Origin of the sequence: Mesorhizobium sp. WSM1293 (genome assembly GCF_000513875.1) — a bacterium.
Taxonomy (GTDB): Bacteria; Pseudomonadota; Alphaproteobacteria; order Rhizobiales; family Rhizobiaceae; genus Mesorhizobium; species Mesorhizobium ciceri.
Genome location: NZ_AZUV01000005.1, coordinates 2,501 through 59,290 on the forward strand (window position 1 = coordinate 2,501; position 56,790 = coordinate 59,290).

Here is a 56,790-nt window from a genome sequence, read left to right on the forward strand (position 1 = left end):
ACTTCATGGCAGTAATGCCGTGATTTGTCGCGGGAGACGCTCAATCTCCCGCATATGATGGGCTTGCCTAACCGCACCCTCGAACCGATCTCGAGAAGCTGGTCTTTTTGTGCCAATGACATCGAAGTTTGATCCCGCACAGGATCTGCTTCAGGCGACAATTCCTTTGGAATTGCGTGGATGCCAACTCCGTAAGGGGAAGGCTGAAGCGACAATCCTTCGGATTGCGCGGGTGGGCATTGGCAATGAGAACGATCAAGTGTCTTAAGGGCAATTGGTGGATGCCTTGGCATGCACAGGCGATGAAGGACGTGATACGCTGCGATAAGCTACGGGGAGGTGCGAATACCCTTTGATCCGTAGATTTCCGAATGGGGAAACCCACCTAAGGTACTTGGAAAATCAGAGCAGCCAGAAGGTCGCAAGGCCGGATTGCTGCTGTGGTTTCCAAGTATCGATAATAGGTAACTTACCCTGAATACATAGGGGTAAAGTGGCGAACGCGGGGAACTGAAACATCTAAGTACCCGTAGGAAAGGACATCAACCGAGACTCCGGAAGTAGTGGCGAGCGAACCCGGACCAGGCCAGTGGCGATTGAGAGACAAGCGGAACCTTCTGGAAAGTAGGGCCATAGTGGGTGACAGCCCCGTACGCGTAATGCAATCAATCGTCCTCGAGTAAGGCGGGACACGTGAAATCCTGTCTGAAATTGGGGGGACCACCCTCCAAGCCTAAGTACTCGTGCATGACCGATAGCGAACTAGTACCGTGAGGGAAAGGTGAAAAGCACCCCGACAAGGGGAGTGAAAGAGTACCTGAAACCGATTGCCTACAAACAGTGGAAGCCCAAGGTTCGTCCTGGGTGACCACGTACCTTTTGTATAATGGGTCAGCGACTTAGTGTGACGAGCAAGCTTAAACCGCTAGGTGTAGGCGCAGCGAAAGCGAGTCTGAACAGGGCGTTCAGTTCGTCGCATTAGACCCGAAACCGAGTGATCTAGCCATGAGCAGGTTGAAGGTAAGGTAACACTTACTGGAGGACCGAACCCATAACTGTTGCAATAGTTCGGGATGACTTGTGGCTAGGGGTGAAAGGCCAATCAAACTCGGAAATAGCTGGTTCTCCGCGAAATCTATTTAGGTAGAGCGTCGACCGAATACCCCAGGGGGTAGAGCACTGGATGGGCTAGGGGTCCTCACCGGATTACCAAACCTAACCAAACTCCGAATACCTGGGAGTACTAGTCGGCAGACACACGGCGGGTGCTAACGTCCGTCGTGAAAAGGGAAACAACCCTGACCTACAGCTAAGGTCCCCAAGTTATGGCTAAGTGGGAAAGGATGTGAGGATCCCAAAACAACCAGGATGTTGGCTTAGAAGCAGCCATCATTTAAAGAAAGCGTAACAGCTCACTGGTCTAAATAAGGGTCTTTGCGCCGAAAATGTAACGGGGCTAAAGCCATACACCGAAGCTTAGGGTTTGGTCCGCAAGGGCCAAGCGGTAGCGGAGCGTTCTGTAAGCTGATGAAGCCATACCCGTGAGGGGTGGTGGAGGTATCAGAAGTGCGAATGCTGACATGAGTAACGTAAGGGGAGTGAGAGACTCCCCCGCCGAAAGACCAAGGGTTCCTGCTTAAAGCTAATCTGAGCAGGGTTAGCCGGCCCCTAAGACGAGGCGGAAACGCGTAGTCGATGGGAACCACGTTAATATTCGTGGGCTTGGAGGTAGTGACGGATCATTGAGGTAGTCCAATCTTATCGGATTGAACGGGCTGCTGCGTGGTTCCAGGAAATAGCTCCTCCTTATAAACCGTACCCGAAACCGACACTGGTGGTCTGGTAGAGTATACCAAGGCGCTTGAGAGAACTATGCTGAAGGAACTCGGCAAATTGCACGCGTAACTTCGGAAGAAGCGTGACCCTTTTCTACGCAAGTAGAGGAGGGTGGCACAGACCAGGGGGTAGCGACTGTTTATCAAAAACACAGGGCTCTGCGAAGTCGCAAGACGACGTATAGGGTCTGACGCCTGCCCGGTGCTGGAAGGTTAAGAGGAGGGGTGCAAGCTCTGAATCGAAGCCCCAGTAAACGGCGGCCGTAACTATAACGGTCCTAAGGTAGCGAAATTCCTTGTCGGGTAAGTTCCGACCTGCACGAATGGCGTAACGACTTCCCCGCTGTCTCCAGCATAGACTCAGTGAAATTGAATTCCCCGTGAAGATGCGGGGTTCCTGCGGTTAGACGGAAAGACCCCGTGCACCTTTACTATAGCTTTACATTGGCATTCGTAGTGGCATGTGTAGGATAGGTGGTAGGCTTTGAAGCCTGGGCGCCAGCTCAGGTGGAGCCACCCTTGAAATACCACCCTTATTACTATGGATGTCTAACCGCGGCCCGTTATCCGGGTCCGGGACAATGTATGGTGGGTAGTTTGACTGGGGCGGTCGCCTCCTAAAGAGTAACGGAGGCGCGCGATGGTGGGCTCAGAACGGTCGGAAATCGTTCGCTGAGTGCAATGGCATAAGCCTGCCTGACTGCGAGACTGACAAGTCGAGCAGAGACGAAAGTCGGTCATAGTGATCCGGTGGTCCCGCGTGGAAGGGCCATCGCTCAACGGATAAAAGGTACGCCGGGGATAACAGGCTGATGACCCCCAAGAGTCCATATCGACGGGGTTGTTTGGCACCTCGATGTCGACTCATCGCATCCTGGGGCTGGAGCAGGTCCCAAGGGTATGGCTGTTCGCCATTTAAAGCGGTACGTGAGTTGGGTTCAGAACGTCGTGAGACAGTTCGGTCCCTATCTGCCGTGGGTGTAGGAATATTGAAAGGATCTGTCCCTAGTACGAGAGGACCGGGATGGACGGATCTCTGGTGGACCTGTTGTGGCGCCAGCCGCATAGCAGGGTAGCTATATCCGGACGGGATAACCGCTGAAGGCATCTAAGCGGGAAACCCACCTTAAAACGAGTATTCCCTGAGAACCGTGGAAGACGACCACGTTGATAGGCCGGGTGTGGAAGAGCGGCAACGCTTGAAGCTTACCGGTACTAATAGTTCGATCGGCTTGATCGTTCTCATTCCTTATGCCCATCTGACAAAGTCAGATGGTCTGTTCTCACTCACGCTTGTTCCGCCCTGCGGGCGGCGCTACGTGAGTGCGGCGCATCAGCGCCGACGGTCGACCTTGCGAAGCTTCGCTTCGAAAGGCGCCAGACCAAGAACCGTAAAGGCACACAAAGACCAGCGAACAGCCCCGAGAGGCACCCGACAGCTCCGCTGCCGATGTCTCTTTGTGCGCCTTCGCTCAAAAGCTTCTCGAACAACGTGCGTTTTGCCGACCTGGTGGTTATGGCGGAGCGGCTGCACCCGATCCCATTCCGAACTCGGCCGTGAAACGCTCCAGCGCTGATGGTACTTCGTCTCAAGACGCGGGAGAGTAGGTCGCTGCCAGGTCTGCCAAACGCACGTTGATCTCACATCCAAATCGGATGGAGAGAAATCTTCTCTTTATGAAATGGCCCGCCAAGGGATCACGGGCCGCGTAAGCGGCCCTTTCATTTGGTCAGCCATATACCTATCTGTAGGCCTCGGCTTACACAAAAATTGACGCGGGGTGGAGCAGCCCGGTAGCTCGTCAGGCTCATAACCTGAAGGTCACAGGTTCAAATCCTGTCCCCGCAACCAAATTCAAAAAAGCCCGCCATCGTGCGGGCTCTTTTGTTTTGTGCCGTGCTGTGCTGCCGGCCTGTCATCAGGCGCCCGCAACCAGCCAAGCCAAGCCGCCAGACAGAAAACGCAAATCCTCTCCCCAAAACCAACATCAAAAACAGCCCGCCAGCCACAAATGCCCGCGCGCCGTTTTGAATGCGGCTGGGGTGGCCATCGATCTGCCCAGGCTCAGGCCCCCGAAAGCGAAGCCGAAGCTGCGGCCGACTTTCTGGCCAAGCGGACATATGGAGAGCGTCACGCTGCGCCCGGAACAGATCTATCAAAGACAGGATCGGGGGCTTCAGGCGATAAAGACGCGGCCGGCGGGAGGGTACCATGCGAGCCCCCGTGCGGATACTCCACCACCCTCTCCGGTTTCGCGGCCAAAGGCCGGTAAGGCCTTGCCCAGCCCGTACGGCATCTTGGCGGCCGCGACCAGCCTCGTCGACCGGAGCGTAGAAATCCCCTTGAAGGAGACTATGAAATATATTTCACTATGTGAATTATATTGACAATGCGCGCCCGGGCTGTAATGTCCCGATCGTCGGCTTTCGGAGGAAGGTCGGCATCATCAAATCCATACGGCAGCGCTCACTGAGTGCCTGCGACGGTCATTGAGGATGGCTTCGGCCAAGGGAGGAAACTTGCGCAAATTTCTGAGCACGCTCGCAATCGCGGCGGCTGCATCGACCTGCTTTGGGTCGATGCAGGTACGCGCCGAAACCCCTAACCCGTTCAAATGCGAGCCGGGTGAAAAATACGTCATGAACGTGATGGTCTCGGGCGTCGAATACTGGTTCCCGGTCTATGAAATGTTCAAGCAGGCCGGCCAGCAATTCGGCTGCGAGACCGCCTATACGGGTACGCCGGAATACGACGTCAACAAGCAGATCGCCACCTTCGACCAGGCACTGGCGCAGAAGCCGGCGGGTATACTGGTGCATCCGATGAACTCCGATCCGTTCATCGAGCCGATCAACCGCGCCATCGAGCAGGGCACCGCGGTGGTGACCTTCGCCGCCGACTCGCCGAATTCCAAGCGCGTCTCCTACATCACCTCCGACAACAATGCCGAAGGCACCTATGCCGCCGACGCCGTTGCCAAGGCGATGGACGGCAAGGGCGAATATGCGGTGCTGGAGAATCCCGGCCAGGACAACCACGACAAGCGCGTCAACGCCTTCGTTGCCCGCATGGAAGCCAAATGGCCTGACATGAAGCTCGTCGGCCGCGCCGCTTCGAACCAGGATCCGACCAAGGCCTATCAGGCGGTTTTGAGCCTGGCCCAGGCGCATCCTGATCTTGGCGCCGTGTTCATGCCGGAGGCCAACTCGGCCATCGGTGCTGCCCAGGCCGCCAAGGAAGGCGGCGGCAAGATCCGCGTCATGCTCGCCGACGTCAACGCCAAGATCCTCGACATGATCAAGGCCGGCGAGATCTTCGGCTCGGTCAATCCCAACCAGGGCATGCAGGGCTATATGGGCTTCATGCTGTTGTGGATGGCCAAGCATCCCGGCCTGATCGATCCGATGAACGACGCCAAGCGTTCGGGTTTCAACCCGATGAGCGTGCCCTTCGTCGACAATGGCTTCTCCATCGTCTCCAAGGACAATGCGGACGACTTCTACTGGGACAAGTACCTCAAGCGTCGCGGCACCAAGGGCATCGAGGAATAGTCTCGATCGCCGCCCCGGCCTCCACAAGGCCGGACCAACCGGGAAGGAGGCTTCGGCCTCCTTCCTCCCCCGCAAGCATCGCAGGAGCATGGCGTGACCCAGGCGCCCATTCTTGAAATCCGCGGCCTGTCCAAGGCGTTCGGCCCGGTCAAGGCACTGAGCGACGTGCGGTTCGAGCTGCGGCGCGGCGAAATCCATGCGCTGTGCGGTGAGAACGGCGCCGGCAAGTCGACGCTGATGAACATGATCGCCGGTGTATTGCAGCCCGACGAGGGCGACATCCTGATCGATGGTGAGCGCATTTCGATTCACTCGCCTGCGGCCGCCCAACGTCTCGGCATCGCGCTCGTCCACCAGGAGATCGCGCTGTGTCAGGACGCCACGGTTGCCGAAAACATCTACATGGCCGCGATCAACTGCCGGCGCGCGCCGCTGATGAATTTCCAGAAGCTCTACGCTGACGCCCAGAAGGTCATGGACCTGCTCGCGCCCATTCCGGTGCGCACCAGGGTCGCCGACCTCTCCATTTCCAACCAGCAGCTCGTCGAGATCGCCAAGGCGCTGACGCTCGACTGCAAGGTGCTGATGCTCGACGAGCCGACCGCCGCACTCACCGAAAGCGAAGCGCAACGCCTGTTCTCGATCGTGCGCGGGCTTAGGGAACGTGGCATTTCGGTGGTCTATATCAGCCACCGCATGGCCGAGATCTTCTCGCTCTGCGACCGCGTCACCGTCTTCCGCGACGGCCGCTACGTGGCGACCGATGCGATAGCTGCCGTTTCACCCGACGATGTCGTGCGCAAAATGGTGGGCCGCGAAATCACCCAGCTCTATCCCGACAAGCTGGCGCCGCAAGAGCCTGGGCGCCTTCTCCTGTCGGTCGAGGGGCTTTCCGATGGGCGCCGCTTCGCCGACGTCGGTCTGCAGCTTCGCGCTGGCGAAATTCTGGGCATAGGCGGCCTGATCGGCGCCGGCCGCAGCGAGATCGCACAGACGGTCTGCGGCCTCAGGCCAATGATCTCTGGAACCGTCGCGCTCGACGGAAAGCAGCTGCGGCTGCGCAGTTATGGCGATGCGGTCAAGGCGGGGCTGGTCTATCTCTCTGAGGATCGCAAAGGCTCCGGCGTGTTCCTCGATCTGCCGATCGCGGCGAACATATCGGCGCTCGACCTCGGCCGGCTCACCGGGCGCCTCGGCCTGCTCGACCGCAAGGCCGAGGATCGTCAGGCGCGGGAGCTGACCGGCAGGCTCGGCGTGCGCATGGCCGGCATCGAGGCCACTGTGTCGACGCTGAGCGGTGGCAACCAGCAGAAGGTTGCCATCGCCAAGCAGCTGTCCGTCAGTCCCAAGGTCATCATCATGGACGAGCCGACGCGCGGGATCGATGTCGGCGCCAAGGTCGAGATTCACCGGCTGCTGCGCCAGCTAGCCGGCAGCGGTGTCGGCGTCATCATCATCTCGTCCGAACTGCCGGAGCTGATTGGCTTGTGCGACCGCGTTCTTGTGGTTCGCGAAGGCAGGATCGCCGGCGAACTCGCCGCCAGCGAGCTCGGCGAGGAAGCCATCATCATGCTCGCCTCGGGCGTCCAGGACAGTTCAATTCAAAGGCAGGCCCAGAATGTCGCCTAGGGAATCAGGAGAAGCGCTCGTGCACGCCGAGATCAAGTCCGCCGGGCGGCGCATCAACTTCGCTCACCTCGCCTCGATGCGCGAGGCCGGGCTGATCGTCATCATCCTGGCGCTGTGCATCGCCATGAGCTTCGCCTCGCCGCACTTCCTGACATGGGGCAATTTCCGCGCCATGCTGATGAGCTTCTCCATCGAAGGCATCGTCGTCGTCGGCATGACCGTCCTGCTCATCGTCGGCGGCATCGACCTTTCCGTCGGCTCGGTCGTGTGTTTCTCGATGGTGGTCTCGGGTGCGCTGTTCCTCGCCGGGCTCGATCCCTGGACGGCAAGCCTGATCGGCATCGGCGTCAGCGCGCTGATCGGCGCGGCCATGGGCTTCTTCGTGACCGTGATAGGGCTCAATCATTTCATCACGTCGCTGGCCGCCATGGTCATCGTGCGCGGCATGTGCCTGGTGGTCACCAAGGGCACGCCGCTGTCGCTGTTCACCTTGCCGCCGGCCTTCAAGGCCATCGGCCAGGGCAGTTTCAACAACATCCCCTATGTCATCCTGATCTTCATCGTCGTGGTGGCGATCTTCGACTTCCTGCTGCGTCGCGCCACGGCCTTCCGCAAGGTTTTCTACACCGGCTCCAACGAGAAGGCCGCGCAGTTCTCCGGCATCAGGACCAATCAGGTGAAGTTCTGGGTCACGGTGCTGTGCTCGACCCTCGCCGGAGTGGCCGGCGTCATCTACATGGCGCGCTTCGGCGCGGCGACGCCGACCTTCGGCGCCGGCATGGAGCTCAACATCATCGCCGCGGCCGTCATCGGCGGCGCCTCGCTGAATGGCGGCTCGGGCACCATCTTCGGGGCGATCCTCGGCATGGCTCTGCTGTCGGTGGTGACGAGCTCGCTTATCCTGCTCGATGTCTCGGTCTATTGGCAGGACATGATCAAGGGATGCATCCTGCTGGCAGCGGTGTCGATCGATCACTTCCTGCACCGCAAGAAGTCCTGAACCTCAAAGGCGGCGAAGCAAGACCATGGCCCCTCCCAACACCCGCGACGACATCGCCGCTGTTCGTCAGATGCACCAGGCGCTTGTCCTGCATTATGTCGAAGGCAAGACCCAGGCCGAGATCGCCGGGGAACTCGGCATCTCACACGCGACCGTCAACCGGCTGATCAAGCGCGGTCACCAGCTCGGTCTCGTCGAGATCAAGATCAAGTCGCCGATCGATCATCTGGTCGACCTGGAAGCGCGGCTGGTGGCGCTGGGCGGCATCGAGCGGGCGATGGTGGTGCCGTCGGTCTCCGAAAATCCGCACACCGCCCTGCAGCGGGTCGGCGAGGCGGCGGCTGGGCTGCTGCTCGACACCATCAAGGACGGCGACACGATTTCGATCACCGGCGGCAAGGGCGTCAGCGCGCTGGTCGCCGGTCTCAAGCCGGGGCGCCGCTACGACGTCGAAATCATTCCCGCCACCGGGCTGGTGCAGGGCAAGCACTACACCGATGTCAACCACGTCGCCTCGCTGATGGCCGACAAGCTCGGCGGCCGCGCCTATCAGATCCATGCGCCGTTGTTTGCGGACACCGCGCAGCAGCGCGAGATGCTGATGGGCATCAGCTCCGTCGCCGACGTGTTTCGCAAGGCGCGCGAGGCCGATGTCGCGGTGGTGGGTGTCGGCTCCATCCTGACCGACGATTCCAGTTACTACGATTTGCATCCGTCCTCGAATGCCGATCGCCAGGCGATCGAGAAGTCCGGGGCAACAGGCGAGCTGCTCGCCCATCTCATCGACCGCCGGGGCAAGCTTTGCAACTACTCGCTCAACCGTTCACTGGTCTCGCTGACGCTGGACGAGTTCGCGACCATCCCGCGCTCGATCGGCATTGCAAGCGGCGCCAGCAAGGTCGCGCCGATCCTCGCCGCCCTGCGCGGCAACCATCTCGACACCATCGTCACGGACGAGGCCACGGGGCTCCAGATCCTCGAGCTGGCCGAACAGGAGGCAGCATGAATTCTCGACAGATCCAGCGGCAGATCGGCAAGTCCGGCATATCGGCGTCGGCCGTGGGCCTGGGCACCTGGGCGATTGGCGGATGGATGTGGGGCGGCACCGACGAAAAGGAGTCGGTGCGGGCGATCGAAGCCTCGATCGATGCCGGCCTCAGCCTGATCGACACAGCGCCGGCCTACGGTCTTGGCCGCAGCGAGGCGATCGTCGGCACCGCCATCAAGGGCAAGCGCGACAAGGTGGTGATCGCGACCAAATGCGGGCTGAACTGGCATTCGGGCAAGGGCGGGCATTTCTTCGACCAGGACGACAAGCCAGTGCATCGCTATCTCGGCGCCGACGGCATCGCCTATGAGGTCGAGCAGAGCCTGCGGCGTCTCGGCACCGATCATATCGACCTCTACATCACCCATTGGCAGGACCCGACGACGCCGATCGCCGAGACGATGGCGGTATTGGAAAAGCTCAAGGCAGCCGGCAAGATCCGCGCCATCGGCGCCAGCAATATCAGCGCCGAGGATCTCGGCCATTATATCGATGCCGGCCAGCTCGATGCGATCCAGGAGCGCTATTCGATGATCGACCGCGACATCGAGAGCAGCCTGCTGCCGATCACTCGCCGCCATGACATCGCCACGCTCAGCTATTCGTCGCTGGCGCTGGGGCTGCTCACCGGCACGGTCGACCCCGGCCGCACATTCGGCGGCGACGACCAGCGCAAGGACAACCCGCGCTTTTCCACGGCCAACCGGCAGAAGGTGGCAAAGCTGAAGGAGGCCATCGCCCCTATCGCCGAGAGCCACCAGGCGTCGACGGCGCAGATCGTCATCGCCTGGACGCTCGCCCAGCCGGGCATCACCTTCGCCCTGTGCGGCGCGCGCAATCCCGAACAGGCGCTCGACAATGCACGGGCCGGCGAGATCACGCTTGCGGCAGGCGAGCTTGCGGCAATCGACGCCGCGGCAGCCGCGCATCTCACTGCGATGGATGCCTGAGCAAAAAAAGGCAACAGCCCCGATGAACCGTAGCCATACGTTAGCCGGTCTGCGCGACCGGCCTGATATCGCCGTGCTCGTCATCGGTGGCGGCATCAACGGCATTAGCGTCTTTCGCGAACTGGCGCTGCAAGGCGTCGATGTCGTGCTGGCGGAAAAGGGCGATTATTGCAGCGGCGCCAGTGCCGCCCTTTCACGCATGGTGCATGGCGGCCTGCGCTACCTCGAAAACGGCGAATTCAAACTGGTGCGCGAATCGCTGCTCGAACGTGACCGGCTGTTGAGGAATGCCCCGCACTATGTGGCCCCGTTGCCGACGACGGTGCCGATCTTCGACATTTTCTCCGGCCTTGCCAACGGTGCGGTGCGTTTCCTGGGTCTGACGCGGCGGCCGAGCCGGCGTGGTGCGCTGGTCATCAAGACCGGCCTGGCCATGTACGACCTGTTCACCGCCGCACGGCGTTTGATGCCGACGCACAGGTTCAGGGGCCGCGCCGAAACCTTGAGAAAATGGCCGGCGATCAATCCGGCGATCCGCAATTCGGCGACCTACTACGACGCCTGGGTGAGCCGGCCCGAACGCCTCGGCCTGGAGATGCTGCTGGACGCCACGGCGAGCGCGGCGAACGCCCGCGCCTTGAACTACGCTCAGGTATCGTCGACAGGTGATAGCCTCGCCATTACCGACACGCTGACGGGCGAACAACTGCCGGTACGGGCGCAATTGGTGATCAACGCCACTGGCGGCTGGATCGACCTGACCAACAAGGCCATCGGGGCGGCGGCGCAGACGATGATGGGCGGCACCAAGGGCTCGCATCTCATCGTCGACAATGCAGAACTGTTCGACGCGCTCGGCGGCCATATGGTCTATTACGAGAACGAGGACGGGCGCATCTGCATCCTGTTTCCCTATCTCGGCAAGGTGCTGATAGGCTCGACCGACATCCGGGTCGACGATCCGGACAAGGTCCGTTGCGAGGAGGACGAGCAGCGCTACATCCTGCAGTCGCTCGCCTTTGTATTCCCGTCGATCAAAGTAGCTGAAAACCAGATCGTGTTCCGCTTCGCCGGCGTGCGACCCTTGCCCGCCAGCGAGGACAGTTTTACCAGCCGCATACCGCGCGATCATTTTTGCGAGTTCGTAGAAGCGAGCGGGCGCCTGCCGGCGACACTGTGCATGATCGGCGGCAAATGGACCACCTTCCGTTCGTTTGGAGCGCTGGCCGCCGACATGGCACTGAAGCGGCTCGGCCTCGCGCGCAGCCAGGGAACGCAGGACATGGCCATCGGTGGCGGCCGTGATTTTCCGGCCGACCCGGACGCCTGGTGCGCGTCATTCGCCGCCGAGCATGGCCTGACGGTCGAGCGCGCGCAAACGCTTCTGCAGCGCTATGGCACGTCGGCCAGGGATTTCGTTTCGCACCCGGCGGGCGAACAGATGCTGCCGCAGTCGGACTATTCGGCAAGCGAGATGGGGCGCATCATCGAGCGCGAGCAGGTCGAGTGCCTTGCCGACCTGTTCTTGCGCCGCACCACCATCGCCATTTCAGGCGGTCTCAGCTTCGACCTCGTCAACGCCGTTCTCGACATGCTGGCGGCGCACAAGGGCTGGAGCGCCAGCGAGGCTGCCACCGAGCGCTCGACCTTCCTCGCCTTGCTGGCCGACCGGCACGGCATCGACCTCCAGACACATCAAAGGAGCGCCCTATGCGCGTAAACAAGAAAGTCCGTATGAACCGGCTGTTCGGCGGCGGCCGCTGCCTCGACGTCGCCATCGATCATGGCGTCTGCAACGAGCCGAGTTTCCTTGCCGGGCTGGAAGACATGGCCAGCGTGGTCAATCAGCTGGTCAAGGCTGGCCCCGACGCCATCCAGATGAACTACGGCCAGGCCGACCTGCTGCAGGCCGTGCCTGGCAAGGACAAGCCGGCGCTGGTGATGCGCATCGACATGGGCAATCCCTATAACAGGATACGCCACCGGGCGATGTGGGCGGTGCTGCAGAACGAAGCCGAGCCCTTGCTTGGCGCCATCGAGATGGATGCGGCTTGCGTCGTGGTCAATCTGTTCATGCTACCCGACGAGCCGGACCTGTTCCGGCAATGCGTGCAGAACATCGCCCGCGTGCGCGCCGATTGCGAGAAATACGGCCTGCCGCTGATGATCGAGCCGCTGGCCATGCTGCCGGTCACCGAGCATGGCGGCTACATGGTCGACGGCGACGCCGATAAGATCGTCACCTTGACCCGGCTTGCCCGCGAGATGGGTGCCGATATCGTCAAGGCCGACCCGACCACCGATCCCAACGACTTCCACCGCGTTGTCGAGGCGGCGCGCTGCCCGGTGCTGGTGCGCGGCGGCGGCAAGGAGGATCTGCGTGCCGTGTTCGACAAGTCGGCCGCCTTGATGGCACAGGGTGCGCTTGGCATGGTCTACGGCCGCAACATCTACCAGCATGCCAACCCGAGCGCTGTCGTGCGCGGGCTGATGGCAATCATTCACGACGATGCCGATGGCGGCGCAGCCTGGGATCTGTACAACCAGGCATAGGCTGCGGTCTCGGGAGGCGCCAATGGCAAGCTATATCCTCGGTCTCGATGCCGGCAACACCGTCATCAAGGCCATCCTCTTCGACCTGTCGGGCCGCGAACTGGCATTCGCCGCCCGTGACGGCCGCTCGTCCATGCCAAAGCCCGGACATGTCGAACGCGACCTCGACGAACTCTGGCGCAATTCGGTCTCGGTCATTGGTCAATGCATCGCTGAAGCCGGTATCGACGCCGGCGAGATCGTCGCCATCGGCTGCGCCGGCCATGGCAACGGGCTCTACGCGCTCGATCGTGCGGGCGCGCCATTGATCGGCATCCAGTCGCTCGACACACGCGCCGTCGACATCGTTGCCGAATGGGCAGAACAGAATGTCGGCGACCGCACCTACGCACATTGCCTGCAGCGGCCGTGGGCGGCGCAGACGCCGACCCTGCTTGCCTGGCTCAAGCGCTTTTCGCCGGCTTTGTTTGCCAGCATCGGAACTGTGTTCTTGTGCAAGGATTTCGTCGTCAACCGCCTGACAGGTGCGCGCAGCAGCGATACTTCAGATATGTCGGGCTGCGGCCTGCTGCAGATGCAGGACCGCCGCTACGAGCCGGACCTGCTTGCCGCCTATGGGCTCGGCGATTGCATGGACCTGCTGCCGCCAGTGCTGGAATCGGCCGACATTGCCGGCCATGTCAGCGCGGAGGTGGCGGCCCTGACGGGACTGCGCGCCGGCACGCCGGTCGTCGCCGGGCTGTTCGATGTCGTCGCCAGCGCGGTCGGTTCGGGCGTGACCAGAACCGGTGCCGCCTCGGTCATCGCCGGAACCTGGAGCATCAACCAGGTCATCACCGACAAGCCGATCCGCGACCCTTCGATCTTCATGCTGTCGACTTTCGATCGCCAGCGCTATCTGGCGATCGAATCCAGTGCCACCTCGGCCGCCAATCTCGAATGGATCGTTCGCGAATTCCTCGAACATGGCGGCGAAGCCGGCAAGTCGCCATTCGAATTGTGCAGCGAACTGGTGGCGTCCGTCGATCCCAACAGCGACATCCCGATCTATCATCCCTTCCTTTATGGCTCGCAGCAGAATGGCCATGCGCGCGCCGGCTTCTACGGCATCGCCGGCTGGCACAGCCGAGCCCATCTGCTGCGTGCGCTGTTCGAGGGTGTCGCCTTCGAGCACAAGCGCCATGTCGAGACCCTGCACAAAGCGGGCGCCGATTTCGACCAGGTGGTGCTGTCCGGCGGCGGCTCGCGCAGCAGCGTCTGGCCGCAGATTTTCGCCGATGTGCTCGGCGTGCCCGTCACCGTGGCGCGCAGCCGCGAAACCGGCGCGCTGGGAGCGGCGATCGCGGCGGGCACCGGCGTCGGCATTTTCGCGGACTACAGTGCCGGTGCAGCCGCCATGACAGCGGCCGCCCGACATTTTGTACCCAACGAGACGGTTGCTCACGCATACGCACGGCGGTATCGACTCTATGGCGAAATCAACCAGGCGATGACCCCGATGTGGGAGCGCATCGCCGGACAGCAGGCGCGCACGTGACCGAAGCTTCACCGTCTCCGTTCGGCAGTTACGACTACGTCATCGTCGGTGCCGGCTCCGCCGGCTGCGTGCTCGCCAACCGGCTCTCGGCCGATCCGCGCAACAAGGTGCTGCTGCTCGAGGCCGGCGGCAGCGACCGCTATCACTGGGTCGATATCCCGATCGGCTATCTCTTCTGCATGGGAAACCCGCGCACCGACTGGATGATGAAGACCGAGCCGGAAGCCGGTCTCAACGGACGCAGCCTCAACTATCCGCGCGGCAAGGTGCTTGGCGGCTGTTCATCGATCAACGGCATGATCTACATGCGCGGCCAGGCTGCCGACTATGATGGCTGGCGCCAGGCCGGCAATGCCGGCTGGGGCTGGGACGATGTCCTGCCTTACTTCCTCAAGTCGGAAGACTTCCATGGTGGCAAGAGCGCCATGCACGGCAGCGGCGGCGAGTGGCGGGTCGAACGGCAGCGGCTTTCATGGCCGATCCTCGACGCCTTCCGGGACGCGGCCGAGGAACTCGGCATTCCGCGCACCGAAGACTTCAACACCGGCACCAATGAAGGCTCGGGCTATTTCGAGGTCAACCAGAGGAAGGGCGTCCGCTGGAACACATCGAAGGCGTTTTTGCGCGGTATAGCGGGGCGCAAGAACCTGCGCGTAGTGCTCGGCGCGGAAACCGAACGGCTCGAATTCGACGGCCGGCGCGTCACCGGACTGGTTTTCCGCCAAGGCGGCCGCCTGCATCAGGTCCGCGCTGGACAGACGATCCTTGCGGCCGGCGCCATCAACTCGCCCAAGCTGCTCGAACTGTCGGGGGTGGGGCGCCCCGACCTGCTCTCGGGCATCGGCGTGGATGTCCGTCACGCGCTGCCGGGTGTCGGTGAAAATCTGCAGGACCATCTGCAGATACGCACCGTCTTCAAGGTCGCCAACACCGCCACACTCAACCAGCGCTACCACAATCTGGTCAGCCGTGCGTCGATGGGGCTGGAATACGCGCTCAAGCGCAGCGGGCCGCTGTCGATGGCGCCAAGCCAGCTCGGCATCTTCGCCAGGAGCGATCCGCGCCTCGCAACGCCCGATCTGGAATATCATGTGCAACCGCTGAGCACCGACCGTCTGGGCGAGCCGCTGCATCGCTTTCCCGCGGTCACCGTCTCGGTCTGCAATCTGCGTCCGGAAAGCCGGGGCAGCGTGCACATGGCTTCGTCCGACGCGCGGGAGGCGGCGAGGATCCGGCCGAACTATCTTTCCACCGAGGGAGACCGCAGCGTGGCCGTCGCGTCGTTGCGCCATGTCCGCAGTTTGATGAAGGCTCGGGCGGTGGCGCGCTTTGCGCCGGAAGAGATGCTGCCCGGCACGCAGTATGACAGCGATGAAGAACTCATCCGCAAGGCCGGCGATATCGGCACGACGATCTTCCACCCCGTCGGCACCTGCAAGATGGGTTCGGATACGATGGCGGTGGTCGACGACGGCCTGCGTGTTCACGGGCTTGCCGGGCTGCGCGTGGTCGATGCCTCGATCATGCCGACAATCGTCTCGGGCAACACCAACTCGCCGGTCGTCATGATCGCGGAGAAGGCAGCCGAGATGATCCTGCAAGAGGCCCGCTGACCGCCATCGGCTTCAAGCCGTGGCAACACCGCGCGATCGCCGCTTCTCGGCCGCCGCGAGCAGATCGACGAAGGTGCGCACCTTGGCGGGCCGGAACCGGGCCGGCGGAAAGACTGCGTGGATGCCGCCTGACGGCAGGCTCCAGTCGGCAAATACCGGCACCAGCCGCCCCTCGGCGATATCGTCGCTGACGCTGTAGTCCGGAAAGACGCCCAGCCCGATGCCGACGAGCACGCAAGCAAGGGCGGCGGGACTCTTGTCGCACATGAGGACCGGATTGAGCTCGGTCAGCACCGTTTCGCCATCCCTGGAAAACAGCCATTGGCCGACGCCGCGCAACTGGGTGTTGCCGACCCAGGCCAGCGATCTTGCCTGGTGCGGCGTCAGGTCGGGCGGCAGGCTCGCCGCGAAGCCAGGGCTCGCCACCACGATTTGCCGGATCGTCCCCAGCCGCCGCGCCTGGTTCGAGGAATCGGTGAGCCAGCCGACGCGGATGCCGAGATCGATCTGCTCGTCCACCAGATTGCTGACGGCGTCGTCGAAGATCGCCTCGACGCGCATCTGCGGATAGGTTCTGAGATAGGCCGCCATGACCGGAGCCACCATCTTGGTGCCGTAGTCGAGCGGCGCCGTCAGCCTCAGCGTTCCGCTCGGTTCGACGGTCCCGCGCGAGATTTCGCCATAGGCGGCCTCCGCTTCCCGCAGGATGATCATCGCGCGGTCATAGAAGAGGCGACCCTCTTCGGTCGGCGTGACACGCCGGGTCGTGCGCTGCAGCAGCGTTGCGCCCAGTTCCTCTTCGAGCTTGCCGATCTGATGGCTGACCACGGCCTTGGCGACGCCAAGCCGGTTGGCTGCGGCCGTGAACGAGCCGGTTTCCATCACCGTGGTGAAGTAGGCGAGCCGATTGAGGTTCAGAAGTTCGGCCAAGCTGGCTGCCATTTGTATGATCAGATCATACAGTTTGTACTATTGGGTGCCATTTATCGCAAGACCCCCACCTGCCACATATCAGCCAACGGCATTCCATCAAGCCGGCAGCCGGATCATGGGTAGCAGCGATTATGAACAATTCAGAAGTGACCTATCTTTTCGATCCGCTGTGCGGCTGGTGCTATGGTGCCACCCGGATGCTCGGCCGGTTGTCGGCCACCGGCGTGCGCGTCGAGCTGCTGCCGACCGGCCTGTTTTCCGGCGCCGGCGCGCGTCCGATGGATGAAGGTTTTGCGGCGCACGCCTGGGCGAACGACCAGCGCATCGAGCGCCTGACCGGACAATCGTTCACGCCGGCCTACCGGCACAATGTCCTCAATGTCCGTGGCACCCTGCTCGACTCACATGCCGCCACACTCGGCATCACTGCCGCTGGCCTGGAGGACCCTAGCCGCCGGTTTGCGGCGCTGAAGACGATCCAGCATGCGCGCTATGTAGAAGGACGCGATGTCGTGACGATCGGCGGTGTGGCCGAGGTGCTCGCCGCCGACGGCATGGCGGACGCCGCCGAAATGCTCAAGGCGCCGACCGAAACATTGCTGACGGCTCACCGCGACCAGGTTGGCCGTGGCCGTGCGCTGTTCCAGCGCCTGCATGCCGATGGCGTGCCTTCGCTCGCGGTCATCCGCAACGATGCGCCCCGGCTCATCGGTTCGAACGCGCTGTTCGGCAGCTTCGACAATCTCGTCGCCCACATCGCGGCGGCGTGACCCCATCCTCCAGACCCCCAAGCATAAGGAAACAGACATGGCAAAAGTCGCTCTCATTGGTGCATCGGGCGCTGTCGGTTCGCGCCTTCTCAGGGAACTCTCCGATGGCGGCCATACCGTCACGGGCATCGCGCGCAACCCGGAAAAGATTGTCGCGCTTCCGGGCGTGACGGCCAGGAAGGGCGATGTCTTCGACACAGAAGGTCTCGCGGACCTGATCCGCGGCCATGACGCTGTGATCAGCTCTGTGCATTTCCTGGACAGCGATACCGATGCGCTGATCGAGGCGGTGCGCGCCTCCGGCGTGAAGCGCTATCTCGTCGTCGGCGGCGCCGGCAGTCTCGAAGTCGCGCCCGGCAAGCGGCTGGTCGATAGCCCCGACTTCCCGGCGATCTACAAGGCAGAAGCGCAGAAGGGCGCCGACTTCCTGGACAGATTGAAGACGGTCGACGACCTCGATTGGACGTTCCTGTCGCCATCCGCCATGTTCGTGCCTGGCGAGCGCACCGGCAAATTCCGCCTCGGCAAGGACACGCTTCTCGCCTCCGACAAGGGCAGCAGCATTTCCTTCGAGGACTACGCGATCGTCATGGTCGACGAGATCGAGAAGCCGGCCCATATCAGGCAGCGCTTCACCGTCGGCTATTGAGCGAACGGGTGGCGGCGGCCGGGTCTCAATCGAGGCCGGCCGACGCCAGTCGCATCAGGGTCCGGTTCAATCTCGGTGCTGCCGCCACCAGCGCCTTGCCGATGGCCGATTGCGGTGCGTCGATGACGGTTCGGGCATCGCCGTTCTCGGCAACCCGGCCGGCGTCGAGAAGGATGACGCGGTGGGCGACCGACCGGATGACGCCGAGATCATGTGAAATGAAGAGATAGGCGATCTTTTCCTGGCGCTGCAGGTCGAGCAAAAGCTCGAGGATCTCCCCGCGCACGGAAACGTCGAGCGCCGACACCGCTTCATCGAGCACGATCAGCAACGGCTTCGTGGCGATGGCGCGGGCAATGGCGACGCGCTGCCGCTGGCCGCCTGAGATTTCATGGATGGCACGCGGGGCGAGGTCCGCCGTCAGCCCGACGCGCTCCAGCAAGGCGGCGATGCGGCGCGGGCGCTCGCTGCGGGAAGCGATGCCATGGATGCGCAAGGGATCGTCGAGCACACGCGCCACTGTGGCGCGCGGGTTGAAGGCGGCAAGCGGGTCCTGGAACACCATTTGCAGGCGCGCGCGGCGGGCACGCAGTGCTGCGCTGCGCAGGGCCAGGAAATCGTCGCCTTCGAACTCGATGCGTCCGTCGTCCGGCTCGATCAATCGCAGCACCACCCGCGCGATCGTCGATTTGCCGCTGCCGGAGGGTCCGGCCAACGCCAGCGTTTCGCCCGGCTCGATGTGAAAGGAGACATCGTCGACTGCAGCGATGGTGTTGTCGCCTCGACGGTAGCGCTTGGTGAGATTGGACACCGCCAGCAGGCTCATGCGTGGAGCCCGGCTCGGTTCAGCAGCGGCTTGGTGTCGAGGCCGATATCGGCATCGAGCAATGCGCGCGTATAGGGCTGGGCCGGGGCGCCGACAATCTGCGCCGTCATGCCAAGCTCGACCAACTGCCCATGGCGGAAAACGGCGATGCGCCCGGCAAGCTCGGCCGCCAGCGCGATGTCATGGCTGATGAACAGCAGCGTCATGCCGTCCTCGGTCACCAGGCGTCGGATCAAGGCGACGATCTCGGCCTGCACGATGGTATCGAGCGCGCTGGTCGCTTCGTCGGCGATCAGCAATTTCGGACCGGCCGCAATGGCGGCGGCGATCGCCACACGCTGCTTCTGGCCGCCGGAAAGCTGGTGCGGGAAGGCGCGCAGGGCCGAGTCAGGATCGGGCAGCCGGACGCGTTCGAGCAGGGTTTTTGCTTGCGTGTAGGCCTGCGGCCAGGTGAGGCCGAGATGGGTGCGGGCGACTTCGGCGATTTGTTTGCCGATTGGCATTACGGGGTCGAGGCTGGCGGATGGGTCCTGGAAGACGAAACCGATATCGCGGCCGCCGAGGGGAGGGTGACTTGATCTGGTGAAGAGCTTTTGCGGTCTGTGCTCTACGAGGCCCCCCTCTGTCCTGCCGGACATGTCCGGCAGGACAGAGGGGGGTGCCTTGGCGCCCAACGCCGACGGTAGGAACCAATCGATCTTTCCTTCAGTCTTGGTGCTTGCCGGCAACAGCCCTGCAATCGCCAGCGCCAGCGTGCTCTTGCCCGAACCGCTTTCGCCGATGATGGCCAAGCGCTCGCCAGCCTCTATGTCGAGGCCGACATCCTTCAGCGCCGTCGCCTCGTTGCCGTCGCGGCGGTAGGTCACCGTCAGGTCGCGGATCGAAGCCAGGGTGGTCACGACATGCCTCTCCTGACCGCCGTCGTCTCGACGAGGCCTTCACCGGCGAGATAGACGCCGAGCACGGTCAGCACCAGCGCTATGCCCGGGACGATCGACAAGAAGGGCGCGGTGCGCAGGACAGCGCGGCCCTCGGCAATCATGCCGCCCCAGGTGACCCGGTTGGGATCGCCCAGGCCGAGGAACGACAAGGCCGCCTCGGTGAGGATCGCCGCGGCGACGATCACCGACGACATCGCCAGCACCGGCGGCAAGGCATTGGGCAGCACCTCGCGAAAGGCGATCGCCAGCGGGTGCATGCCGATGACCCTGGCCCCGGCGACATAATCGCGTTCGCGAATGGAGAGGACTTCCGCGCGGGCGACACGGGCTGGTCCGGTCCAGGTGCCGAGCGCGATGGCGATCACGACGATGCCGAGCGACGGTCCGACGACGCTGACGAAGGCCAGTGCCAGCAGGAAGCTCGGCACGGTCTGGAAGGCGTCGGTGGTGCGCATCAGCACCTCGTCGACGAGGCCGCCGGCAAAGCCGGCCAATGTGCCGACCACTGCCCCGACGACAAGTGCGGCGGCCGCGGCGGCGATCCCGACAGCCAGCGATGTGCGGGCGCCATGAAAAAGCTCGGCCAGCACGTCGCGGCCAAGCCGATCGGTGCCAAGCGGGAGCGACCAGTCCTGGAACGGCGGCAGCAGCGCCGGCCCGGCAATCGCTTGCGGATCGCCGGGGAACAGCAGCGACGCCGACAGCGCCATGGCGATCAGCGCCGCCAGGAGGATGGCGCCGGCGACCGCCTCGGGCGTGCGCAGAAAGCGGCGGAGGGCACTCATGCGCCGGCCTCGCTGGCGCCGACGCGCGGGTCGAGGAAGGCATAGGCGATGTCGACGGCAAGGTTGATGACAATGACCAGGACGGCGCTGGTGAGAATAATGCCGAGCAGAAGCGGCGTATCGCGGGAGGCGACTGCCTCCTGCGCCAGCCGGCCGAGGCCGGGCACGGAAAAGACGCTCTCGATGACGACGCTGCCGCCGAGCATCTGCGCCGACTGCAGGCCGAGCATGGTGACCAGCGGCAGCAGTGCATTGCGGGCAATGTGGGCGAGCACGATGCGGCGGCGCGAAAGCCCTCTGGCGCGGGCGGCCAGCACAAAATCCTGCCGCCAGACCTCGGCCATGCCGGCGCGCATCATGCGCAGATAGAGCGCCAGGTAGATGAAGCCGAGGGCCGAAACAGGCAGGATAAGATGGACGGCGATGTCGGCTGCGCGGTCAAGGCCGGTCTTGTCGGAAGCCAGGGTCTCGATGCCGCCGATCGGCAGCCAGCGCAGGTCGACGGCAAAGACGACGATCAGCACCAGTCCGAGCCAGAAACCCGGCACGGCATAGAGCGCCAGCGAGCCGATCGACAGGAAGCGGTCGCGCAAACTCCCGGGCCGCGCGCCGGCATAGATGCCGAGTGCCGAGCCGAGCCCGAAGGAGAGCACGGTGGCGCTGACCATCAACAGCAGCGTGTTGGGCAGGCGTTCGAGGATCACATCGCGGATCGGTCGGGAGAAGGTCACCGACTGGCCGAGGTCGAGATGCAACAGCGCCCAGAGGTAGTTAGCCAGCCGCGTCAGCTCCGACTGGTCGAGGCCCCAGCGATGACGCAGCAATTCGATCATGCCGGCGTCGCCGCCGGTCGAGACGATGTAGGCGTCGACGGCGTCGCCGGGGGCGGCCTCGAGCAAAAGGAACGTGCCGATGACGACGATCAGCAGCACGAAGACGCTGCCGACGAGGCGGCGGCGGAGAAGGGTGAGGGCGCGGTTCATGGGGGCGTCGATGGGTTGGCGATACGTTGATTAGGACCGCGCCTAGGCACCCTCCTCTGTCCTGCCGGACATCTCCCCCTCAAGGGGGGAGATCGGCTGTCTCTTTTGGCTTCGCCAATCTCCAACGTTGAAGAATTCGCGGGACAGACAAGCGGCCAATCTCCCCCCTTGAGGGGGAGATGTCCGGTAGGACAGAGGGGGGCCTCGTAGAACTCAAAGCCTACGATGATTTCGCGAATTTTCATCCGCGCAATTCTGTCACGCTTCCAAATACGTGTCCGCCCAGTTCGACACCGCCCAGCGCGGGTTGTTGGCGATGTTGCCGACGGTGTCTCGCGCGACGCTGATGAAACTCCATTCGGCGACGTTGATCAGCGGCAGGTCGGCAGCCACCGCCTTCTGGAACTCCTTGTAGAGGTCGGTGCGGGCTGATGCGTCGAGCGTCTCCGATGCCTTGGCGATGAGCGCATCGAGCGCATCGTTCTTGTAGCCGCCCTGGTTGGAGAACGGCACGCCGTTGGGAATGCCGCTCTGCACCAGGATGGTGGTCGAGATCGCCGGATCGCCGCGGAACACCGGCGGACCGACCGCGAGATCGAAGGCGTGGTCGGTGTAGACCGCCTTGATGTGCGCGGCCGAGTCGTTGTTGACCAGCTCAGCGTCGATGCCGATGGCGGCGAGCGCCTGGCGCAGATAGTCGCCGAACTGTTTTGTCTCGTTGAAATAGGGCGCAGGCAGCAGTTTCAGCGTGAAGCGCTTGCCGTCCGGGCCTTTCTTGTAGCCGGCTTCATCGAGCAGCGCGTTGGCCTTGGCGACGTCGAAGGCATAGGTCGGCACATCGGCGGTGTAGAATTGTGGATCGTTCTTCGGCACCGGGCCGGTGGCTGTCGCGGCATAGCCGAGGAACACCGTCTTGACGACGAAATCCTTGTCGATGGCATGTGCGATCGCCTGCCGCACTTTGACGTCGGCCAGTTCCTTGCGGCGATGATTGATCTCGACGACGAGTTGATAGGTCAGCCCTTCGTAACCCTTGGTGATCACTTTCAGGCCCGGCACTTTCGAGATGCGGTCGAGGTCGGCCAGCGGCACGGCGGAAAAGGCCGCGAGCTGGATCTCTCCGGCCTCCAGCGCGCTCGCCGCGGACGTGCGATCCGGCAGCACCTGATAGATGATCTCGTCGAGATAGGGCTCATCCTTGCCCCAGTAGTCGGTGTTTTTGGTCAGCCGGTAATACTGGCCGGCCTTGTACTCGCCGAATTTGAACGGTCCGGTACCGATGGGCGCGTTGTTGGCCGGGTTGTCCTCGATCTTGCCGACCTCGTAGATGTGCTTCGGCACCACGCTGCTCAGCGCCGGCAGCGCGTTGCGGATCAACTGGAACGGCGTCGGCTTGGCGAATTTGAACACGGCGGTGAGATCGTCAGGGGTGTCGACGCTGGCCAGATCCTTGAACACGGTGCGGCCGAGATTTTGCAGCGGCTTCCAGATTTGCAGCGCCGAGAAGGCGACGTCGGCCGAGGTGAACGGTTTGCCGTCATGCCATTTGACGCCGTCGCGCAGTTTGAACGTCACCGAGAGCCCATCGGCGGCACCCTCCCAGCTCAGCGCCAGCCTTGGCGCGAGTCCGTCCTTGCCGTCGTAGGAGGCTTCGGCCAGCGTTTCGACGATCTTGCTGGAGATGAAGAAGACGCCGTTGGAAGCGACGATCGCCGGGTTGAGGTTGCGCGGTTCGGAATCGGCGGCAAGCACAAGCCGCCCGCCCTTCTTCGGCGTCTGCGCCCAGCCCGGTGTCGGGATGGCGGTGGAGGCCAGCAGCATTGCCGAGCCGGAAAGCATCGTGCGCCTGGAAATCGTGAAACCTGACATGATCGAACTCCGTCCTCTCCGCGACCCGGTTGGGCGCGCCAATACCCCTCGGACGCCGGCAAGCCCGCCAGCATCCTTGCGGCGGCGATTATGAGCCTTGCCGAGGGTTTCGCCAGAGACGGAATTGGCGCATCCTCGCTTGGCTTTGAAATTTTCGTCCGCTGGACCAGTTTGGAGCATGCGCTTCTATCACGTCAATCTGGTAGGACCAAATTGATGGGATATGCGACGGACAAAGGTATGATGACATCGAACGGTGCTGTTTTCCCTATTTCTGGCTGGACCAGAACGGGCAAAATGGTGCAGATTTGAGTCATGGCCAGGGGATCGCGAGCGGAACGACCGGCGGTCCCAGGCAATTCAGGGAGAGAGAGATGAACATTGCTCCGGGCAAGAATGCCGTCGGCAATATCCCGTTCGACCAGGCAAGGGTCGACCGGCTGATGGAGGAGGCCGGCATCGATGTGCTGCTCGCCACCTCCAAGCACAACACGCAATATCTGCTGGGCGGTTACAAGTTCATCTTCTTTGCCGCCATGGATGCGATCGGCCACAGCCGGTACCTGCCGATCGTCGTGTACGAAAAGGGCGGGCCGGACCATGCCGCCTATATCGGCAACCGCATGGAGGGCGGCGAGCACCAGAACAATCCGTTCTGGACGCCGACGCTGCACGCCGCCTGCTGGGGCACGCTCGATGCCGCCAACCTTGCGGTCGAGCACCTGCAGAAGATCGGCAAGGCCGGCGCGCGCATCGGCATCGAGCCTGGCTTCCTGCCATCGGACGCCTATACGCTGATCCGCAAGGCGTTGCCGGATGCCAGGCTGATCGATGCGACCGACATGCTGGAGCGCATGCGCGCCATCAAGACCGATGCGGAGCTGGAGAAGCTGCGCACGGCCTCCGAACTGATCACCGATTCCATGCTGGCGACCATTGCCTGGGCGCGTGAAGGCACGACTAAAAGCGAGATCATCGAGCAGCTGCGGCGCGAGGAAACCAATCGCGGCATCCATTTCGAATATTGCCTGCTGACGCTGGGTGCCAGCCACAACCGCGCCGCTTCACCGCAGGCGTGGGAAAAAGGCGAGGTGCTGTCAATCGATTCCGGCGGCAATTATCACGGCTATATAGGCGACCTCTGCCGGATGGGCATTCTCGGCAAACCGGATGCCGAGCTGGAAGATCTGCTGGCCGAGGTCGAGACGGTGCAGCAGGCGGCCTTCTCAAAAGTCAAAGCGGGCACGCTGGGCGGCGACATGATTTCGCATGCCGAGGGCGTGCTGAAGGCTTCGAAGGTCGCGCCCTACACGGATTTCTTCGCCCATGGCATGGGCCTGATCACGCACGAGGCGCCGTTCCTGATGACCAACCATCCGGTGACCTATGAAGGCACCTATGCGGCCAAGCCGCTGGAGAAGAACATGGTACTGTCGGTGGAGACGACCATGCTTCACCCGACACGGGGCTTCATCAAGCTGGAAGACACGCTGGCGGTGACGGACGCTGGCTATGTGATGTTCGGTGATCGGGGCCGGGGGTGGAACAGGGGTGGGACGGCCTAGCTGGTATTGAGGCTGCTGCCCCCTCACCCGGATTGCCATCCGGGAAAAGCAATTCGGGGCAATCCGACCTCTCCCCGAGGGCAGAGGTCGGAGCCGGAACCGAGGAAAGATCACTGCCCCGGCGGAATCAGCCTGAAATCCGGCAGCTCACGCAAAACCAGTTCAGGTCCTGCCGGCGAATAGACGACGAACAGCTGCATCGGCCCGTCGCCGGTGTTGAGCGTCGAATGAAAGCGGCTTTCCGGCACGTAGATGGTGCAGCCGGGGCCGACCTTCTCGACCATCGGGTTGCCCTTCTCGTCCTCGACCATCTGTTCGCCATGGCCTGAGATGACGAAGATGATTTCTTCCGCGCCCGGATGGTTGTGGCGCGTGTGGCCCTTGCCGGAAGGCAGGTCGACGACGCCGCCGGAAAAGCGGGTTGCGCCATTCACTTCGGGCGCCACCGTCAGCGCCAATTTTCCCCAGTCGAAGCCGAAGGCGCTGACGTCCTTCGGGTACACGAACACTTTGCTCTTGTCGGTCATCTCTCTCATCCCTTCTTTTTCTTGAATGTGATCTTCTGGCCGCCGAGCGCGACGGCCTTGAAATCGGCCGTCTGCTTGGCGATCGCCGCTTCCGCCGGCAGCCGTTCCATCGAGCTGGCGCCATAGAAGCCGTGCAGGCCCTTGGCCTGGGAGAGAATGTAACGGGCGTCGTCGGGCATCGAAATCGGGCCGCCATGGCAAAGCAGGATGACATCCTTGCGCACCGAGCGCGCGGCATTGGCGATGGCGTCGATCTCCTGAACGCAGTCGTCGAGCGACTTGGCTGACGTGGCGCCGATCGAGCCACCTGTCGTCACACCCATATGGGCGACGACGATGTCGGCGCCGGCTTTTGTCATGGCGCGGGCCTCATCCGGGTTGAAGACGTAGGGCGTGGTCAAGAGGTCGAGCTTGTGCGCCTCGGCGATCATGTCGACCTCGAGGCCGAAGCCCATGCCGGTCTCCTCGAAGCTCTGCCGCATGCTGCCGTCGAACAGGCCGATGGTGGGAAAATTCTGCACGCCGGAAAAGCCCATCGTCTTCAGCTCTGCCAGCAGCAGCGGCATGATGACGAAGGGGTCGGTGCCGTTGACGCCGGCCAGCACCGGCGTGTGTCTGACCACCGGCAGCACCTCATAGGCCATTTCCTTGACGATCTCGTTGGCATTGCCATAGGCGAGCAGGCCGGCGGCCGAGCCGCGCCCGGCCATGCGGTAGCGGCCGGAATTGTAGATGATGATGAGGTCGATGCCGCCGGCCTCCTCGGCCTTCGCCGACAGGCCGGTGCCGGCGCCGCCGCCGACGATCGGCACGCCCTTGTCGATCATTCCCCTGAATTTCTTCAAGATGTCCTTGCGCGGTATGGCGGGCATTTTTTGAGGTCTCTCACTGTCTGGCGATGTCGAGGAAGGCCGCTGTTGCAGCCCTTGCGAATTCCGGGTCGTTGATATGCAGCGGCAGGCGCGTCACGCGCCGCTTGCCGTTGGGCTTGATGGTGCGCTCGATGGCATCGAACAGAACGGCGTCGGCTTCCCGGTCGAAGAAGGCGCCGCCTTCGATGTCGAGCGCCGAGACGCCTTTTTCCGGGATGAGAAAATGCACCGGCCCCTTGCAGCGGGCGAGCCTGGTGCCGATCCACTCGCCGATCGCACGGCATTCGTCCGCCGTGGTGCGCATAAGCGTGACATTGGGATTGTGTTCGTAGAACAGCCGGTCGCGATAGTGTTCCGGGATGGTCGAAGGCGCCCAGAAGTTCACCATATCGAGCGCGCCGACGGAGCCGACATAGGGCAGCCCCGTGCGTGCGACGGCGCCGAAACGATCCTCCGTCGCCGGCAGCACGCCGCCGAACAGAAGATCGCAGACTTCGGTCGTGGTGATGTCGACGACGCCGGACAGCAAGCCGCTGTCGGCCAGCTTTTCCATGCTGCGGCCGCCGGTGCCGGTGGCGTGGAACACCATGCAGTCATATCCGGAACGGAGCTGGTCGGCGATGGCGGTCACGCAAGGCGTGGTGACGCCGAACATGGTGAGGCCGATCGATGGCTTGCCGTCGGGTGGTGGCGCCGGGCTGGCCGCCATGCCTGATATGGCTTGAGCCGCGTTGTGCAACACGACACGGGAGAGCCGGTTCAGTCCGGCCATGTCGGTCACAGAAGGCATCATGATGATGTCGGAGACATCGACGTAGGGAGCGGTATCGCCGGAGGCGAGCGTCGAGACCATGATCTTGGGCAGGCCGAGCGGCAGGGCGCGCATGCCCGACGTGACGATCGATGTGCCGCCACCGCCGCCGATGCCGATCATGGCCGCGATGTCGTTGCGCGATTGGGCAAAGCGGGCGAAGGCGATGCCCATTGCGGCGACCGCGGCGCCGCGATCATTGCCGCCGAGCACGGTTTCACGGCCGCCGGGATGATGGTCGGCGATTTCCCTCGCGCTGATATCGACGGGGATGGTTGCGTCGCGCGTTCCGACATCGACACGACAAACGAGGGCGCCCGCAGCCGTGATCGCATCGGCCAGGAAGGCGAGTTCCTCGCCCTTGGTGTCCGCGGTACCCACCACATAGATACGCTTCATTGCGCTCTCCCAATCCTGGCAGGCGCGATGCCGCCCCCATCGCTCATTGCCCGGGCCACTTGACGATGCGGACCATTGCAAATTTTTGAGACGCGCGTATCGTATTGGTATGAATGTCTCACGTCAACAATCCGCTGCGAGCGACGAGGCTGAACGGGCAACCGGCCCAGTGCCCGAACGTGGGCCACGCGCGCGGACCAAACGGCTGATGCTGGAGACGGCAACAAGGCTGATGCAGGCGGGCGTCACGCCCTCAGTCAGCGAGGTCGCCGAGGCGGCCGAGGTTTCCCGCGCCACCGCCTATCGTTACTTCCCGAGCCAGTCGGCACTGGTGCAGGCCGTCGTCGACGAGGGGCTGGGGCCAATCCTCACCTGGCAATCGACCTCCGCCGATGCCGAGCGCCGGGTCGCCGAGCTGTTCGACACGGCCATGCCGCGCATCGAGGCCTTCGAGGCTACGTTCAAGGCAGCACTGAAGCTGTCGCTCGATCAATGGGCGCGGCGTCAGGCCGGCACGCTGGGCGGTGAGCCCGCCTTTACGCGTGGCCACCGCATCGACCTGCTGAAGGATGCGATCGCGCCGCTCAAGGGCCGTTTGCCGCCGCGCGACTTCAAGCGGCTGGCACAGGCGCTGTCGCTTATCTTCGGCGTCGAGGTGCTGATCGTGCTCAAGGATATCTGGGGGCTGGACAGCCGCCGGACGATGTCGGTCGCACAGTGGGCGGCCGGGGCGCTGGTGCGTGCGGCAGTGGCGGAATCGGTCGATGAAGGAGGCAGCCTCGATCCGAAGGCAGTCGTGAAATAGAGCCTAACTGGTTCGACCAGATTGGCATGCACACTACTGATCTTAGCGGTTGGGTGGGGTATTGGACAATACCCGATCATATCACTGAGTAGGAAAATCTTGGTAAAACAGGCAGATAAAGCGGTAATCCGATGGAAATGGCCACGTCAAGCTGCCAAGAAAGGGCTTGACGCGCATGCAAAATTGGTAATACCAGATTGGATCAGAAAAGCGGATCGAAAGTGAGGGCTGCGATCCATTTTCCGGCGGGGCGAGGAGGCTCGAAACCGGAAAGGTGCGATCACGGGAGGAACTACCAGGGCCGGCCACGTTGCCGGCTCGCACGATAAGGTAGAACGCGCACAAGGGAGGAAATCATTATGCGCAAGTTAGTGACCAGCGTACTTGCTGGTATCGGCTTAACGCTTGCCTGCGGAACGTCCGTTTACGCGCAGGAAAAGTCACTCACCATCTTCTGGGCTGAATGGGATCCCGCAAACTATCTGCAGGAGCTCGGCAACGAGTACGAGAAGCAAACCGGCGTCAAGATCACGGTGGAAACCACCCCGTGGGCCGACTTCCAGACCAAGGCCTTTACCGAGTTCAACGCCAAGGGCAGCGCCTATGACCTGGTCGTCGGCGACTCGCAATGGCTTGGTGCCGCCTCCGAGGGCGGTCACTATGTCGACCTCACCGACTTCGTCAAAGAGAACAAGGTTCTCGACAAGATGGCTCCGGCGACGGTCAAGTTCTACTCCGAATATCCCGGCAACAGCGGCAAATACTGGTCGATCCCGGCCGAGGGCGACGCCGTGGGCTGGGCCTACCGCAAGGACTGGTTCGAGGATCCGAAGGAAATGGAAGCGTTCAAGGCCAAGTATGGCTACGACCTTGCCGTTCCGAAGACCTTCAAGGAAATGACCGACATCGCGGAGTTCTTCAACAGGCCCGACCAGAACCGCTACGGCATCGCCATCTACACACAGAACCAGTATGACGGCCTGGCGATGGGCTTCGAGAACGCGCTGTTCTCGTATGGCGGTGAGCTCGGCGACTTCGGCACCTACAAGGTCGACGGCATCATCAACTCGGACAAGGCGGTGGCCGCGGCGGAAAACTACCGCAAGCTGTTCGGCTTCACGCCTCCGGGCTGGACCAACGCCTTTTTCGTCGAGAACAACCAGGCCATCACCGAAGGCCTGGCGGCGATGAGCATGAACTACTTCGCCTTCTTCCCCTCGTTGATCAACGAGGCGTCGAACCCGAACGCCAAGAACACCGGCTTCTTCGCCAACCCGGCAGGTCCAGGTGGCGAACAGTTCGCCGCGCTCGGCGGCCAGGGCATTTCCGTCGTCTCCTATTCCAACAACAAGGAAGAGGCGATGAAATTCCTGAAGTGGTTCATCCAGGACGATACGCAGAAGAAGTGGGCGGCCCTCGGCGGCTACACCTGCAACAAGGCCGTGCTGGAATCGGCCGAGTTTCAGAACGCCACGCCCTACAACAAGGCCTTCTACGACACGATGTTCAAGGTCAAGGACTTCTGGGCGGTGCCGGAGTATGCGGAACTGCTGCAGCAGCTCAACCAGCGTGTCTATCCGTACATCGTAAACGGCGATGGTACGGCCAAGGAAATGCTGGATGCGCTGGCGAAGGATTGGGACGCCACGTTCAAGAAATACGGCCGCGGCCAATAACCGACATGTAGTGCGGAGGAGGCCTGCGCCTCCTCCGTTTTCTTTTTCAGGAATGGGAGGAGGTCTTGGCGACCACAATGATCACACCGCTGAATACCTCCTCCAGAGCCGCCTCTCGCGGCCTCAGCGACATTTCGATACGCAACCTCTTCATCATCCCGACGATCGTGTTCCTGATCGTCTTCAACATCTTTCCGCTGATCTATTCGCTCGGCTATTCCTTCACCGACTTCCGCGCATCGACCAATGCGCCGGCCAATTTCGTCGGACTGAAGAACTATCGCGAGCTCCTCAGCGACCCTTATATCTGGAACAATTTCGCGGTGACCGCGAAATACGTCATCGTCTCGGTCGTCGGTCAGGTTGTCGTCGGCTTTGGAACGGCAATGCTGCTCAATCGCACCATTCCGCTCAAGGGCCTGATCACGACATTGCTGCTCTTGCCGATGATGCTCTCGATGGCGGTGGTCGGCCTGTTCTGGAAGCTGCTCTACGATCCGTCCTGGGGTGTCATCAACTACGTGCTCGACCTCGGCAAATTCCAATGGCTCGGCGACCCGAAGATGGCGCTCTACGCGGTGGCGTTCACGGACATCTGGATGTGGTCACCCTTCGTCATGCTGTTATCGCTCGCCGGGCTTTCGGCGGTGCCGAAGCATCTTTACGAAGCTGCCGCGATCGACCGCGCCGGGCCGTTCTATACCTTCTTCCGCATCACGCTGCCGCTGGTCGCGCCGATCCTGATGATCGCGGTCATCTTCCGCACCATGGAAGCCTTCAAGACTTTCGATCTTGCCTATGTGCTGTCGACGCAGCCGAGCACCGAGGTGATTTCCATCCGTCTCTACAAGATGGCTTTCCAGGAATGGCAGACGGGGCGCTCCTGCGCGCTTGCCTATATCGTGCTGATCATGGTGCTGGCGATCACCAACATCTATGTGAAATACCTCAACAAAGTTAAGGAGCGCTGAGATGGCGGCCGTCCAGACTTCGGGTGAACGGGCGCTCAACAAGGTCGCTATTGTCGCCGTCCTCTTGGTGACGATCATCTTCCTGGCGCCGATCTACTGGATCGTGGCGACCTCGTTCAAGCCACGCAACCTGGCCACTACGATCCCGCCGACGGTGATGTTCGAGCCGACCATCTCGCCTTTCGTCAAACTTTTCACAAAGCGCTCACAGTTGCGCAGCCCGCCGTCGGCCGAAGAATATGCCGCCGCCCCGTGGTGGGAACGCGTCGTGTTCGACGGCGGCGAGAAGATCGTGCGCGACGGCAAGGGCCAGGTGCAATGGTCGGGATATCCGAGCCGCTTCCTGAACTCGCTCATCATCGCCATCACCTCGACGGTGTTGGCGGTCGGCATGGGGACATTCACCGCCTATGGCTTCTCGCGCTTCAAGGTGAAGGGGGAAGCGGACCTGCTCTTCTTCATCCTGTCGACGCGCATGTTGCCGGCGGTGGTGGTCGCCATCCCGATGTTCCTGATGTACCGGGCAGTCGGGCTCAACGATACGCATCTGGGCTTGATCATTCTCTACACCGCCTTCAACCTGTCCTTCTCCGTGTGGCTGATGAAGGGTTTCATGGACGAGATTCCGAAGGAATATGAGGAGGCCGCGCTTGTCGACGGCTACACGCGCATGGAGGCGTTCTTCAAGATCGTGCTGCCGGAGGCCGCCACGGGCATCGCCGCCACCGCCGTGTTCTGTTTCATCACCGCATGGAACGAATACGCCTTTGCGCTGATCATGACCAACCGCCGCGCCCAGACCGCGCCTCCCTTCATCCCGAGCCAGGTCGGTTCGGGCCTGCCGGACTGGACGGTGATCGCCTCCGGAACCTTCCTGTTCCTGCTGCCGGTCGCCATCTTCACCTTCCTGCTTCGCAATCATCTGCTGCGCGGCATGTCCTTCGGAGCGATCCGCAAATGAGTTTTCGCGCCTTCAACCAGAAATACCTTGAGCCTGGGTCGCAGATACTGATGGTGCTCGGCATCGTCGCGCTCTGCCAGCCCTGGAACATGCTGCTGCACAGCTATGGCCTGACCATCATCCTGATCGGGCTCGTCGGCTTCAACGTAACCTCCAAGATCGCGCCCGAGGAGAAGGCCGGCACCGGTCAGGTGCGCAATCCGGGAGCACAGAATTGACCCAGATCGAGCTTCGCGGCGTCCAGAAATTCTTCGGCGCCGTCCAGGTCATCAAGGACCTGAACCTCAAGATCGCCGACAACGAGTTCATCGTGCTGCTCGGCCAATCGGGCTGCGGCAAGACGACGACGCTGCGCGCCATCGCCGGGCTGGAAACCATCGACGAGGGCGACATCTTCATCGACGGCAAGCCGGTGCAGCATTTGAAGGCCGCCGACCGCGACATCGCCATGGTGTTCCAGTCGTTCTCGCTCTATCCGCATATGAGCGTCTACGAGAACATCGCCTTCCCCTTGCGCGCCACGCGCAAGAGCAAGACGGAGATCGACAGCGAGGTGCGTTCGGTCGCCAAGACGCTGCAGATCACCGACCTGCTGGACAAGAAGCCGTCGGCGCTCTCGGGTGGCGACATGCAACGCGTCGCCATTGGCCGCGCTCTGGTGCGGCGGCCGAAAGCCATGCTGATGGATGAGCCGATCGGCGCGCTCGACGCCAAGCTGCGCGAGGAGATGCGCGCGGAAATCAAGCGGCTGCACATCAAGCAGGGCTCGACCACCATCTATGTCACGCACGACCAGATCGAGGCCATGAGCCTGGCCGACCGCATCGTCATCATGCACGCAGGCGTCTTGCAGCAGGTCGGCACGCCCGACGAGGTCTATTCGCAGCCGGCAAATCTGTTCGTGGCGCAATTCGTCGGCAGCCCGGTGATGAATGTCACCGATGCGGCGGTGGCCGAGACGGCGTCCTCGGTTTCGGTGACGGTCGGTGGAGCCGCCGCCGGCTTCGAGTTCCCGCGAGCGCTGCTGTCGAAGCTCAACGGCCATGCCGGCGGCCAGTTGGCGCTTGGCATACGGCCGGAAGGCGTGCTCATCCGGCGCGAGGCGACCGAGGGCTTCGTGCCTGTCGACACACATATCGTCGAGCCGCTCGGCTCCTTCGACATCGTCGATCTCAAGGTCGGAACCGAGTTGCTGCGGGCCCGCACCAAGAGCGGCTTCGTTGCCGGACCCGGTGAAAGGGTCTTCGCCAGGATCGACCCGACCCAGGCGCATTTCTTCGACAAGGCAAGCGGCAAGTCGCTCGAGGTGAGACTCTGATGGCCCATATCCAGCTCAAGAACATCTCGAAGACCTTCGGCAACCACACGGCGCTCACCGGGCTCGATCTCGATATTGCCGATGGCGAGTTCTTCGTGCTGCTGGGCGAGACGGGCGCCGGCAAGACGACGACGCTGCGGCTTATCGCCGGCCTGGAGAAGCCCAGCGAAGGCCAGGTCTTCATCGACGGCGTCGACGTTGCCGACTGGGGTGCGGCCGAGCGTGACGTGGCGCTGGTGCTGCAGCAATATTCGCTCTATCCGCGCTACACGGTGCGCGAAAATCTCGAATTCCCGCTGAAGCCGAAAATTCGCCGGCTGCCCGACGCCGAGATCAAGGACCGTGTCGACCGTGCCGCCCGTACGCTGCGGATCGAGCATCTGCTCGACCGCAAGACGGATCGGCTGTCCGGCGGCGAGATGCAGCGCGTCTCGATCGGCCGCGCCATCGTGCGCAAGCCGCGTGTGTTCCTGATGGACGAGCCGCTGTCTGCGCTCGACGCCAAGCTGCGCGAGGCGCTGCGGACTGAACTGAAGAACCTGCAGATACAGCTCGGCGCCACCTTCCTGTTCGTCACCCACGATCAGATCGAGGCGATGTCGATGGGTGACAAGGTCGGCGTGCTCAACCATGGCCGAATCGTCCAGACCGGCACACCGCATGAGATCTACAACAATCCACGCGACACCTATGTGGCGAGCTTCGTCGGTTCGCCGCCGATGAACCTCATCGACGGCAAACTCGTGAACGGCCGCGCGGTGATGGCGCCGCTGAATTTCGAATTGCCTTTTTCAGGGGGAGCCAAAGCGGGCGGGGCGACCGATGGTCGCCCGCTCGTCTTCGGCATTCGTCCCGAGGACGTCTATCTCGAGAGCGGCGCGCCGGTCGAGGCGCGTGTCCACGACGTCGAGAACCACGGCGTCGAAAAGATCCTGACGCTGCGCGTCGGCGACGCGACACTGCGTGCAACCGTGCCGGCCAGGACCGACGTCGCCATCGAGCAGGCGGTGCGCTTTGCCTGGAACCCCGACAAGGTGGTGCTGTTCGACAAGGGCAGCGGCGTCAGCTTGCGTCACGCCTCGTAGCCGCATCCCAGCCTATTTCTGGAAGTAGGTTTCGTAGGGCGTGTCGTTGATCAGCAGGATCACGCATTCCGTGTCGGAGACGCAGGCGTCGTCATGCATCTCATTGGCTTTCTGGGTCCAGTAGGATCCAGGAGGCAGTTCGACCTTGGTCGCCTCGCCGCCATCCATCTGCCAGTGCGCCCACATCCCCTTTATGACCACCGCACGATAATCCGCGGTGTGCGCATGGACCGGTGCGCGCCAGTTGCCGGGAACCTTCAGCAACGTGCCTGCCGGACCCTTGGCCCGCTCGCCCCACAATGGGCCAAGGCGATGCGGCTGGTCGGGTACTTCCGCCACATAGGGGATCTTGTCGGCCGGCAGGTAGCTGTCCTCGAGGGCAAAGCCGCGCCCGGGAACCGCAAGCATGACGGCGAGTGCGATGACCTTCGGATGATTTGGCATTGGTTCTCCTCTTCGGGCCGACTGGACGCCGGCCTCTCGCTGCCTGGTTCTGGCAAGCTATTGCATGCGGGTGGCCCGGCAATGGCATTGCGTCCGGAAGGCTTGGCAATTCATCCAGACCCGGCGATCCACGGCCACGCTGCGGCTGGTGCCGATGCGATTGATGCCGCGCGCCATGTCGATCATCCTGACCGGCGTTTCGCTGGCGACCGTCTGTGCGGCGCCGGTCGGCGCCTATGTCGGTGACATCTGGGGCTGGCGCACGGCCTTCATGATTGCGACCGTGGTCGCCGCCCTGGCGCTGCTGGTGCAGCTGGCCACTATTTCGAAATTGCCCCCCCGTGGGTGTGGCAAGCTTCCGCACCTTGCTCCACGTGCTGAAGCGTCCGTCGATCCGGGTGGCGCTGCTGGTCGTGCTGCTGGTCGCTTCGGGACACTTTGCCGGCTTCACCTATGTCCGTCCCTTCCTCGAGAAGGTCCCCGTGCTCGACATCGAGACGATCTCGCTGGTGCTGCTGGCCTATCGCATTGGCGGCTTCTTCGGCAATGTCGCCGGCGGCATCCTGGCCGAGCGCAGCCTCAAGGCAGCCGTTGGGCTGGCGCCCTTGCTGATCGCACCGGCCGCCGCCTCGATGCTGGTTTTCGGAGCTTCGCCGACGATCGCCGCTGCCGCCGTTGCGGTCTGGGGCTTTGCTTTCGGCGCGGTTCCGGTCGGGCTGCAGAGCTGGCTGGTGCGGGCAGCACCCGACCAGGCAGAAAGCGCCGGCGGACTGATGGTGGCGACGTTCCAGGTGGCGATCGCGCTCGGCGCCGTCTTCGGCGGCCTGCTGGTCGACCACACCGGCGTCGCCAGTGCCTTCGCCTATTGCGGCGCGGCGACATTGCTGGCGGCCAGCGTGGTGTTCCTGCGGCCCGAAGCAGGCCGAGTAGCCTCGCCGCAATCAGGCTTCCCTGACACCTGCGCGTCGGCCCGAGAACCATCACGGTTTTCGGGTCGACGCCGTTGTGACGGCAGCGACGAACGAACTCAGGCCGACCGCCCGTCGAAATCGAAGACCGACAGTGTCGAGGGGTCGAGATCGGCCACGCAGTTGATGTTGATGTAGGCGCTGCGTTCACGGCCCTCGCGGACATCCTCCGCAAAGGGATGGATACCGCAGGCCCGGCAGAACCGGTGCGCGATGGCATGATTGCCGAATGTGTAGGTGCCCAAATCGTCGCCCCAGGCCAGGACCCGCAAGGTCTCGTGCGGGATGGCACACAACAGGGCGCCCTTGCGCGAGCAGATCGAGCAATTGCACCTGATGGCGCCGGTCAGTTCGGCCTTGAATTCGAAGGCGACCTTGCCGCAGTGGCAACTGCCTTTGTAGAGCATCGGATTTTCCTCGCATTCGACAGGGTGCAAAACCGTCTGCGCCGGGTTAAGTCTCGGCAAGCCAGGCACTGGCCGCTATCCCTTAAGACGTTCAAGGCGTCCGGAGTCCGACACCGAAAATGCAATCCGTCCGTGATCATCTGGAAATCATCCTTGCGCGCCTCGCCGCCCGTGCCGGCGAAGAGCGTGTGTTCACGAAGCTCTATGCCGAAGCCGCGAGGGCCGCGGCCGATGCCAGCGATGCGCGCAGCCAAGCCGGCGTGACGCTCGGGCCGCTCGACGGCACCATCGTCTCGATCAAGGATTTGTTCGATGTCGCCGGCGAGCCAACCACGGCCGGCTCGCTGATGCTCAAGACCGCAGCACCTCCGCTGCGCGATGCCGCGATCGTCAGCCGGCTGCGGCAGGCCGGCGCGGTTATCACCGGCAAGACCAACATGACCGAATTCGCCTTCACCGCGATCGGCGACAACCAGCATTTCGGCACGCCTGGCAATGCCGTGGACACCAATCGCATTCCGGGTGGTTCTTCCTCAGGCGCCGGCGTTTCCGTCGGCGAGCGCACGAGCGAAATATCGATCGGTTCCGACACCGGCGGTTCGATACGCATTCCGGCTTCACTCAACGGTGTCGTCGGCTTCAAGCCGACGGCGCGACGTGTGCCGCTCGCCGGCGCGTTCCCACTGTCGGCCACGCTGGACTCGATCGGTCCGCTTGCCCGAACCGTCGCCCAGTGTGCCGCCGCCGACGCCGTGATGGCCGGTGAGGTGCCGACCGCGCTGACGCCGATTGCCCTGGCAGGGCTTCGCATAGGCATTCCGCGTGGCGTCCTTTTCGAAGAGACGGAAGACGAGGTGGCGACCGCGTTCGACCGCTGCCTTGGCAAGATCGAGCAGACGGGCGCGCGGATCGAGGATCTGTCGATCGACGATCTGCTTGCCGATTTGCGCGCGGCCACCAAGCGTGGTTCGATCGCCGCGATGGAAGGGGCCGAAGTGCATGCCGACTGGCTGGCGACAGGAGCTTCGGTACCGGTCGACCCGCATGTCAGCGGACCTTTGTCGCGGGCAGCCATGCTGCCGACGCCTGTCTACATCAGGGCAATGCGCCGTCGTACAGCGCTCGGCGCCGCCATGGACGAGCGGCTGTCCTCGGTCGATGTGCTGGCCTTGCCGACCACACCGGTGACCGCGCCGACCATCGTTTCGATGACCCGGGATGCCGAGCTGCGCGACCGCACCGAAGGCCTGCTGCTGCGCAACACGCAGGTCGCCAACCAGTTCGATCTCTGCGCGATCTCGCTGCCGATGCCGGGCACGGTGCTGCCTGCCGGATTGATGCTGGTGGCGCGCAACGGGCATGACCGGCGCCTGCTGCGGATTGCCGCTGAAGTGGAGCGGCTGCTGGCGGTTGATCAGCACTGAACCGGAAATTGCGGATCAGCGCGACGAACAGTGCTTGCGTTCGCTGTCCTTGGCGGTGCGTACGATGCTGGTCGCGACCAGCCAGGGCAGATTGTACTCCTTGCCGGCGATCGTCTGGGTGCGGTGCTCGATCGAGCCCCTGACGACGATCTTGCCAGCATGAAGCGCGTCGGAAAGATCGGTTATCGCCTTGTCGGCCTGCGGCAATCCGCTGGGGTCGATCGACACGCCCTTGATGATCGCCCCGGTGGCAAGGTCGAGTGCGCTGTTGGACGGGCAGGGCGCCTTGAAGCAGCGCAGCCCGTTGTCGCAATAGACATAACTGCTCTCGGCCGCGAATGCCGGCATGGCACAGAGCGAACAGGCAGCGACAAAGAGGAAGGCTAGACCGGACATGGCTCTCAACGTCGCGGAGAATTGGGGCGAAACCGCGATGTGTTACAGGCTCGCCGGAAACCGCCGCCGATAGTGATCGACCACTTCTGGATTGCGCAGATTGACCGGCAGCTTGCCCGCCAGCACCAGCAGGGCTTCGCCCGCCGCGCCGACGCCCATGCGCATCATCGATTCCTCGGTGATCCCCGCCATGTGCGGCGTGACGATAACATTGTCGAAGCCGAAATAGGGATGGTTCGACGGCAGCGGCTGCGTCGCAAACACGTCGAGCGCGGCGCCGCCGATGCGCCGTTTCTGCAAGGCCTCGATCAGCGCGTCGTCGTCGACGACCGGTCCGCGCGACACGTTGATCAGCAACGCCTGCGGCTTCATGCGGGCGATCCGCTCACGGTTGATCAGGCCGCGCGTTTCCGGCGTCAGCGGGCAGCACAGAACGATGATGTCGCTCTGCTCGACGAGAGCGTCGATCGACAGGAAGCCGACCTTGTCCGGCGCCGGCTGCATGCTGCGCGTCGTTGCCACCACTTTCAGGTCGAAGCCGTGCGCGGCGATATGGCCGACCGCCTGGCCGACGGCGCCGAGGCCGACAATGCCGATCGTCTTGCCGGCAAGCTCGCTGTTGGCGTTGGCGTGCTCGCGGCCGGCGAGCCAGCCTTTGGCGCGCAGGTCGCGATCGACGACGCGGAAGTTGCGCAGCAAGGCGAGGGCCACTAACATGACGTGTTCGGCAACCGAGCGGGCATTGACCGCCGGCACATTCGCCACCAGCACGCCGGCGGCCGTCGCTGCTTCCATCGGGATCATGTCGAGCCCGGCGCCATGACGGATTGCCGCCCGCAGCAGCTTTGCGCCGTCGAAAAGCTGTGGGGGCAGCGGCGCGCGCACGATGACGATGTCGGCATTCCTGGCTTCGGCGGCCAGCGTGGCCGGATCGATGGCGGAGGCGACGACGAGCTCTCCGGCGCCGGAGAGCATAGCCGAGGCGCGCGGGTGCAGGGCGTGGGTTGTGAGGATACGGGCCATGTCGGTCAGGCTTTTTCGAGCGCCGGGCTTTGCGGCTCCTCGCCATGGCCCTCGATCAGGCCCTTCCAGTAGCTCTCAGCGCCCTGCAGATGGGCGCTCATCAGCGCCTGTGCGAGATTGCCGTCGCGGCGCAGCAGCGCTTCATAGATCTGGATATGCTCGGCATGCGAGCGCACGTTGCGCTCGGGGTCGTTGAAATAGATCGGCAGGCGCTGCTCGCCCATCATGTAGTAGACGCTGCAGACATTGTGGAAGACGCTGTTCTTAGTGGCGCGCACGATTTCGAGGTGGAATTCGCGGTCTTCCCTGGCAAGCCCTTCGCCGGCGGCGATGCGCTCTTCCGAAGCCTTCAGGATTTCGCGCAGCCGCTCGAAATTCTCCTCTGTGGCACGCGAACAGGCAAGTTCGGCCGCCTTGATCTCGTGGATCTTGCGCAGTTCAACCGTCTCGTAGATCTGGATCGGGTCGAGCGGCAGGCCCGCGCGGGCAAAGAGCGCCATGGCCTCCACACTGGCCTGCTTGGTGTCGATGTAGATGCCGGACTTGGCCCGGCGCTCAACGATGCGCATGGCCTCCAGGATGGCCAGCGCCTCGCGGATCTGACCGCGGCTGACGGCGAAATGCTCCGCCAGTTCGCGCTCCGATGGCGTTCGGCCGCTCTCCTTGTCCGAATGGGAGAACAGGTAGGCAGCGAGTTCCGCGAGAAGGTTCTTTTCTTTCATCGTCAACCGCGTTGCGCGTGCGCCTCCAGGAACCGCTCCGAAATGGTGAATCCCAGACCCGGTTTTTCCGGGATCGCTATCATACCGTCCCTGGCTTCGACAGTCTCTTCGACCAGATCATGGATCATCGGGTTGGCGCCGAGCGAATATTCGACGGTGAAACTCGACGGCGAGGCGGCGCAGACATGCAAGCCTGCGAAAAAACAGGGCGCGCCGGCCCACAAATGCGGTGCAAAGCGCAGATTGAAGGCGCTGGCGATGGTGCCGATCTTCATCGCTTCGCTGATGCCGCCGCAGAAGGCGGGATCGGGCTGGAAGATGTCGGCGGCTTTGAGCACGGCGAGGTCGCGGAAGGCGTAGCGGGTCGCCTCGCTTTCGCCGGTGGCGATCGGAACGGCGCCACTTGCCCGCACTTCGGCCATGCCCGGCTTATCGTCGGCGATGATAGGTTCCTCGAACCAGGCGAGGTCCAAATCGTTGACAAGGTGGATGAAGCGCTTGGCTTCAGCCACCGTGTAGGTGCCGTGCGCGTCGACCATCAGTTCGACATCGGGGCCGAGCGCCTGCCGTGCGGCGCGCACGCGGGTGGCGGAAATGTGCGCCGCGCCGTCCATGGCGCCAACCCGCATCTTCAGTGCCTTGAAACCGCCCTTGGCGATATAGGACTTCAACTGCTCGCCGATGGCGTCGGCGGCCGCCCAGCCGCCGGACGCGTAAGCCGGCATGCGATCGAGCTTGCGGCCGCCGAGCAGCCGCCAGACAGGAACGCCAAGCGATTTGCCAAGAATGTCCCACAGGGCGATGTCGACGGCGCTGATCGCCGCGATGCTCATGCCGCGCCGCGCCAGCTGCGGCATGGCGTGGCCGCCGCGTGCGGCGCTGTCGTGGCGCACGCCATTGTAGAGCATCTCCCAGATGACGCCGATGTCGGCCGGATCGCGGCCAACCAGCTGCGGCCCGACCTCATGGTTCAGCATATGGACGAGCGCGCCGTAGCTGCCGGCACTGCCGGCGGCGTTCTTGCCTTCGCCCCAGCCGACCAGCCCGTCATCGGTCTCGATGCGCAGGATGGCGGCGTCGAAGGTCGTCACCTGACCGAAGTCGCTGCGGTGCTGCCGAGCGGCTTCGATCGGAACGCGGATCCACCAGGCTTGGACGGACTTGATACGCATATTCTTCCCCAGCCCTGCGCCGGTCAGGGCGGAAGGGCGAATTTCCCTGAGGCAGTCGACTACTTGATCAGCGGCAGCAACGTTTCGGCGTTGATGCGCATCTGGTCGGTGTAGAATTTCTCGGTGAGCACGCTGGAGCCGTGGTCCTGGATGAACTTCAGCTGTTCGGGCGAGATATCGACCGGATTGCGCTCGACCATGTCGGGATAGGGGGCCGCCGGCGTCCGGTCGACGGGCGCGACGAACTCGTTGGTCAGCGCGCCGTCGTAGCCGATCTCGCGCAAGGTGGCGACGATCTTCGGCCAGTCGATCTGGCCGAGACCGGCGGCGAAGCGGTTGTTGTCGGCGACATGGAAGTCGAACAGGCGCTTTCCGGCCTGCCGGATCGCGTCATAGACGTTAAATTCTTCCATATGGAGGTGGTAGGCGTCGAGGCAGACACCGCATTCGGGGCTGACCGCGTCGGCCAAAGCCAGCGCCTGGGCGCCGCGATTGAACAGATAGGTCTCGAAGCGGTTGAGCGGTTCAACAGCGATCTTGACGCCGACCTTCTTGGCGTGGGTGAAGCATTCGCGGGTGGCGTCGACGACCCACTTCCATTCCTCTTCCTCGGTGCCGTCAGGCACGACCTTGCCGACGGTCGCGGGAACCAGCGTGATGATCTCGCCATCGAGTTCGCTGACCATGGTCAGCACGTCCTTGACATACTGAACGGAACGCTCGCGCTGGCCCTGGTTCCTGGCTGCGAGGTTGCGCTCGCCCAGCATCAGGGTCACCGCGCCCCAGCAACGAATGCCATGCTCCTTCAGCAGCGCCCGGGTCTCCCTGGTCTTGTACTGCTCGGGTTCGCCGGAAATCTCGATCGACTCATAGCCGAATTTCTTGATGCGCTTGAGCGTCGTTTCCAGGGGTTCCGCGCGCATCCAGTTGTGCGTCGAAAGATGCATGGTCTGTCCTTCCCAACTCGTCTCTATGGTTCGCCTGCGACATGCATCGCCAAAAGGCGACACAAAGGTTCCTCCCCAAGGCGTTCCCAGCCTTTTCTCGCAAACTGGTTCGACCAATTGGGCCTGAAGCGAGGTCTACAGCAAATTATCCGGATCGGCAAGAAGCGCCGGGATGCAACTTTCGCTGTGGAGTATTTCCTTGATTATATTGAGATATACATGCCTGCGCCGGGTGGTTTTGGGGTCATGATGGCGCATTGCAAGGCTTGACCAAAATTCCACATTTGGTAATACCAGAATGGTGGTGCGTGCAAGCGCCCGTTGAGAAAAGACCAAAGTGGCTGGCCCTGTTTCCAATCGGCGCTATGCTCGGTCGCGAGAGAAATGAGGGAGGATGCCGATGCCGACGACAATGAAGGGCCCGGGGCTGTTTCTGGCGCAGTTCGCGGGCGACGCCGCGCCGTTCAACTCACTGGCGTCGATCACCAAATGGGCGGCCGGTCTCGGCTACAAGGGCGTGCAGATCCCGACCTGGGACGCGCGGCTGTTCGATCTCAAGAAGGCAGCCTCTTCCAAGGCCTATTGCGACGAGGTGAAAGGCATTTGCGCCGACGCCGGCGTCGAGATCACGGAATTGTCGACGCATCTGCAGGGGCAATTGGTGGCGGTGCATCCTGCCTATGACGCGCAGATGGATGGCTTTGCGCCGCCATCGGTGCACAACAATCCCGCAGCCCGGCAGAAGTGGGCTGTCGAGCAGATGAAGTTCGGCGCCAAAGCATCGCGTAATCTAGGCCTGAATGCTTCAGTGTCGTTTACCGGCTCGCTGGCTTTCCCTTACCTCTATCCGTTCCCGCAGCGGCCGGCTGGACTCATTGAGGAAGCGTTTGGCGAGCTCGGCAAACGCTGGAAGCCGATTCTCGACGTGTACGAGGACAACGGCGTCGATGTCGGCTATGAAATTCACCCGTCTGAAGACGTTTTCGACGGCGCCACTTTCGAGATGTTCCTCGACGCGGTCGGCGGCCACAAGCGCTGCAACATCAATTACGATCCGTCGCATTTCCTGCTGCAGCAGCTCGACTATCTCGAATTCATCGACATCTATCACGAGCGCATCAAGGCGTTCCACGTCAAGGACGCCGAGTTCAACCCGACCGGCCGGCAAGGCGTCTATTCCGGCTATCAGAGCTGGACCAACCGCGCCGGGCGCTTCCGTTCGCTGGGCGATGGACAGGTGGATTTCGGCGGCATCTTCTCCAAGCTGACGCAGTACAATTATGATTCCTGGGCGGTGCTGGAGTGGGAGTGCTGCCTGAAGCATCCGGAGGATGGTGCGGCCGAAGGCGCGCCTTTCATCGAGCACCACATCATCCGGGTGACGGAAAAGGCATTCGACGACTTCGCCGCTGGCACCACCGACAAGAAGTTGCTGCGCGCCATGATGGGAATCTAGCTCGATTTTCCCTCCCCTTCGCGGGGAGGGTGGCCCAAAGGCCGGGTGGGTCGGTTCACACCGCGCTCTGCCTCAACGACCCCACCCGATCCGCTGCGCGGATCGAACTCCCCTCAAGGGGGGCAAGCAACAGCGAGGAGCAAGATATGGTCGGCGCATCGAAGTCGGAAACGGGAGGCGGCCCGATCCGCTACGGCATGGTCGGCGGCGGGCAAGGCGCCTTCATCGGCGCGGTGCATCGGATCGCGGCGCGGCTGGACAACGAGTTCGTGCTGGTTGCCGGCGCTTTGTCAGCCGACCCGGCCCGTGCCAAGGCCTCGGCGGCCGAACTGGGGCTCGACCCCTCACGCAGCTACGCATCCTATGCCGAGATGGCCAAGGCCGAGGCGAAGCGCCCCGACGGCATCGAGGCGGTGGCCATCGTCACGCCCAACAATGTGCATGTGCCAGCGGCAAAAGCTTTCCTCGAGGCCGGCATCCACGTCATCTGCGACAAGCCGCTGGCGACGACGCTGGCCGAAGCGAAAAAGCTCGCGGCGATAGTCGAGAAGACCGGCAAGGTGTTCGTGCTGACGCACAACTACACCGCCTATCCGATGGTGCGGCAAGCACGCGAAATGGTCGCCAAGGGCGTGCTCGGCGACATCCGCATCGTGCAGTCCGAATATCCCCAGGACTGGCTGACCGAGGATTTGGCGGCGACAGGCCAGAAGCAGGCGGCGTGGCGCTCCGACCCCAAGCAGGCAGGCGCCGGCGGTGCGCTGGGCGATATCGGCACGCATGCCTACAACCTCGCCCGCTTCGTCTCGGGGCTGGAACTGGACTCCCTGTCGGCCGATCTCGACGCCTTCGTGCCGGGACGGCTACTGGATGATAACGTCAACGTCATGCTGCGCTTCAAGCCTACCGGCAAGACGCACCCGGCCAAGGGCATGATCTGGGCAAGCCAGGTGGCGCCCGGCCATGAGAACGGGCTGAAGCTGCGCATCTATGGCTCGAAGGGTGGGCTGGAATGGGTGCAGGCCGACCCGAACTATCTCTGGTACACGCCGTTCGGCCAGCCAAAGCAATTGATCACCCGCAACGGCGCCGGCGCGCTGCCGGTGGCGGGCCGTGTCAGCCGCGTGCCGTCAGGCCATCCGGAAGGCTACCTCGAAGGCTTCGCCAACGTTTACCAGGAGGCCGCACGCGCCATCCGGGCAGCGCGCCGCAAGGGTGGCAAGCCGCCCAAGGACGTCGTCTTCCCGACCATCCAGGACGGCGTCGAGGGCATGGCCTTCATCGAGGCTTGCGTGAAGTCGTCGAAGAAAAACGGGGCGTGGACGAAGCTTTAGTGGCGCGGCGGGTAACGAAGACCCCCTCACCCGGATTGCCAGCCGAATTGCGAAGGGCAATTCGGGGCAATCCGACCTCTCTCCGAGGGGAGAGGAGGAGGAGATGGCGCGACGCCAAGTCTCTTCTCCCCAGCGGAGAGAAGGTGGCCGCGAAGCGGCCGGATGAGGGGGCATGGCGCGAAGCGGCGGAACAGCCAGTGCGCCGTCAAAGGGAGGGGGCTTCGATGAAAATCGGCATGTGCATGTTCTTGTGGACGACGGCGGTGTCGAAGAAACACGAGCCGCTGCTGCGCGACATCAAGGCGACCGGTTTCGATGGCGTCGAGATACCGATCTTCGCCGGCACGCCGGACGATTATAGAAAGCTCGGCGATCTGCTCGACCGCATCGGGCTGGAGCGGACTGCGGTTTCGGCCATGGGCGATCCGGCGATGAATTTGATCTCGGCCGACGCGGCAACGCGCAAGGCCGGTGTCGACTACATGAAATGGGCGATCGACTGCGCGCAGGCGCTTGGGGCCAACACGCTGAGCGGCCCTCTGCATTCGACGCTCGGGTCCTTTTCCGGCTCTGGGCCGACGGCCGCGGAGAAGAAGCGCTCCGTCGGCTCGCAGCGCGCCATCGGCGACCATGCCGGCAAGAGGAATGTCACCATCGGGCTCGAGGCGCTGAACCGCTTCGAATGCTATCTCGTCAACACGATGGCGGACCTGTCGGAGCATATCGACGCCATCGACCGGCCGCACATCAAGGCGATGTACGACACCTTCCACGCCAATATCGAGGAGGCCGACCCGATCGGCGCCTACACGAAACACCGCAGGAATGTCGTGCATGTCCATATTTCGGAGAATGATCGCGGCGTGCCGGGGCGCGGCAACATTCCCTGGACCGAAACGTTTTCCGCCATCCGCAAGAGCGGCTATGACGATTGGCTGACGATCGAGGCGTTCGGCCGCTCACTCAAGGATTTGGCGGCGGCGACCAAGGTGTGGCGGGATTTTTCAGAGACCCCGGAAGCGGTCTATCGGGAGGGGTATAGGCATATCAAGAGCGGGTGGAAGAAGGCGGCTTAGGCGCCCTGGCCCATTTTCTATTTGCGTTCGCGGCGGTTGCCAGGTGGTTCCCCCACTCCGTCTCGGCTTCGCCGAGCCACCTCTCCCCCCTCCGGAGGGAGAGGAAGGAAGCCTCGGCCTGGGAAGACACTCGGCCTAAGAGGACAGGCGTCGGCTCGGACAGCCTGGCGCTTTCCTCTACCCCGTCGATCGGGGGAGAGGTGTCGAGCGAAGCTCGACGGAGTGGGGGTCGATCCTTTGGCGCTGGTCGAGACGACTTGCGCGTCTACATCACAAGCCTACCCCTGCTCAGCCTGGATCCTGTTGTAGTCGTGGATGGTCCGGCTCAGCCGGCGGCGCAGGAAGTTGGAGATGTTGTCGAAGATGAAGACGACGGCCAGGATCAGCAGCACCATGTAGAAGACGTTGGCCCAGTTGGAGTTGGTGCGCATCGCTTCCCACAGCTTCAGGCCGATGCCGCCGGCGCCGACAGCGCCGATGATGGTGGCGCCGCGGGTGTTGGATTCCCACTGATAGAGCGTCTGGCTGATGAACACCGGCACCACTTCCGGCAGCACGCCGTAGCGCTGCACCAGGAGGCCGTTGGCTCCGGTCGAGGTAATCCCCTCGCGCGGCTTGTCGTCGATGTTCTCCAGCGCCTCGGAATAGGTTTTGCCGAGCGTGCCGACCTCTGTGAAGAAGATCGCCGCACTGCCAGCCAGCGGTCCCGGCCCGAAGGCGCGGGTGAAGAACAGCGCCCAGATCAGCATGTCGATGGAGCGCATGAAATCGAAGAAGCGCTTGAGCACCTGGTTGACCAGCCGGCTGGGCGTGATGTTGCGGGCGGCGAAGAAGGCCAGCGGGAAGGCGACGATGCCGCCCAGCATGGTGCCGAGAAAGGCCATGACGATGGTCTGCAGGAGCTTCGTCCAGACATCGCCATGCTGCCACTGGGCGTTGTTCCAGATGTTGTCGCCGGCCAGCGCCAGATTTGACGTGCCCGGTTTCAGTTCCGGCCCGGAGACGATCAGCGAAGCGACTTCGCTTGCCGACTTGCCGAAGAAAGGCGAACGCGTGTCGAAGACGAAGTTTGCCCAGCCTAGAAACCGCTTGCGTATCCTGACGCGGTCAACGGCGACGCGGGCCTCGCCGGCAAAGCCCATGTCGGCGACGACCTCATCCTCATGCGCGGTGATCCAGCCGGGAACCGGTCCCGAGATCAGCGGCTTGCCGGTGCCGAGTGCGACCGCAACGGTCTCACCGTTGGCAATTATCGTCGCTTGCGTCTTGGTGAAGGTAATCGACTTGGCGGTGCCGTCGATCAGGATCGTCACCGAACCATCGGCATTGGTCTTGACCCAGTCCGGATCCGGGTTCGGGCCGAGCACCGAGAAGCGTGGATATTTGGCAGTGATCTGCGGTTCATCGAGGCGGAAGATCGGCTGTACGTCGTAGCTGATCCATTGGGTCAGGAACAGCGGCAGGCGCTCCCAGTGCGATTCTCGCATGACCTGCGGTAGGTTGAAGAACCACAAGGCGTACAGCAGGTAGAGAAAGATGCCGCCAAGCAGCATCAGCGGCCCGAAGCGCTTGTGGAACGGCCGCTGGAACACCTGCGGGAAGCGCTCTTCGATCGACTGGATCTGATCGGCGGTCATGGTGGCCATGGTCAAGCGCTCATCACGAAAGCCTGCTCGCCGACCAGCTTGCGGCGCAGCCAGGCGGAGAACTGGTCGACGATGAAGATCGTCGTGAACAGGAGCAGCACGAGGGCTATCGTCTTGGCGCCGAAGCCGCGCGAGATCGACAGCTTCAACTCCTCGCCGATACCGCCGCCGCCGACAGCGCCCATGATGGTGGAAATGCGGACATTTATCTCAACACGCAGCAGCGTGTAGGACATGAAGTTGGGCAGCACCTGCGGCAGGCCGGCGAAGCGCACCCGCTCGAACCAGTTGGCGCCGACGGCCCTCAGGCCTTCCTCGGCGCGCATGTCGATGTTCTCGTTGATCTCGTAGAACAGCTTGCCCAGCGCGCCGATCGAATGCAGGCCGATGGCGATGATGGCGGCGATCGGGCCGATCGAGACGATGGCGGCGAACAGGCCGGCGATGACGATCTCGGGAAAGGCGCGCAGCAGTTCCATGAGGCGCTTGACGATCAGCCGCAGCACCGGATGCGGCGTCAAATTGCGCGCCGCGATGAAGGAGAACGGTACGGCGAAGACGAAGCCGATGAAGGTCGAGACCAGGGCCACGTTGAGCGTGGTCAGCATCAGCTCGAAATATTCGGGGATGTAGAAGCTGCCCCAGACATAGGAGCGGCCAAGCGGAAAATTGAATTCCTGGGTACCGGTGTCATGCGGGGAAGCGACGTCGAACATCGCCCGCCAGACATCGTTCCAATCCTTGGGGACGAGCCAGCTCAGGAAATCCAGCAAATGCGGCAACCGGTCGAAGAAATGCCCGGCATTGGCCTCGTCGGCGAACCACATGGTGCTGCCGAGCGCGATGATGAGCAGGCCGACACCGATGGCGGTGTAGAGCCGGCGCAAGGACGTCTGGCGACGCCAGGCGTCGGCCATCTGGTGAGTGGCGCCGGAAGGGGCTGTCTCGGAAAGGGTCATGATCGGACATGCAAGAAGGGCGGCGTTTTCTCGACGCCGCCCTTCCTGGTTTTTGCCATTAGCCGCCGATGGCTGCCTTACGGGCTTCGACGATGACGTTGTAGAAGTCCGCCTTCACCGGGACGTAGCCGGTAAAATCGCCGCCCTCGACGCCTTCGAAGCAAGCCTTGTCCTTCTTCGGCAACTGCGTGAAGAAGTCGGCGAGCTTGGCGGTCATTTCACTGCCGAGCGCGGTGCGCACGACCAGCGGGCCGTTCGGGATCAGACCCGAGCGCCAGACCTCGACGAAGTCGTTGGGGTCGACGGCGCCCTTGGCGACTTCCTTGTGAAAGGTGCCCGAGGTGTAGCCGTCCTTGAAGTCGCCGATGCCGGAAGAATCGTCCACCGCCACGTCGACCTTGCCGTCACGCACGGCCAGAACGTTGTTCTCGTGGCCGCCGTTGAACTGGGTCGAGGCGAAGAATTTTTCGTTCGAAGCGCCGGTATCCTTCGGGATCTGGGTCAGCGGGATCAGGTAGCCGGAGGTCGAATCCGGATCGGCGTAGCCGAGCTTCTTACCCTTGGCCGACTTGATGTCGGTAATGCCGGAGGATTTCAGCGCCAGGCCGATCGAATAATAGCCGGTGGCGCCGTCGGTCTGCTGGGTGGTGAGGATCGGGGTGACCGCCTTCGGGTCCTTGAGAGCGACGCTGGCGTAGCCGGAAGCGCCGAGTTCGGCGAAGTCGAGCGTGCCGCCGAGCAGGCCCTGGATGACGCCGTCATAGTCGGCGGCGGGGAACAGCGAGACCTTTTCGAAGCCGAATTCGGTCTTCAAATGGTCGGCGAGGCACTGGTAGTTGCGCAGCCGGTCGGTTTCGTTTTCGCCGCCGAGAATGCCGACGCGAAATTCCTTCATGTCGGCGGCATGGGCCATGCTAGTCGCCATGGCGAGCACCGAAACGGCGCCAAAGACCATCTTCCTGAACATTGGATATTTCTCCTGTAGGTTCCGGCCCCGCGCCGGCAGCGTTATCGATTTTGACAGGTGCCCTTGACGTGGGCTGGCGATCCCAACCGCTCTCAATATCCCGGGAATGCGGGCTCGAGCGGTCCGGCGGATGCGGCGATCTTTCGGCTGAAGGCAACGCTGGTCGAGGTGATGGCCTCGGAGATTTCCTGGCCATTGCTGTCGGCGCCGTAGACGAGGCGCACCGCCTCGCGGTTGAGCTCTTCCGGCGGGCCGTCGAAGACGACCTTGCCGGCAGCCATGCCGATGATGCGGTTGCAGTAGGTGCGGGCGGTGTCCAGCGTGTGCAGATTGGTGACGACGGTGATGCCTTCGCGCAAATTGATGTCCTGCAGCGAATCCATCACCACCTTGGCGTTGAGCGGGTCGAGCGAGGCGATCGGCTCGTCGGCGAGGATCACTCTGGGCTGCTGCATCATGGCACGAGCGATGGCGACGCGCTGCTGCTGGCCGCCCGACAAGGTGCCGGCGGGCTGCAGCGCGGTGCGGGCGATGTCGAGCCGCTCGAGTGCCGCGACCGCCTCGGCGCATTCGGCGCGCGAGAACATGCCGAACAGGTTGGTGATGGTCGAGCGGTGGTTCAGCTTGCCGAGCAGCACATTGGTCAGCACGTCGAGGCGCGGCACCAGGTTGAACTGCTGGAAGATCATGGCGCAGTCACGCTGCCAGCGCCGCAGCGGCGAACCGCTCAGCTTCGAGACCTCGGCGCCGTCAAAAAAAATCGACCCCTGGCTGGGATCGATGAGACGGTTGATCATGCGAAGGAGGGTTGATTTGCCGGCGCCCGAACGGCCGATGACGCCAACCATCTGACCCTGCGGGATCGCGATGTTGATGTCGCTGACGGCAGTGTTCTTGCCAAATCGTCGGGTGACACCGCGGATTTCGAGCGTGGCGGAATTTGCTGGCATGGGGGCAGGTTCCAGTCCGGGACCATTGATCGTCAGGCTCTCGCCTAACGCAGCCACATGAACCTGCCGTGTCGCGATGATGTCAGTTTTGTTACGCTCCACAGGCCTTAGCTTGTCAGCCTGGCTTACCTGTAAGTTGCGCAGGGACCCACAGCATATAGAGTGGAGCTATCGCCGCCGTGAACAAAACACAGCCTAATATCATCAACGTTATTGAAGAGCCAACGTCGGATTGCCTCCAACGCTTAGCTGCAAGCTTAATCACCAAAATTCCCAACGCGACCAACCCCAGTCCAATGAAAAGAGGTATTACGACAATAAAGGTCACATATGCCCCATGGCTCTGGGTTGGGTGCTTATTAGTTCGATGAAAGCACCATTCGCGTCAACCATGCTTCTCCAGAAATGCCTCTGCGGACAGCTCACGGAAGTCCTCAAGGCAAGCGCGCAGCCTTGCATGGTCCCAGTCCCACCAGGCCAGCGCCTGGTAGCGTTCGGCCGTGCGGCGATCGAAGCGCTCGCGGATCGGCTTTGCCGGCACGCCGGCGACGATCGTATAGGGCGCTACATCTTTCGAGACGACAGCGCCGGCGCCGACCGCGGCGCCATCGCCGATGGTGACGCCGGGCAGGATGGTCGAGCCGTGACCAAGCCAGGTGTCGTGGCCGATGGTGACCCGCTTGGCGCGGCGCTGGGCGAAGAATTCGCTTTCGTGCTCGGCATCGTCCCAGTAGTCGGAGGCGCGATAGGTGAAATGGTGCAGCGTCGGCCGCCAGGTCGGGTGGTTGGTGGCGTTGATGCGCACGCTGGCCGCGATGTTGGCGAACTTGCCGATCGTCGCGCACCAGACGGAGCAGTCCTGCATCATGTAGGAATAGTCGCCAAGTTCGCTTTCCGAGACCCGGCTGCGGTCGGCGATCTCGGTCCAGCGGCCGAGCGTCGAGTTCTGCACCTCCGCCGTCGGATGGATCAACGGCGTCTCGGATAATTTCCTGGTCATGCGGCGATTTTTCCGGGCGCGAAAGCGGTGACGTCGATGATGCGGTCGGCAACTGCCTCGCGCACATCGTGGTCATGGAAGATGCCGAGCAGGGCGACACCTGCAGCCTTCTTGGCGGCGATGAGTTCGATCACGACATCGCGGTTCCTGGCATCGAGCGAGGCTGTCGGCTCGTCGAGCAGCAGGATCGGGTGCTCGGTGATGAAGCCGCGCGCGATGTTGACGCGCTGCTGCTCGCCGCCGGAGAAGGTCGCAGGCGGCAAGGCCCAGAGTTTCTCCGGCAGGTTGAGCTGCGCCAGCAAGGCGCGTGCCTTGCCGCGGGCAATCTCGCGATCCTCGCCGCGCTCGACCAGCGGTTCGGCGACGACGTCGAGCGCCGAGACGCGCGGCACGGTGCGCAGGAACTGGCTGACATAGCCGATCGTTTGCCGGCGTATGGCCAGCACGGTGCGCGGGCTGGCGGTGGCGAGGTCGATCAGCCCATCATCATGCGTGACGATGATCTGGCCTTCGTCGACGGCGTAGTTGCCGTAGAGCATCTTCAGGATCGAGCTCTTGCCGGCACCGGAAGGACCGCCGAGCACGGTGCATTCGCCAGCCCTGATCGAGAACGAGACACCGGCGACAACAGGCAGTTTGATGCCGTCGCGCAGGTGCATGGTGAAACTCTTGGCGACGTCGGAGACAACGAGGGGGGTTGCCATCAGAAGGGCCTCCAATTGTCGTTCGTTTGCGGGCCAACGCCTCCCTCTGCCTTGCCAGGCATCTCCCCCTCAAGGGGGGAGATCGGCAGCTTTCTCGTTGCGCTTGTTCTGCAACGTTGGAGAGTGGCGAAACCGAGGACGATAGCCAATCTCCCCCCTTGAGGGGGAGATGGCCGGCAGGCCAGAGGGGGGTGCCTTGGCGCCATCGTCAAACCTGCAGAATCGAGGAAACAAGCAATTGCGTGTAAGGCGCGCGCGGGTCGTCGAGCACGCGGTCGGTGAGGCCGCTTTCGACGACGCGGCCGTCCTTCATCACCATCATGCGCTGCGACAAGAGCCGCGCCACGGCAAGGTCGTGGGTGACGACGATGGCCGCCAGACCGAGATCGGTGACCAGACCACGCAGCAGGTCGAGCAGGCGGGCTTGCACCGAGACATCGAGGCCGCCTGTTGGCTCATCCATGAACACCAGGCGCGGCCCGGTGACGAGGTTGCGGGCAATCTGCAGGCGCTGGCGCATGCCGCCGGAAAAGGCGCGGGGCTCGTCGTCGATGCGGTCCTCGTCGATCTCGACGCGCGACAGCCAGTCGACGGCGGTGGCGCGGATCCTGCCGTAGTGACGGTCGCCGACCGCCATCAGCCGCTCACCGACATTGGCGCCCGCCGACACCGTCATGCGCAGGCCGTCGGCGGGGTTCTGATGGACAAAACCCCAGTCGGTGCGCATCAGGAAGCGGCGCTCGGCCTCGCTCATGCGGTAGAGCTCGCGGAACTGGCCGTCGCGCATGCGGTAGCTGGCGGTGCCGGAGCTCGGTAGCAGCCGGGTCGACAGGCAGTTGAGCAGCGTCGTCTTGCCGGAGCCGGATTCGCCGACGACAGCCAGGACTTCGCCCGGCCACAGGTCGAAGGAGACGTTGTCGCAGCCGACGCGCGAACCGTAGAATTTAGAAAGTGCTGCGACACGCAGCAGCGGTTCGTCGGTCATTGCGCCGGCTCCCTTGTTCCCGAGGCAAGATGGCTTTCTGGAGCAAGGTGGCCGCGATGGCCGTCCGCCCGCCGCTTCTCGCAATGGTCCGTGTCGGAGCAGACGAACATGTGACCGCCATGGTCGTCGAGGATGACTTCGTCGAGATAGACGTTCTCGGCCGCGCACAGCGCGCAGGGCTGGTCGAAGGTCTGGACCTCGAACGGATGATCCTCGAAGTCGAGGCTGACCACTTCGGTGAAAGGCGGCACCGCGTAGATTCGCTTTTCGCGGCCGGCGCCAAACAGCTGCAGGGCCGGCGAGCGGTGCATCTTGGGATTGTCGAATTTCGGCGTCGGCGAGGGGTCCATCACATAGCGGCCCTCGACCTTGACCGGATAGGCATAGGTGGTGGCGATGCGGCCGTGCTTGGCTATGTCCTCGTAGAGCTTGACGTGCATGAGGCCATATTCCTCCAGCGCGTGCATTTTGCGCGTTTCGGTCTCGCGCGGTTCGAGGAAGCGCAGGGGTTCGGGGATCGGCACCTGGTAGACCAGCACCTGGGCCGCCGTCAGCGGATGCTCGGGAATGCGGTGACGGGTCTGGATGATGGTGGCGCTGGCAGTGTCGGTCGTCACCGGGACATTGGCGACCTTCTTGAAGAAGGCGCGGATCGACACCGCATTGGTGGTGTCGTCGGCGCCCTGGTCGATGACCTTCAGCACATCGTCCGGGCCGATGATCGAAGCGGTGACCTGGACGCCGCCGGTGCCCCAGCCGTAGGGCATCGGCATTTCGCGCGAAGCGAACGGCACCTGGTAGCCGGGAATGGCGATGCCCTTGAGGATCGCCCGGCGGATCATCCTTTTGGTCTGCTCGTCGAGATAGGCGAAGTTGTAGGTGGCGATGTCGGTCATGGCGATCACATCCACATTGTGCTATCGAATTGGCGTCCAGGACGCGGATACAGGGGCGAATTCAGATGAACTCGACCGGATGGATGCATCTCGGAATTCTGTTGGTGGTGTTCGCCGGCGTCGTTCTCTTCTTCCTTCGGCGCATGATTCTGCCCGGCCCCAAAGAAGGCTCTCAAGGTGAGTCCCTGGGCGTCGGGAATGGTGATTACTCCGGGTATGACGGCTATGGCGGTCATTCTCACGATGGTGGCGGCCATGGTGGCGTCGGGCACTAAATTCATTCCGCAGCCTCCGATCTCCTGGCATAGCGCGCCAGCCGCTCATTGAGCGTGCCGGTGTGCAGTTCGAACATGTGGTTGTCTTCGTCGTAGAAATAGATCGAGCGGCCTTCACCCTCGACGCGCGGGCGCGGCGGGCGCATGTCGAGGCCGAGCCTGCCGATGCGCTCGGCATAGCGGTCGAAATCGGCGTCATCGATCTTGAAGGCGATGTGGTTGTAGCTGCGCTCCGGCAAGGGTTCGCCCTCCATGATGGCGACCCAGATGTCACCGATCAGGAAGAATTTTTCGGGCGACAGCGAGAACTGCCTGGCGTCGCTGACATAGACTTCGCGTGCGTCGAATACGCCCTCGAGGATTTCGGTCATCTGCTCGAGATCGCGGACGATGAAGGTCATGTGGGAAAGGCCCTCGATCATTCCGCGGCCTCCCGCTTCTCTTCGACCTTCACGGGGTTTTGGCGGGCGTCATATTCGGCACGCATGCGGCGCACGAGATCGAGTTCGGCCTGGAAATCGACATAGTGCGGCAGCTTCAGATGCTCGACGAAGCCGGTCGCCTGGACATTGTCGGAGTGCGAGATGACGAACTCCTCGTCCTGGGCCGCGGCGACGACATCCTCGCCGAGCTCCTTCGCGCGCAGCGCCCGGTCGCAGAGTGCCACGGCCATCGCCTTGCGCTCGCTCTGGCCGAAGACCAGGCCGTAGCCGCGGGTGAATTGCGGCGGCGCCTTGGCCGAGCCTTTGAACTGGTTGACCATCTGGCATTCGGTGACGCGGACAGTGCCGAGCGGCACCGAGAAGGGCAGTTCGGGCACGTCGAGCTCCAGCTCGACTTCGCCGATGCGGATCTCGCCGACGAAGGGGTGGTTGCGGGCATAGCCGCGCTGGGTGGAATAGCCGAGCGCCAGCAGGAACCCTTCATCGCCGCGTGACAGCGCCTGCAGGCGGATGTCGCGCGCCATCGGGAATTCGAGCGGCTCGCGGGTGATGTCGCCGGGGACATGGTCCTGCGGCATGTCGCCATCCGGTTCGATCAAGCCTTCGCGGGCGAGGATCGCCGAGACGCGCGGCATGGCTTGCGCTTCCGTCTCGCGCAGCAAGGGCTCGGCGACATCGGCGCCGGCGGCAAGCTCGGGATCGAGCAGCCGGTGGGTGTAGTCGAAGGTAGGTCCGAGCAACTGCCCGCCGGGCAGATCCTTGTAGGTCGCCGACACGCGCCGCTCGACCAGCATGTTGGCGGTGTCGATGGGCCTGGAGTAGCCGAAGCGCGGCAGCGTGGTGCGGTAGGCGCGCACCAGGAAGATCGCCTCGATCATGTCGCCGCGCGCCTGGGCGATGGCGAGCGCGGCCAGTTCACGATCATAGAGCGAGCCTTCGCTCATCACCCGGTCGACGCCGAGCGCCAGCTGCTCGATGATCTGGTCGAGACGAAGGGCGGGCACCGAACGGTCGCCACGCCGGCGGTCGGCCAGCAGGCTGTGGGCGTTGGCGATTGCCGCTTCGCCACCTTTTACCGCGACATACATCTTACGCCTCCATCGTCTTGATGCGCGTCGTGCGCGGTAGGCAGGCGATGCCGCCTGATGTGGCGAGGATGATGTCGACGCCGCGCGGAAAGCGCTTGATATTCTGCTTCCACTGCTCGACGAAATGGCGTGGTATCTGCGCCGGCGCGATCGTGGCGCTGGTTTCGATGCCAGGACCTCCGAGCAATAGCGGCGTGCCGGAGACCAGATCGCTGACCTGCAGGATCAGCGTGGTCGAGCGGTCGGGATAATCCTGCGTGCCCTGCGAAAAGCCATCGAGCGCCATCATCTCGGCAGGTGCTGCGATCAAGGCGAAATGCGCATCGGCCGGTGTGTTGGCCAATGGCGCGCCGGTATGGAACCCAAGCCATGATCTGATCGCGGTGGAGGCCTGCAAAGCCGGGTCGAGCCAGAGCGGCGTGTCATTGTCGCACAGCGCCAGTGCGATGGCGCCGGCGGTAGCCGAGAGCGGCACCGGCGGGCGGGCGAAGGCCGGCAGCGGTTGCACGCTGCCCGGCCGCGCCATTGCGTCCATCACGGCGCGGAACACGGTCTGGGCGTTGAAGACCGGATCGGCGAACCCGCCCTCGATCGATTGCACAGCTGCGTCCATCAGTCTTCTCCGCGAACCATGGTGAAGAAATCCACCTTCGTTGCCGCCGTCTCGGCGCGGCGTTTTTCGTGCGCCATGGTCAGAGCCGACTGCAGAGGCGCTATCAGTCCGGTCTCGACCTCATTGCGGCGGGCAGGGTCCTGCCATAGGGCGTCGGCGATAGCCGCCAGCTTCGCCTTCTGCTTGTCGCGGCCAAGCGCATAGCAATGGCCGACCTGTCCGGTGGGTAGCCTGACCGTGGCGCGGGTGACGGTCGCCTCGCCGACATTGAAAGGGGCGCCGCCGCCGCCGATGCGGCCGCGCAGGGTGACAAGGCCGGTTTCGGGGCCGCGCAACAGCTCGGCGTCCGAAGGCAGTCCGGCCTCATTCCAGAGCCGCACGATGTCATCGCCGCTGGATTGCGCAAGGGTTGCCATGGCGGCCTTGCGCTCG

53 protein-coding genes, 1 tRNA gene, 2 rRNA genes and 1 pseudogene (1 of these 57 running past the window's edge) are annotated in these 56,790 nt (G+C 63.1%); 28 read left to right on the forward strand and 29 right to left on the reverse strand.

Annotated features, from left to right (window positions below):
• Positions 1-253: 253 nt before the first annotated feature.
• From M729_RS0107905 to M729_RS0107965, 12 genes are all read left to right on the forward strand, one after another.
• Positions 254-3,075, forward strand: a 23S ribosomal RNA gene (locus M729_RS0107905).
• Positions 3,076-3,341: 266 nt separating this feature from the next.
• Positions 3,342-3,456, forward strand: a 5S ribosomal RNA gene (gene rrf, locus M729_RS0107910).
• 154 nt (positions 3,457-3,610) lie between these two features.
• A tRNA-Met gene (locus M729_RS0107915) sits at positions 3,611-3,687 on the forward strand.
• Positions 3,688-4,355: 668 nt separating this feature from the next.
• Complete coding sequence (locus M729_RS0107925; RefSeq protein ID WP_013529471.1) at positions 4,356-5,387, forward strand: substrate-binding domain-containing protein; 1,032 nt, start codon at positions 4,356-4,358, stop codon at positions 5,385-5,387.
• Positions 5,388-5,480: 93 nt separating this feature from the next.
• Positions 5,481-7,016: a sugar ABC transporter ATP-binding protein gene (locus tag M729_RS0107930; RefSeq protein WP_027161267.1), complete on the forward strand. Its 1,536-nt coding sequence runs from the start codon at positions 5,481-5,483 to the stop codon at positions 7,014-7,016.
• A gap of 76 nt (positions 7,017-7,092) precedes the next feature.
• Positions 7,093-8,016 carry an ABC transporter permease gene (locus M729_RS0107935; RefSeq protein ID WP_224674565.1) on the forward strand — a complete coding sequence of 308 codons (924 nt, stop codon included), beginning with the start codon at positions 7,093-7,095 and terminating at the stop codon, positions 8,014-8,016.
• A 25-nt stretch (positions 8,017-8,041) separates the two neighbouring features.
• The gene (locus M729_RS0107940) at positions 8,042-9,022 is read left to right on the forward strand and encodes a sugar-binding transcriptional regulator (RefSeq protein ID WP_027161268.1); all 981 of its coding nucleotides are present in this window, start codon (positions 8,042-8,044) and stop codon (positions 9,020-9,022) included.
• Complete coding sequence (locus M729_RS0107945) at positions 9,019-10,014, forward strand: aldo/keto reductase (RefSeq protein WP_027161269.1); 996 nt, start codon at positions 9,019-9,021, stop codon at positions 10,012-10,014. Before M729_RS0107940 ends, M729_RS0107945 begins: the two co-directional genes overlap by 4 nt.
• A 22-nt stretch (positions 10,015-10,036) precedes the next feature.
• Positions 10,037-11,734: a glycerol-3-phosphate dehydrogenase/oxidase gene (locus tag M729_RS0107950; protein ID WP_027161270.1), complete on the forward strand. Its 1,698-nt coding sequence runs from the start codon at positions 10,037-10,039 to the stop codon at positions 11,732-11,734.
• 14 nt (positions 11,735-11,748) lie between these two features.
• Positions 11,749-12,567, forward strand: a complete 819-nt coding sequence (locus M729_RS0107955) for an aldolase (protein ID WP_024504448.1) — start codon at positions 11,749-11,751, stop codon at positions 12,565-12,567.
• 22 nt (positions 12,568-12,589) lie between these two features.
• On the forward strand, positions 12,590-14,104 hold the full coding sequence (locus M729_RS0107960; protein WP_027161271.1) for an FGGY-family carbohydrate kinase: 1,515 nt from the start codon (positions 12,590-12,592) through the stop codon (positions 14,102-14,104).
• Positions 14,101-15,717: a GMC family oxidoreductase gene (locus tag M729_RS0107965; protein ID WP_013529479.1), complete on the forward strand. Its 1,617-nt coding sequence runs from the start codon at positions 14,101-14,103 to the stop codon at positions 15,715-15,717. The genes M729_RS0107960 and M729_RS0107965 overlap by 4 nt, the downstream gene beginning before the upstream one ends.
• Before the next feature lie 12 nt (positions 15,718-15,729).
• Here M729_RS0107965 and M729_RS0107970 read toward each other — a convergent pair whose 3' ends face one another.
• Positions 15,730-16,647, reverse strand: coding sequence for a LysR family transcriptional regulator (locus tag M729_RS0107970; RefSeq protein ID WP_027161272.1), 918 nt, complete (start codon positions 16,645-16,647; stop codon positions 15,730-15,732).
• Positions 16,648-16,781: 134 nt separating this feature from the next.
• Here M729_RS0107970 and M729_RS0107975 point away from each other — a divergent pair, with 134 nt between their 5' ends.
• On the forward strand, positions 16,782-17,420 hold the full coding sequence (locus M729_RS0107975; RefSeq protein WP_013529481.1) for a DsbA family protein: 639 nt from the start codon (positions 16,782-16,784) through the stop codon (positions 17,418-17,420).
• A gap of 37 nt (positions 17,421-17,457) precedes the next feature.
• Complete coding sequence (locus tag M729_RS0107980; protein ID WP_027161273.1) at positions 17,458-18,069, forward strand: NAD(P)-dependent oxidoreductase; 612 nt, start codon at positions 17,458-17,460, stop codon at positions 18,067-18,069.
• A 25-nt stretch (positions 18,070-18,094) separates the two neighbouring features.
• On the opposite strand, the gene M729_RS0107985 is transcribed toward M729_RS0107980, so the two are convergent.
• From M729_RS0107985 to M729_RS0108005, 5 genes are all read right to left on the reverse strand, one after another.
• On the reverse strand, positions 18,095-18,895 hold the full coding sequence (locus M729_RS0107985) for an ATP-binding cassette domain-containing protein (protein WP_027161274.1): 801 nt from the start codon (positions 18,893-18,895) through the stop codon (positions 18,095-18,097).
• Positions 18,892-19,794, reverse strand: a complete 903-nt coding sequence (locus M729_RS0107990) for an ABC transporter ATP-binding protein (protein WP_027161275.1) — start codon at positions 19,792-19,794, stop codon at positions 18,892-18,894. The genes M729_RS0107985 and M729_RS0107990 overlap by 4 nt, the downstream gene beginning before the upstream one ends.
• Positions 19,791-20,621 carry an ABC transporter permease gene (locus M729_RS0107995; protein WP_027161276.1) on the reverse strand — a complete coding sequence of 277 codons (831 nt, stop codon included), beginning with the start codon at positions 20,619-20,621 and terminating at the stop codon, positions 19,791-19,793. The genes M729_RS0107990 and M729_RS0107995 overlap by 4 nt, the downstream gene beginning before the upstream one ends.
• Positions 20,618-21,604, reverse strand: a complete 987-nt coding sequence (locus M729_RS0108000) for an ABC transporter permease (RefSeq protein ID WP_027161277.1) — start codon at positions 21,602-21,604, stop codon at positions 20,618-20,620. Before M729_RS0108000 ends, M729_RS0107995 begins: the two co-directional genes overlap by 4 nt.
• Positions 21,605-21,862: 258 nt before the next feature.
• Positions 21,863-23,473 (reverse strand): ABC transporter substrate-binding protein, encoded by a 1,611-nt coding sequence (locus tag M729_RS0108005; protein WP_027161278.1) that lies wholly within the window; start codon positions 23,471-23,473, stop codon positions 21,863-21,865.
• A 90-nt stretch (positions 23,474-23,563) separates the two neighbouring features.
• Here M729_RS0108005 and M729_RS1000000138340 point away from each other — a divergent pair, with 90 nt between their 5' ends.
• Positions 23,564-23,785: a hypothetical protein gene (locus tag M729_RS1000000138340; RefSeq protein ID WP_156949281.1), complete on the forward strand. Its 222-nt coding sequence runs from the start codon at positions 23,564-23,566 to the stop codon at positions 23,783-23,785.
• A 62-nt stretch (positions 23,786-23,847) separates the two neighbouring features.
• Positions 23,848-25,038, forward strand: coding sequence for a Xaa-Pro peptidase family protein (locus M729_RS0108010; protein ID WP_027161279.1), 1,191 nt, complete (start codon positions 23,848-23,850; stop codon positions 25,036-25,038).
• A 110-nt stretch (positions 25,039-25,148) separates the two neighbouring features.
• Here M729_RS0108010 and M729_RS0108015 read toward each other — a convergent pair whose 3' ends face one another.
• From M729_RS0108015 to M729_RS0108025, 3 genes are read right to left on the reverse strand one after another with little or no spacing between them, the layout of a single operon-like run.
• A complete protein-coding gene (locus M729_RS0108015; RefSeq protein ID WP_013529490.1) occupies positions 25,149-25,565 on the reverse strand; it encodes a cupin domain-containing protein in 417 nt (138 codons plus the stop codon).
• Positions 25,566-25,570: 5 nt separating this feature from the next.
• Entirely contained in the window at positions 25,571-26,437 is an 867-nt protein-coding gene (locus M729_RS0108020) for a phosphoenolpyruvate hydrolase family protein (protein WP_027161280.1), read from the reverse strand.
• Between the two features lie 13 nt (positions 26,438-26,450).
• The gene (locus M729_RS0108025; protein WP_027161281.1) at positions 26,451-27,647 is read right to left on the reverse strand and encodes a Tm-1-like ATP-binding domain-containing protein; all 1,197 of its coding nucleotides are present in this window, start codon (positions 27,645-27,647) and stop codon (positions 26,451-26,453) included.
• A gap of 109 nt (positions 27,648-27,756) precedes the next feature.
• On the opposite strand from M729_RS0108025, the gene M729_RS0108030 reads away from it, so the two are divergent.
• From M729_RS0108030 to M729_RS0108060, 7 genes are all read left to right on the forward strand, one after another.
• Positions 27,757-28,452, forward strand: coding sequence for a TetR/AcrR family transcriptional regulator (locus tag M729_RS0108030; protein ID WP_013529493.1), 696 nt, complete (start codon positions 27,757-27,759; stop codon positions 28,450-28,452).
• A gap of 359 nt (positions 28,453-28,811) precedes the next feature.
• The gene (locus tag M729_RS0108035) at positions 28,812-30,128 is read left to right on the forward strand and encodes an extracellular solute-binding protein (RefSeq protein ID WP_013529494.1); all 1,317 of its coding nucleotides are present in this window, start codon (positions 28,812-28,814) and stop codon (positions 30,126-30,128) included.
• A 65-nt stretch (positions 30,129-30,193) separates the two neighbouring features.
• On the forward strand, positions 30,194-31,099 hold the full coding sequence (locus M729_RS0108040) for a sugar ABC transporter permease (protein ID WP_013529495.1): 906 nt from the start codon (positions 30,194-30,196) through the stop codon (positions 31,097-31,099).
• Position 31,100: 1 nt separating this feature from the next.
• Positions 31,101-32,060 carry a carbohydrate ABC transporter permease gene (locus M729_RS0108045; RefSeq protein WP_013529496.1) on the forward strand — a complete coding sequence of 320 codons (960 nt, stop codon included), beginning with the start codon at positions 31,101-31,103 and terminating at the stop codon, positions 32,058-32,060.
• Positions 32,057-32,278: a hypothetical protein gene (locus M729_RS0108050; protein WP_027161282.1), complete on the forward strand. Its 222-nt coding sequence runs from the start codon at positions 32,057-32,059 to the stop codon at positions 32,276-32,278. Before M729_RS0108045 ends, M729_RS0108050 begins: the two co-directional genes overlap by 4 nt.
• On the forward strand, positions 32,275-33,378 hold the full coding sequence (locus tag M729_RS0108055) for an ABC transporter ATP-binding protein (RefSeq protein WP_013529498.1): 1,104 nt from the start codon (positions 32,275-32,277) through the stop codon (positions 33,376-33,378). The genes M729_RS0108050 and M729_RS0108055 overlap by 4 nt, the downstream gene beginning before the upstream one ends.
• Positions 33,378-34,463 carry an ABC transporter ATP-binding protein gene (locus tag M729_RS0108060; protein ID WP_013529499.1) on the forward strand — a complete coding sequence of 362 codons (1,086 nt, stop codon included), beginning with the start codon at positions 33,378-33,380 and terminating at the stop codon, positions 34,461-34,463. Before M729_RS0108055 ends, M729_RS0108060 begins: the two co-directional genes overlap by 1 nt.
• Before the next feature lie 12 nt (positions 34,464-34,475).
• Here M729_RS0108060 and M729_RS0108065 read toward each other — a convergent pair whose 3' ends face one another.
• A complete protein-coding gene (locus M729_RS0108065; RefSeq protein WP_027161283.1) occupies positions 34,476-34,907 on the reverse strand; it encodes a DUF4437 domain-containing protein in 432 nt (143 codons plus the stop codon).
• Between the two features lie 139 nt (positions 34,908-35,046).
• Between M729_RS0108065 and M729_RS01000000134765 the strand changes: the two are divergent.
• Positions 35,047-35,837: pseudogene (locus tag M729_RS01000000134765) on the forward strand (MFS transporter); the annotation flags it as partial.
• A gap of 97 nt (positions 35,838-35,934) precedes the next feature.
• On the opposite strand, the gene M729_RS0108075 reads toward M729_RS01000000134765, so the two are convergent.
• Positions 35,935-36,282 (reverse strand): GFA family protein, encoded by a 348-nt coding sequence (locus tag M729_RS0108075; RefSeq protein WP_027161284.1) that lies wholly within the window; start codon positions 36,280-36,282, stop codon positions 35,935-35,937.
• 119 nt (positions 36,283-36,401) lie between these two features.
• Between M729_RS0108075 and M729_RS0108080 the strand changes: the two genes are divergently transcribed.
• On the forward strand, positions 36,402-37,706 hold the full coding sequence (locus M729_RS0108080; RefSeq protein WP_027161285.1) for an amidase: 1,305 nt from the start codon (positions 36,402-36,404) through the stop codon (positions 37,704-37,706).
• Positions 37,707-37,721: 15 nt separating this feature from the next.
• On the opposite strand, the gene M729_RS0108085 is transcribed toward M729_RS0108080, so the two are convergent.
• From M729_RS0108085 to M729_RS0108105, 5 genes are read right to left on the reverse strand one after another with little or no spacing between them, the layout of a single operon-like run.
• Positions 37,722-38,102 (reverse strand): hypothetical protein, encoded by a 381-nt coding sequence (locus M729_RS0108085; RefSeq protein ID WP_027161286.1) that lies wholly within the window; start codon positions 38,100-38,102, stop codon positions 37,722-37,724.
• 42 nt (positions 38,103-38,144) lie between these two features.
• On the reverse strand, positions 38,145-39,125 hold the full coding sequence (locus M729_RS0108090) for a hydroxyacid dehydrogenase (protein WP_027161287.1): 981 nt from the start codon (positions 39,123-39,125) through the stop codon (positions 38,145-38,147).
• Between the two features lie 5 nt (positions 39,126-39,130).
• Positions 39,131-39,847 (reverse strand): FadR/GntR family transcriptional regulator, encoded by a 717-nt coding sequence (locus M729_RS0108095; protein ID WP_013529506.1) that lies wholly within the window; start codon positions 39,845-39,847, stop codon positions 39,131-39,133.
• 2 nt (positions 39,848-39,849) lie between these two features.
• A complete protein-coding gene (locus M729_RS0108100) occupies positions 39,850-41,019 on the reverse strand; it encodes a mandelate racemase/muconate lactonizing enzyme family protein (RefSeq protein ID WP_023812460.1) in 1,170 nt (389 codons plus the stop codon).
• Positions 41,020-41,078: 59 nt separating this feature from the next.
• Positions 41,079-41,966: a sugar phosphate isomerase/epimerase gene (locus tag M729_RS0108105; protein ID WP_013529508.1), complete on the reverse strand. Its 888-nt coding sequence runs from the start codon at positions 41,964-41,966 to the stop codon at positions 41,079-41,081.
• Positions 41,967-42,366: 400 nt separating this feature from the next.
• Between M729_RS0108105 and M729_RS0108115 the strand changes: the two genes are divergently transcribed.
• The 3 genes from M729_RS0108115 (at position 42,367) to M729_RS0108125 (ending at position 45,832) form a co-directional block, all read left to right on the forward strand.
• The gene (locus M729_RS0108115; protein WP_013529509.1) at positions 42,367-43,422 is read left to right on the forward strand and encodes a sugar phosphate isomerase/epimerase; all 1,056 of its coding nucleotides are present in this window, start codon (positions 42,367-42,369) and stop codon (positions 43,420-43,422) included.
• 146 nt (positions 43,423-43,568) lie between these two features.
• On the forward strand, positions 43,569-44,756 hold the full coding sequence (locus tag M729_RS0108120) for a Gfo/Idh/MocA family oxidoreductase (protein WP_027161288.1): 1,188 nt from the start codon (positions 43,569-43,571) through the stop codon (positions 44,754-44,756).
• A 224-nt stretch (positions 44,757-44,980) separates the two neighbouring features.
• Positions 44,981-45,832 carry a sugar phosphate isomerase/epimerase gene (locus M729_RS0108125; protein WP_027161289.1) on the forward strand — a complete coding sequence of 284 codons (852 nt, stop codon included), beginning with the start codon at positions 44,981-44,983 and terminating at the stop codon, positions 45,830-45,832.
• A 278-nt stretch (positions 45,833-46,110) separates the two neighbouring features.
• Here the strand turns inward: M729_RS0108125 and phnE (M729_RS0108130) are convergent, their stop codons facing one another.
• From phnE (M729_RS0108130) to phnG, 13 genes are all read right to left on the reverse strand, one after another.
• Positions 46,111-47,478: a phosphonate ABC transporter, permease protein PhnE gene (gene phnE / locus M729_RS0108130; protein WP_027161290.1), complete on the reverse strand. Its 1,368-nt coding sequence runs from the start codon at positions 47,476-47,478 to the stop codon at positions 46,111-46,113.
• A gap of 2 nt (positions 47,479-47,480) precedes the next feature.
• A complete protein-coding gene (gene phnE / locus M729_RS0108135; RefSeq protein WP_027161291.1) occupies positions 47,481-48,437 on the reverse strand; it encodes a phosphonate ABC transporter, permease protein PhnE in 957 nt (318 codons plus the stop codon).
• A gap of 58 nt (positions 48,438-48,495) precedes the next feature.
• Positions 48,496-49,404 (reverse strand): phosphonate ABC transporter substrate-binding protein, encoded by a 909-nt coding sequence (gene phnD / locus M729_RS0108140; RefSeq protein ID WP_027161292.1) that lies wholly within the window; start codon positions 49,402-49,404, stop codon positions 48,496-48,498.
• Between the two features lie 92 nt (positions 49,405-49,496).
• Complete coding sequence (gene phnC / locus M729_RS0108145) at positions 49,497-50,354, reverse strand: phosphonate ABC transporter ATP-binding protein (RefSeq protein WP_027161293.1); 858 nt, start codon at positions 50,352-50,354, stop codon at positions 49,497-49,499.
• Between the two features lie 385 nt (positions 50,355-50,739).
• Positions 50,740-51,354, reverse strand: coding sequence for a DapH/DapD/GlmU-related protein (locus tag M729_RS0108150; protein WP_027161294.1), 615 nt, complete (start codon positions 51,352-51,354; stop codon positions 50,740-50,742).
• Positions 51,351-52,058 (reverse strand): phosphonate C-P lyase system protein PhnL, encoded by a 708-nt coding sequence (phnL, locus tag M729_RS0108155; RefSeq protein ID WP_013529517.1) that lies wholly within the window; start codon positions 52,056-52,058, stop codon positions 51,351-51,353. Before phnL ends, M729_RS0108150 begins: the two co-directional genes overlap by 4 nt.
• 208 nt (positions 52,059-52,266) lie before the next feature.
• Positions 52,267-53,043 carry a phosphonate C-P lyase system protein PhnK gene (gene phnK / locus M729_RS0108160; protein WP_013529518.1) on the reverse strand — a complete coding sequence of 259 codons (777 nt, stop codon included), beginning with the start codon at positions 53,041-53,043 and terminating at the stop codon, positions 52,267-52,269.
• Positions 53,040-53,939, reverse strand: a complete 900-nt coding sequence (locus M729_RS0108165) for an alpha-D-ribose 1-methylphosphonate 5-phosphate C-P-lyase PhnJ (protein ID WP_027161295.1) — start codon at positions 53,937-53,939, stop codon at positions 53,040-53,042. Before M729_RS0108165 ends, phnK begins: the two co-directional genes overlap by 4 nt.
• A 5-nt stretch (positions 53,940-53,944) precedes the next feature.
• Complete coding sequence (locus M729_RS0108170; RefSeq protein ID WP_027161296.1) at positions 53,945-54,220, reverse strand: hypothetical protein; 276 nt, start codon at positions 54,218-54,220, stop codon at positions 53,945-53,947.
• Positions 54,217-54,636 (reverse strand): FosX/FosE/FosI family fosfomycin resistance hydrolase, encoded by a 420-nt coding sequence (gene fosX / locus M729_RS0108175; protein WP_027161297.1) that lies wholly within the window; start codon positions 54,634-54,636, stop codon positions 54,217-54,219. The genes M729_RS0108170 and fosX overlap by 4 nt, the downstream gene beginning before the upstream one ends.
• Complete coding sequence (locus M729_RS0108180; RefSeq protein WP_027161298.1) at positions 54,633-55,745, reverse strand: carbon-phosphorus lyase complex subunit PhnI; 1,113 nt, start codon at positions 55,743-55,745, stop codon at positions 54,633-54,635. Before M729_RS0108180 ends, fosX begins: the two co-directional genes overlap by 4 nt.
• 1 nt (position 55,746) lies before the next feature.
• Entirely contained in the window at positions 55,747-56,358 is a 612-nt protein-coding gene (gene phnH, locus M729_RS0108185) for a phosphonate C-P lyase system protein PhnH (RefSeq protein ID WP_027161299.1), read from the reverse strand.
• A protein-coding gene (gene phnG, locus M729_RS0108190) for a phosphonate C-P lyase system protein PhnG (RefSeq protein WP_013529524.1) crosses the window boundary here: on the reverse strand, positions 56,358-56,790 show its 3' portion. Its footprint extends 29 nt past the window's final position; the window shows 433 of its 462 coding nt (coding positions 30-462); its start codon lies beyond the right edge, outside the window; the stop codon is at positions 56,358-56,360. The genes phnH and phnG overlap by 1 nt, the downstream gene beginning before the upstream one ends.

Coding starts and splice junctions, on each gene's coding strand:
- M729_RS0107935 (WP_224674565.1), top strand. CDS start 7,093: ATGCGCGAGGCCGGGCTGATCGTCATCATCCTGGCGCTGTGCATCGCC.
- M729_RS0107940 (WP_027161268.1), top strand. CDS start 8,042: ATGGCCCCTCCCAACACCCGCGACGACATCGCCGCTGTTCGTCAGATG.
- M729_RS0107945 (WP_027161269.1), top strand. CDS start 9,019: ATGAATTCTCGACAGATCCAGCGGCAGATCGGCAAGTCCGGCATATCG.
- M729_RS0107950 (WP_027161270.1), top strand. CDS start 10,037: ATGAACCGTAGCCATACGTTAGCCGGTCTGCGCGACCGGCCTGATATC.
- M729_RS0107955 (WP_024504448.1), top strand. CDS start 11,749: ATGAACCGGCTGTTCGGCGGCGGCCGCTGCCTCGACGTCGCCATCGAT.
- M729_RS0107960 (WP_027161271.1), top strand. CDS start 12,590: ATGGCAAGCTATATCCTCGGTCTCGATGCCGGCAACACCGTCATCAAG.
- M729_RS0107975 (WP_013529481.1), top strand. CDS start 16,782: ATGAACAATTCAGAAGTGACCTATCTTTTCGATCCGCTGTGCGGCTGG.
- M729_RS0107980 (WP_027161273.1), top strand. CDS start 17,458: ATGGCAAAAGTCGCTCTCATTGGTGCATCGGGCGCTGTCGGTTCGCGC.
- M729_RS0107985 (WP_027161274.1), bottom strand. CDS start 18,895: ATGAGCCTGCTGGCGGTGTCCAATCTCACCAAGCGCTACCGTCGAGGC.
- M729_RS0107995 (WP_027161276.1), bottom strand. CDS start 20,621: ATGAGTGCCCTCCGCCGCTTTCTGCGCACGCCCGAGGCGGTCGCCGGC.
- M729_RS0108000 (WP_027161277.1), bottom strand. CDS start 21,604: ATGAACCGCGCCCTCACCCTTCTCCGCCGCCGCCTCGTCGGCAGCGTC.
- M729_RS0108005 (WP_027161278.1), bottom strand. CDS start 23,473: ATGTCAGGTTTCACGATTTCCAGGCGCACGATGCTTTCCGGCTCGGCA.
- M729_RS1000000138340 (WP_156949281.1), top strand. CDS start 23,564: ATGAGCCTTGCCGAGGGTTTCGCCAGAGACGGAATTGGCGCATCCTCG.
- M729_RS0108010 (WP_027161279.1), top strand. CDS start 23,848: ATGAACATTGCTCCGGGCAAGAATGCCGTCGGCAATATCCCGTTCGAC.
- M729_RS0108015 (WP_013529490.1), bottom strand. CDS start 25,565: ATGACCGACAAGAGCAAAGTGTTCGTGTACCCGAAGGACGTCAGCGCC.
- M729_RS0108020 (WP_027161280.1), bottom strand. CDS start 26,437: ATGCCCGCCATACCGCGCAAGGACATCTTGAAGAAATTCAGGGGAATG.
- M729_RS0108025 (WP_027161281.1), bottom strand. CDS start 27,647: ATGAAGCGTATCTATGTGGTGGGTACCGCGGACACCAAGGGCGAGGAA.
- M729_RS0108030 (WP_013529493.1), top strand. CDS start 27,757: ATGAATGTCTCACGTCAACAATCCGCTGCGAGCGACGAGGCTGAACGG.
- M729_RS0108035 (WP_013529494.1), top strand. CDS start 28,812: ATGCGCAAGTTAGTGACCAGCGTACTTGCTGGTATCGGCTTAACGCTT.
- M729_RS0108045 (WP_013529496.1), top strand. CDS start 31,101: ATGGCGGCCGTCCAGACTTCGGGTGAACGGGCGCTCAACAAGGTCGCT.
- M729_RS0108050 (WP_027161282.1), top strand. CDS start 32,057: ATGAGTTTTCGCGCCTTCAACCAGAAATACCTTGAGCCTGGGTCGCAG.
- M729_RS0108060 (WP_013529499.1), top strand. CDS start 33,378: ATGGCCCATATCCAGCTCAAGAACATCTCGAAGACCTTCGGCAACCAC.
- M729_RS0108065 (WP_027161283.1), bottom strand. CDS start 34,907: ATGCCAAATCATCCGAAGGTCATCGCACTCGCCGTCATGCTTGCGGTT.
- M729_RS0108075 (WP_027161284.1), bottom strand. CDS start 36,282: ATGCTCTACAAAGGCAGTTGCCACTGCGGCAAGGTCGCCTTCGAATTC.
- M729_RS0108080 (WP_027161285.1), top strand. CDS start 36,402: ATGCAATCCGTCCGTGATCATCTGGAAATCATCCTTGCGCGCCTCGCC.
- M729_RS0108085 (WP_027161286.1), bottom strand. CDS start 38,102: ATGTCCGGTCTAGCCTTCCTCTTTGTCGCTGCCTGTTCGCTCTGTGCC.
- M729_RS0108090 (WP_027161287.1), bottom strand. CDS start 39,125: ATGGCCCGTATCCTCACAACCCACGCCCTGCACCCGCGCGCCTCGGCT.
- M729_RS0108095 (WP_013529506.1), bottom strand. CDS start 39,847: ATGAAAGAAAAGAACCTTCTCGCGGAACTCGCTGCCTACCTGTTCTCC.
- M729_RS0108100 (WP_023812460.1), bottom strand. CDS start 41,019: ATGCGTATCAAGTCCGTCCAAGCCTGGTGGATCCGCGTTCCGATCGAA.
- M729_RS0108105 (WP_013529508.1), bottom strand. CDS start 41,966: ATGCATCTTTCGACGCACAACTGGATGCGCGCGGAACCCCTGGAAACG.
- M729_RS0108115 (WP_013529509.1), top strand. CDS start 42,367: ATGCCGACGACAATGAAGGGCCCGGGGCTGTTTCTGGCGCAGTTCGCG.
- M729_RS0108120 (WP_027161288.1), top strand. CDS start 43,569: ATGGTCGGCGCATCGAAGTCGGAAACGGGAGGCGGCCCGATCCGCTAC.
- M729_RS0108125 (WP_027161289.1), top strand. CDS start 44,981: ATGAAAATCGGCATGTGCATGTTCTTGTGGACGACGGCGGTGTCGAAG.
- phnE (WP_027161290.1), bottom strand. CDS start 47,478: ATGGCCACCATGACCGCCGATCAGATCCAGTCGATCGAAGAGCGCTTC.
- phnE (WP_027161291.1), bottom strand. CDS start 48,437: ATGACCCTTTCCGAGACAGCCCCTTCCGGCGCCACTCACCAGATGGCC.
- phnD (WP_027161292.1), bottom strand. CDS start 49,404: ATGTTCAGGAAGATGGTCTTTGGCGCCGTTTCGGTGCTCGCCATGGCG.
- phnC (WP_027161293.1), bottom strand. CDS start 50,354: ATGCCAGCAAATTCCGCCACGCTCGAAATCCGCGGTGTCACCCGACGA.
- M729_RS0108150 (WP_027161294.1), bottom strand. CDS start 51,354: ATGACCAGGAAATTATCCGAGACGCCGTTGATCCATCCGACGGCGGAG.
- phnL (WP_013529517.1), bottom strand. CDS start 52,058: ATGGCAACCCCCCTCGTTGTCTCCGACGTCGCCAAGAGTTTCACCATG.
- phnK (WP_013529518.1), bottom strand. CDS start 53,043: ATGACCGACGAACCGCTGCTGCGTGTCGCAGCACTTTCTAAATTCTAC.
- M729_RS0108165 (WP_027161295.1), bottom strand. CDS start 53,939: ATGACCGACATCGCCACCTACAACTTCGCCTATCTCGACGAGCAGACC.
- M729_RS0108170 (WP_027161296.1), bottom strand. CDS start 54,220: ATGAATTTAGTGCCCGACGCCACCATGGCCGCCACCATCGTGAGAATG.
- fosX (WP_027161297.1), bottom strand. CDS start 54,636: ATGATCGAGGGCCTTTCCCACATGACCTTCATCGTCCGCGATCTCGAG.
- M729_RS0108180 (WP_027161298.1), bottom strand. CDS start 55,745: ATGTATGTCGCGGTAAAAGGTGGCGAAGCGGCAATCGCCAACGCCCAC.
- phnH (WP_027161299.1), bottom strand. CDS start 56,358: ATGGACGCAGCTGTGCAATCGATCGAGGGCGGGTTCGCCGATCCGGTC.